The sequence below is a fragment of the Aeromonas sp. R9-2 genome (assembly GCF_040908025.1).
GTDB lineage: Bacteria > Pseudomonadota > Gammaproteobacteria > Enterobacterales > Aeromonadaceae > Aeromonas > Aeromonas veronii.
The window spans coordinates 1-57671 of the sequence record NZ_JBFOCX010000027.1; the positions used below are offsets into that span (position 1 = coordinate 1).

General features: G+C 60.1%; 49 protein-coding genes (1 of these 49 running past the window's edge). 31 read left to right on the forward strand and 18 right to left on the reverse strand.

The window, feature by feature from the left end:
- Positions 1 to 229: 229 nt before the first annotated feature.
- Both AB5Y71_RS15575 and AB5Y71_RS15580 read left to right on the forward strand, forming a co-directional pair.
- On the forward strand, positions 230 to 1576 hold the full coding sequence (locus AB5Y71_RS15575) for an IS110 family transposase (protein WP_368171845.1): 1347 nt from the start codon (positions 230 to 232) through the stop codon (positions 1574 to 1576).
- 229 nt (positions 1577 to 1805) lie between these two features.
- The gene (locus AB5Y71_RS15580; RefSeq protein WP_042060069.1) at positions 1806 to 2090 is read left to right on the forward strand and encodes a hypothetical protein; all 285 of its coding nucleotides are present in this window, start codon (positions 1806 to 1808) and stop codon (positions 2088 to 2090) included.
- 51 nt (positions 2091 to 2141) lie between these two features.
- Here AB5Y71_RS15580 and torS read toward each other — a convergent pair whose 3' ends face one another.
- Positions 2142 to 4967: a TMAO reductase system sensor histidine kinase/response regulator TorS gene (torS, locus tag AB5Y71_RS15585; RefSeq protein ID WP_368171972.1), complete on the reverse strand. Its 2826-nt coding sequence runs from the start codon at positions 4965 to 4967 to the stop codon at positions 2142 to 2144.
- 70 nt (positions 4968 to 5037) lie between these two features.
- Here torS and torT point away from each other — a divergent pair, with 70 nt between their 5' ends.
- Together torT and AB5Y71_RS15595 are read left to right on the forward strand one after the other, a co-directional pair.
- Positions 5038 to 6084, forward strand: a complete 1047-nt coding sequence (gene torT / locus AB5Y71_RS15590; RefSeq protein WP_368171973.1) for a TMAO reductase system periplasmic protein TorT — start codon at positions 5038 to 5040, stop codon at positions 6082 to 6084.
- A gap of 37 nt (positions 6085 to 6121) precedes the next feature.
- Positions 6122 to 6526, forward strand: a complete 405-nt coding sequence (locus AB5Y71_RS15595) for a GFA family protein (protein WP_005338893.1) — start codon at positions 6122 to 6124, stop codon at positions 6524 to 6526.
- Positions 6527 to 6562: 36 nt separating this feature from the next.
- Here the strand turns inward: AB5Y71_RS15595 and torR are convergent, their stop codons facing one another.
- On the reverse strand, positions 6563 to 7276 hold the full coding sequence (torR, locus tag AB5Y71_RS15600) for a two-component system response regulator TorR (RefSeq protein WP_139740023.1): 714 nt from the start codon (positions 7274 to 7276) through the stop codon (positions 6563 to 6565).
- A gap of 145 nt (positions 7277 to 7421) precedes the next feature.
- Here torR and torC point away from each other — a divergent pair, with 145 nt between their 5' ends.
- From torC to AB5Y71_RS15625, 5 genes are all read left to right on the forward strand, one after another.
- Positions 7422 to 8588 carry a pentaheme c-type cytochrome TorC gene (gene torC / locus AB5Y71_RS15605; RefSeq protein WP_080771394.1) on the forward strand — a complete coding sequence of 389 codons (1167 nt, stop codon included), beginning with the start codon at positions 7422 to 7424 and terminating at the stop codon, positions 8586 to 8588.
- Between the two features lie 27 nt (positions 8589 to 8615).
- Positions 8616 to 11108, forward strand: coding sequence for a trimethylamine-N-oxide reductase TorA (gene torA / locus AB5Y71_RS15610; protein WP_368171974.1), 2493 nt, complete (start codon positions 8616 to 8618; stop codon positions 11106 to 11108).
- A 99-nt stretch (positions 11109 to 11207) separates the two neighbouring features.
- Entirely contained in the window at positions 11208 to 11876 is a 669-nt protein-coding gene (gene torD / locus AB5Y71_RS15615) for a molecular chaperone TorD (protein WP_005343493.1), read from the forward strand.
- A 7-nt stretch (positions 11877 to 11883) separates the two neighbouring features.
- Positions 11884 to 12252, forward strand: a complete 369-nt coding sequence (locus AB5Y71_RS15620) for a hypothetical protein (protein ID WP_005338902.1) — start codon at positions 11884 to 11886, stop codon at positions 12250 to 12252.
- A gap of 187 nt (positions 12253 to 12439) precedes the next feature.
- Entirely contained in the window at positions 12440 to 14848 is a 2409-nt protein-coding gene (locus AB5Y71_RS15625) for an EAL domain-containing protein (RefSeq protein WP_227016222.1), read from the forward strand.
- 57 nt (positions 14849 to 14905) lie between these two features.
- On the opposite strand, the gene AB5Y71_RS15630 is transcribed toward AB5Y71_RS15625, so the two are convergent.
- Positions 14906 to 15187, reverse strand: a complete 282-nt coding sequence (locus AB5Y71_RS15630) for a hypothetical protein (RefSeq protein ID WP_244775189.1) — start codon at positions 15185 to 15187, stop codon at positions 14906 to 14908.
- A gap of 167 nt (positions 15188 to 15354) precedes the next feature.
- Between AB5Y71_RS15630 and acs the strand changes: the two genes are divergently transcribed.
- From acs to AB5Y71_RS15665, 7 genes are all read left to right on the forward strand, one after another.
- On the forward strand, positions 15355 to 17301 hold the full coding sequence (acs, locus tag AB5Y71_RS15635; protein WP_123173670.1) for an acetate--CoA ligase: 1947 nt from the start codon (positions 15355 to 15357) through the stop codon (positions 17299 to 17301).
- A 288-nt stretch (positions 17302 to 17589) separates the two neighbouring features.
- Positions 17590 to 18039 carry a type II 3-dehydroquinate dehydratase gene (gene aroQ / locus AB5Y71_RS15640; RefSeq protein ID WP_368171975.1) on the forward strand — a complete coding sequence of 150 codons (450 nt, stop codon included), beginning with the start codon at positions 17590 to 17592 and terminating at the stop codon, positions 18037 to 18039.
- Positions 18040 to 18075: 36 nt separating this feature from the next.
- A complete protein-coding gene (gene accB, locus AB5Y71_RS15645; RefSeq protein WP_005338908.1) occupies positions 18076 to 18534 on the forward strand; it encodes an acetyl-CoA carboxylase biotin carboxyl carrier protein in 459 nt (152 codons plus the stop codon).
- A 15-nt stretch (positions 18535 to 18549) separates the two neighbouring features.
- Positions 18550 to 19890 (forward strand): acetyl-CoA carboxylase biotin carboxylase subunit, encoded by a 1341-nt coding sequence (accC, locus tag AB5Y71_RS15650; RefSeq protein WP_005338910.1) that lies wholly within the window; start codon positions 18550 to 18552, stop codon positions 19888 to 19890.
- Between the two features lie 127 nt (positions 19891 to 20017).
- On the forward strand, positions 20018 to 20281 hold the full coding sequence (locus AB5Y71_RS15655) for a YhdT family protein (protein WP_005338912.1): 264 nt from the start codon (positions 20018 to 20020) through the stop codon (positions 20279 to 20281).
- The gene (panF, locus tag AB5Y71_RS15660; RefSeq protein WP_139476983.1) at positions 20271 to 21728 is read left to right on the forward strand and encodes a sodium/pantothenate symporter; all 1458 of its coding nucleotides are present in this window, start codon (positions 20271 to 20273) and stop codon (positions 21726 to 21728) included. The genes AB5Y71_RS15655 and panF overlap by 11 nt, the downstream gene beginning before the upstream one ends.
- An 89-nt stretch (positions 21729 to 21817) precedes the next feature.
- The gene (locus tag AB5Y71_RS15665) at positions 21818 to 23245 is read left to right on the forward strand and encodes a PTS transporter subunit EIIC (protein ID WP_100654445.1); all 1428 of its coding nucleotides are present in this window, start codon (positions 21818 to 21820) and stop codon (positions 23243 to 23245) included.
- 1 nt (position 23246) lies between these two features.
- On the opposite strand, the gene AB5Y71_RS15670 is transcribed toward AB5Y71_RS15665, so the two are convergent.
- The gene (locus AB5Y71_RS15670; RefSeq protein WP_368171976.1) at positions 23247 to 24119 is read right to left on the reverse strand and encodes a LysR family transcriptional regulator; all 873 of its coding nucleotides are present in this window, start codon (positions 24117 to 24119) and stop codon (positions 23247 to 23249) included.
- Positions 24120 to 24219: 100 nt separating this feature from the next.
- Between AB5Y71_RS15670 and AB5Y71_RS15675 the strand changes: the two genes are divergently transcribed.
- From AB5Y71_RS15675 to AB5Y71_RS15685, 3 genes are all read left to right on the forward strand, one after another.
- Positions 24220 to 25236: a zinc-binding alcohol dehydrogenase family protein gene (locus tag AB5Y71_RS15675; protein WP_368171977.1), complete on the forward strand. Its 1017-nt coding sequence runs from the start codon at positions 24220 to 24222 to the stop codon at positions 25234 to 25236.
- A 537-nt stretch (positions 25237 to 25773) separates the two neighbouring features.
- Positions 25774 to 26652, forward strand: coding sequence for a 50S ribosomal protein L11 methyltransferase (prmA, locus tag AB5Y71_RS15680; protein WP_368171978.1), 879 nt, complete (start codon positions 25774 to 25776; stop codon positions 26650 to 26652).
- A gap of 164 nt (positions 26653 to 26816) precedes the next feature.
- Positions 26817 to 27371, forward strand: a complete 555-nt coding sequence (locus AB5Y71_RS15685; RefSeq protein WP_368171979.1) for a sugar O-acetyltransferase — start codon at positions 26817 to 26819, stop codon at positions 27369 to 27371.
- Positions 27372 to 27752: 381 nt separating this feature from the next.
- Here the strand turns inward: AB5Y71_RS15685 and AB5Y71_RS15690 are convergent, their stop codons facing one another.
- Positions 27753 to 28301, reverse strand: a complete 549-nt coding sequence (locus tag AB5Y71_RS15690) for an NAD(P)H nitroreductase (protein WP_139432473.1) — start codon at positions 28299 to 28301, stop codon at positions 27753 to 27755.
- A 114-nt stretch (positions 28302 to 28415) separates the two neighbouring features.
- Entirely contained in the window at positions 28416 to 30443 is a 2028-nt protein-coding gene (locus AB5Y71_RS15695) for an FAD-dependent oxidoreductase (RefSeq protein ID WP_368171980.1), read from the reverse strand.
- Between the two features lie 208 nt (positions 30444 to 30651).
- Between AB5Y71_RS15695 and sppA the strand changes: the two genes are divergently transcribed.
- Positions 30652 to 32496, forward strand: coding sequence for a signal peptide peptidase SppA (gene sppA / locus AB5Y71_RS15700; RefSeq protein WP_368171981.1), 1845 nt, complete (start codon positions 30652 to 30654; stop codon positions 32494 to 32496).
- Between the two features lie 91 nt (positions 32497 to 32587).
- Here sppA and AB5Y71_RS15705 read toward each other — a convergent pair whose 3' ends face one another.
- The 8 genes from AB5Y71_RS15705 to AB5Y71_RS15740 form a co-directional block, all read right to left on the reverse strand.
- Positions 32588 to 33508, reverse strand: coding sequence for a L,D-transpeptidase family protein (locus AB5Y71_RS15705; protein ID WP_005338927.1), 921 nt, complete (start codon positions 33506 to 33508; stop codon positions 32588 to 32590).
- A gap of 511 nt (positions 33509 to 34019) precedes the next feature.
- Positions 34020 to 35261 carry a tetratricopeptide repeat protein gene (locus AB5Y71_RS15710; protein WP_368171982.1) on the reverse strand — a complete coding sequence of 414 codons (1242 nt, stop codon included), beginning with the start codon at positions 35259 to 35261 and terminating at the stop codon, positions 34020 to 34022.
- 11 nt (positions 35262 to 35272) lie between these two features.
- Entirely contained in the window at positions 35273 to 35908 is a 636-nt protein-coding gene (locus AB5Y71_RS15715) for an energy transducer TonB (protein WP_040068663.1), read from the reverse strand.
- Positions 35909 to 35924: 16 nt separating this feature from the next.
- Positions 35925 to 36332: a biopolymer transporter ExbD gene (locus tag AB5Y71_RS15720; RefSeq protein ID WP_005338933.1), complete on the reverse strand. Its 408-nt coding sequence runs from the start codon at positions 36330 to 36332 to the stop codon at positions 35925 to 35927.
- A gap of 67 nt (positions 36333 to 36399) precedes the next feature.
- A complete protein-coding gene (locus AB5Y71_RS15725; RefSeq protein ID WP_005338936.1) occupies positions 36400 to 36927 on the reverse strand; it encodes a MotA/TolQ/ExbB proton channel family protein in 528 nt (175 codons plus the stop codon).
- A 10-nt stretch (positions 36928 to 36937) separates the two neighbouring features.
- Positions 36938 to 38311: a MotA/TolQ/ExbB proton channel family protein gene (locus tag AB5Y71_RS15730; protein ID WP_043822897.1), complete on the reverse strand. Its 1374-nt coding sequence runs from the start codon at positions 38309 to 38311 to the stop codon at positions 36938 to 36940.
- Positions 38308 to 39072 carry a DUF3450 domain-containing protein gene (locus tag AB5Y71_RS15735; RefSeq protein ID WP_005338938.1) on the reverse strand — a complete coding sequence of 255 codons (765 nt, stop codon included), beginning with the start codon at positions 39070 to 39072 and terminating at the stop codon, positions 38308 to 38310. The genes AB5Y71_RS15730 and AB5Y71_RS15735 overlap by 4 nt, the downstream gene beginning before the upstream one ends.
- Before the next feature lie 108 nt (positions 39073 to 39180).
- Positions 39181 to 41736 carry a TonB-dependent receptor gene (locus AB5Y71_RS15740; protein WP_139432484.1) on the reverse strand — a complete coding sequence of 852 codons (2556 nt, stop codon included), beginning with the start codon at positions 41734 to 41736 and terminating at the stop codon, positions 39181 to 39183.
- Positions 41737 to 42477: 741 nt separating this feature from the next.
- Between AB5Y71_RS15740 and AB5Y71_RS15745 the strand changes: the two genes are divergently transcribed.
- From AB5Y71_RS15745 to AB5Y71_RS15765, 5 genes are all read left to right on the forward strand, one after another.
- Positions 42478 to 43503, forward strand: coding sequence for an ABC transporter permease subunit (locus tag AB5Y71_RS15745; RefSeq protein WP_031227629.1), 1026 nt, complete (start codon positions 42478 to 42480; stop codon positions 43501 to 43503).
- A 2-nt stretch (positions 43504 to 43505) separates the two neighbouring features.
- Positions 43506 to 44549: an ABC transporter permease gene (locus AB5Y71_RS15750; protein WP_013724081.1), complete on the forward strand. Its 1044-nt coding sequence runs from the start codon at positions 43506 to 43508 to the stop codon at positions 44547 to 44549.
- Positions 44550 to 44698: 149 nt separating this feature from the next.
- The gene (locus tag AB5Y71_RS15755) at positions 44699 to 46516 is read left to right on the forward strand and encodes an extracellular solute-binding protein (RefSeq protein WP_064338688.1); all 1818 of its coding nucleotides are present in this window, start codon (positions 44699 to 44701) and stop codon (positions 46514 to 46516) included.
- A gap of 31 nt (positions 46517 to 46547) precedes the next feature.
- The gene (locus tag AB5Y71_RS15760; protein WP_368171983.1) at positions 46548 to 47669 is read left to right on the forward strand and encodes an ABC transporter ATP-binding protein; all 1122 of its coding nucleotides are present in this window, start codon (positions 46548 to 46550) and stop codon (positions 47667 to 47669) included.
- Positions 47666 to 48682: an ABC transporter ATP-binding protein gene (locus AB5Y71_RS15765; protein ID WP_368171984.1), complete on the forward strand. Its 1017-nt coding sequence runs from the start codon at positions 47666 to 47668 to the stop codon at positions 48680 to 48682. The genes AB5Y71_RS15760 and AB5Y71_RS15765 overlap by 4 nt, the downstream gene beginning before the upstream one ends.
- A 101-nt stretch (positions 48683 to 48783) precedes the next feature.
- Here the strand turns inward: AB5Y71_RS15765 and AB5Y71_RS15770 are convergent, their stop codons facing one another.
- On the reverse strand, positions 48784 to 49395 hold the full coding sequence (locus AB5Y71_RS15770) for a YitT family protein (protein WP_005349421.1): 612 nt from the start codon (positions 49393 to 49395) through the stop codon (positions 48784 to 48786).
- Between the two features lie 242 nt (positions 49396 to 49637).
- Here AB5Y71_RS15770 and AB5Y71_RS15775 point away from each other — a divergent pair, with 242 nt between their 5' ends.
- From AB5Y71_RS15775 to AB5Y71_RS15790, 4 genes are all read left to right on the forward strand, one after another.
- Positions 49638 to 51017: a UDP-glucose/GDP-mannose dehydrogenase family protein gene (locus AB5Y71_RS15775; RefSeq protein WP_368171992.1), complete on the forward strand. Its 1380-nt coding sequence runs from the start codon at positions 49638 to 49640 to the stop codon at positions 51015 to 51017.
- Positions 51014 to 52027, forward strand: coding sequence for an NAD-dependent epimerase (locus AB5Y71_RS15780; RefSeq protein WP_368171985.1), 1014 nt, complete (start codon positions 51014 to 51016; stop codon positions 52025 to 52027). Before AB5Y71_RS15775 ends, AB5Y71_RS15780 begins: the two co-directional genes overlap by 4 nt.
- A gap of 110 nt (positions 52028 to 52137) precedes the next feature.
- Positions 52138 to 52743, forward strand: a complete 606-nt coding sequence (locus AB5Y71_RS15785; RefSeq protein WP_338710358.1) for a DUF2076 domain-containing protein — start codon at positions 52138 to 52140, stop codon at positions 52741 to 52743.
- 204 nt (positions 52744 to 52947) lie between these two features.
- Complete coding sequence (locus tag AB5Y71_RS15790; RefSeq protein ID WP_040068682.1) at positions 52948 to 53136, forward strand: hypothetical protein; 189 nt, start codon at positions 52948 to 52950, stop codon at positions 53134 to 53136.
- A 155-nt stretch (positions 53137 to 53291) separates the two neighbouring features.
- Here AB5Y71_RS15790 and AB5Y71_RS15795 read toward each other — a convergent pair whose 3' ends face one another.
- Positions 53292 to 53543: a hypothetical protein gene (locus AB5Y71_RS15795; protein WP_368171986.1), complete on the reverse strand. Its 252-nt coding sequence runs from the start codon at positions 53541 to 53543 to the stop codon at positions 53292 to 53294.
- Between the two features lie 172 nt (positions 53544 to 53715).
- Between AB5Y71_RS15795 and AB5Y71_RS15800 the strand changes: the two genes are divergently transcribed.
- A complete protein-coding gene (locus AB5Y71_RS15800; RefSeq protein ID WP_368171987.1) occupies positions 53716 to 54573 on the forward strand; it encodes a lytic transglycosylase domain-containing protein in 858 nt (285 codons plus the stop codon).
- Positions 54574 to 54581: 8 nt separating this feature from the next.
- Here AB5Y71_RS15800 and AB5Y71_RS15805 read toward each other — a convergent pair whose 3' ends face one another.
- Complete coding sequence (locus AB5Y71_RS15805; protein ID WP_191966357.1) at positions 54582 to 55145, reverse strand: YgjV family protein; 564 nt, start codon at positions 55143 to 55145, stop codon at positions 54582 to 54584.
- Between the two features lie 57 nt (positions 55146 to 55202).
- Positions 55203 to 55778 carry a Crp/Fnr family transcriptional regulator gene (locus tag AB5Y71_RS15810; RefSeq protein ID WP_368171988.1) on the reverse strand — a complete coding sequence of 192 codons (576 nt, stop codon included), beginning with the start codon at positions 55776 to 55778 and terminating at the stop codon, positions 55203 to 55205.
- Positions 55779 to 56020: 242 nt separating this feature from the next.
- Between AB5Y71_RS15810 and ettA the strand changes: the two genes are divergently transcribed.
- On the forward strand, positions 56021 to 57671 hold the 5' portion of the coding sequence (ettA, locus tag AB5Y71_RS15815) for an energy-dependent translational throttle protein EttA (RefSeq protein ID WP_368171989.1). It continues 17 nt past the right edge of the window; only the first 1651 of its 1668 coding nucleotides appear in the window; its start codon is at positions 56021 to 56023; its stop codon lies off the right edge, out of view.

A 57671-nucleotide genomic window follows, 5' to 3' on the forward strand; every position in this document is an offset into this window, starting at 1 on the left:
CTAAAAAACCGCCTCCCCGGCACTCCGTGGCCCATGGAATTAGAAACACGTCCACTACACTGATCTCACCGGACAGTGGTCGTTTGCTTTTTGGAGGCTTAGTCCCCGTCAAAAAACCTGACCCAGGGGAAGCTGCGGACCCGTGAGTGGTGGCACCTTGGTGACCCCGTTTAGGAATGTGATCGAATCCGAGTCCCCGTCCGGCACTATTTGTGATGGAGGGGTATTCATGAAAAAGCACAACACAGAACACGGTTTGCCGATCATCCATGCCCGCGCCGCGGGCATTGATATCGGTTCACGGTTCCATGTGGTTGCGGTGCCCACCGCGCTCGCCGAAGAACCAGTGCAAACCTTTCAGGCTTTCACGGCAGACCTGGAGCGTATGGCTGCTTGGTTGGTCGAGCTTGGGATCACTACCGTGGCAATGGAATCAACGGGTGTGTATTGGATACCCGTGTACGAGATCCTGGAGACCCATGGCTTACAGGTCATCTTGGCTAACGCCCGGGATGCCCGGGCCGTACCTGGGCGCAAAACTGACGTCAACGATGCGCAATGGATCCAGCGCCTGCATGCTTGCGGTCTACTGCGCGCCAGCTTCCATCCTGAGCGGGAGATCGCCGCGCTGCGCAGTTATCTGCGGCTACGTGAACGTCACCTCGATTACGCTGCGGCCCATATCCAGCACATGCAGAAGGCGCTAACTCACATGAACCTGCAATTGCAGCATGTGGTGAGTGACATCACCGGCGCCACCGGTATGCGGATCATCCGTGCCATTGTCGCAGGAGAGCGAAATGCCACGATGCTCGCCGCCATGCGCGACTTGCGCTGTCAGTCGAGCGTCGAAACCATCCAACGTGCGCTGGTTGGCAATTACCAGCCCGAGCATGTGTTTGCCTTGAGTCAGGCACTGGCCATGTATGACGCCTACCAGGCCCAGATTTCTCTCTGTGATGAGCAGATTGCCCAAAGCTTGCAACAACTCTCTCGTGGTAAGCCCCGTCCCAGCGAAGCGCTACCCAAGCCTCGCCACCGTACCCGGCAGCCGAACGCACTCAACTTTGATGTCCGCACCTTGCTCTATCAACTGGTCGGTATCGATCTGACCCAGATCCATGGCATTGGCCCTTACCTGGCACTGCGTCTGGTGGCCGAGTGTGGAACGGATCTGAGTCGCTGGCGAACGGCCCAACACTTCACCTCATGGCTGACACTGGCTCCGGGCTGCCGGATCAGTGGTGGCAAGGTACTGTCAGCTCATACTCGCAAGACCAAGAATCGAGTCACCGCCCACCTACGACTGGCAGCGGTGACCATCGGCAGAACAAATACAGCGCTGGGGGCATTCTACCGACGGTTGTCAGCGCGCATCAGCAAAGCGAAGGCGGTCACCGCCACGGCCCGCAAGATTGCGGTCTTGTTCTATAACGCCATGCGTTTTGGTATGGAATATCAGGATCCTGGCGCCGATCACTACGAGCAGCAGTACCGCGATCGGGTGGTCAAGGGATTGCACCGTCGGGCCGCCGAATTTGGTTTTACCCTACAGGCAATCGAGGGTGTTTCTTAGGAATGTTGAATTTATGTTGTAAAAAGCAAGATTCCCTCCCCGTTCAATACCCTGGCCGCTCAGCCAAACGGCACATTTTTCATCCCGCGGCGGGCGGGCAAAACCCGAAGGGGATCACAACGCCCTCTTTATCCATCCTGTAACATATTCATTCGAAACAAATTTAATGATGATGGAGCTGATTGCGGCCATGCATCCGAGGGGCTGCACCTAACCGGAGGAGTTCAAGATGGACCATCTGCTGACATTCGTGATCCTGGCTGTCTTTTTTCTGTTCTACTGGGTCTACTACACCAGCCAACGCAAACATCTCCCCACCACCTCGTGGGAGCAGCTCCCAACCAAAGCCGACTATCTGGCGGCCCACCCTGAATCAGTCGATGGCGACATCATCTTCTGTTATCACTGCGGCCACCACGAGTTGCTGGAGGTGGGCATGGTGCACCTGACCGATTTTCGCCGGGAATGGGTCTGTGCCAAGTGCAAGCAGGTACTGTTTCGCGAAATAGAATAACGGCGCAGGGGCTGGCCACCCCCTCTGAACGTTGTACATCGCCAGCAGGGATCAGAACGGCGCATCCCTGTTGGCCACCAACCACTGCTGCAACCCGTTCACCGCCGCGTCAAATTGCGCCCCGATTGTCGCAGGCTCCCCGCCTCCCGCCTCAAAAGCCGCACAGTGGCTGGCAAATTCGGTCAACCCCAGCGCCAGCGCACTCCCCCTGAGCTTGTGCGCTAGCTGACGTTGCTCACTCCCCTCACCCTGAGCCAACTTATCTACCAACACCCGCCCTTGCGACTCAAACAGCGCGACCAGCTGGCGGATCCGCGCCATGCCGAGCAGGGGCAGATCGGCATCCAGCACCGGATTGGTCCACTCGGGCTGGTTAGTTGGGGGCACAGCTGCTGATAATTGCACCCGCGGCTCAATAGCCGCGCCCTCTTGCCGAAATAGTTGATCGATGGCGTTCGCCAGCACCGCCAGCCGCACCGGCTTGCCGACAAAATCGACAAACCCGGCGGCAAGGCAGTGGCGGATATCCTCCGGATACATCTGGGCCGAGATGGCGATGGCGGGCAGCGACCGCTCATGCATCTCCTCGCTGATGGCGGCCAGATCCTCGCGCAGGGTCATACCGTCCATATCGGGCAGATTGATATCGAGCAGCGCCAGCTCGAAGGGACGCTCGGTCACCAGCGCCAGCGCACTGCGACCATCCTCCGCCAGGGTGACGCGATGGCCGAGGCGGGTCAGCATGCCGTGCGCCACCAGCCGGTTGATCTCGTTATCCTCCACCAGCAGGATGTCACGGGACTGGCCAAGGTGCAGCGGTTGCGCCTCGGCAGGCAGCTGGGCACTCGAGCGTTGCAAGGGCAGGCTGAAGCTGAATTCACACCCCTTGCCCGGTTCGCTGACAAGGTTCAGCTCGCCCCCCATGGCAGTCACCAGCTTGCGGCTGATCGCCAGTCCCAGCCCGGTGCCGCCCTGATGGCCTATATCACGCTTGCGCTGGCGAAACGCCTCGAACACCGCCTCCTGCTCATCGGCCGGAATGCCGGGGCCGGTATCGCGCACCACAAACCGGATGCAGGGCTCGGCGCAAGGGCCGTGACAGACAAGGGGCGCCACCGTCAGGGTAATCTGGCCACGGGCGGTAAACTTGACTGCATTGCCGAGCAAGTTGCCGAGCACCTGCCGCAGCTTGCCCAGATCCCCCTCGACCACAGGCGCCAGCCCGGGCGCATATTCCAGCGCCAGGGTGACCCCCTTGGCCGCTGCCTTTGGCCGAAACAGTGCGCTGAGTTCATCCACCAGCTGGAACAGGGGGAAGGGCTCGCGGCGTGCCTCCACATGGCCCGCCTCTATCTTGGAGTAGTCGAGAATGTCGTTGAGGATCTCCAGCAGGGATTCGCCGCTGTGCTCGATGGCGGCCAGATAGCGCTGCTGGGTATCGCTGAGATGGGTATCTTCCAGCAGTGTCAGCCCCCCCAGAATGCCATTCATGGGGGTGCGGATCTCGTGGCTCATGGTGGCGAGAAACACCGACTTGGCGCGGTTGGCCTGTTCTGCCTCGGCGCGGGCCTGCCGCTGCTTCTCCACCTCCTCATTGAGCCGCTCGTTGGCGTGGCTGAGCTGGCCGGTGCGCTCCTCGACCCGCGACTCCAGCTCGCGCTGATAGCGGCCCAGCTCCACCGCATTGTCACGAAACACCTGCAAGGCCCGCCCCAGCTCCGCCAGCTCATCGCGCCCGGTGCTGGCGATCGGCTCAAGAGGGGCCAGATCCCCGCGCGCCAACCGGCTCATCCCCGCCACCGCCCGTTGCAGCGGCCAGACGATCCGGCCGTAGACCATGCGCCACATCAGCAGCATCAGCAGTAGCAGGGTGAGCAGGCCAATCGCCATCAACGCCTGCTCCAGCAGCCTGAGACGCTGGCTTAGCGCCTGCTGGCTCTGCACCAGCGAATCGCGAGCACGGCTGACCAGCTCTCCGACCTGCTGGTTGAGGCTGCTCATCAGGGCTTCGTTGGCATTGGCCAGCACCCGCAGCGCCTCCCCCTTGCCGAGCCAGTCGCTGCGCAGTTGCATCAGCTTGTCACTCTGTGCCAGCACGGTCAGCGCCTGCTCCACCGCCTGACGGCGAGCCGGATCGGTCACCGCCCCGGCCCGCAGTTGCAAGATGGCCAGCTCCCGCTGCCCCTCTTGCAATAGCGTTTGCAACTGTTCCTGCCGTTCGCTGCGCCACATCTCCTCGATGCGCTGCTGCTGCATCAGGGTGCGATGACGCAGCTCGGTCATCTGCTCCAGCCAGTCGAGATCCTGCTCCAGCAGGCGGTCCAGCGTCCGGGTCGCCTGCGCGCCTTGCTGTTGGTAGAGGGAACCCAATCCCGCCACCATCACGGTTTCGGCGTTCTCCATCTGGCTGCGCGCCAGCTCGGCGATCTGCCCGGCTGCCGCCACCAGACGGGCCCGCTGCGCTTCACCCTGCGTCATCAGGGTCAACCGCTCCCCCACCAGCCAGCCCTGCTGGCCCAGATTGCCGATAATGCTCTGACTGAGCTGATCGAGGCTTGTTGAACCCTGCCCACGGCCGAGTTGAGCCAACACCTGCTGCAGCTGTTGCCCCTGCAGGGTGAGCAGGCGTCCCTGATGCTCCCGCTCCTGCTCGCTGGTTGCGGTGGCCAACAGCCGTGACGCGCTCTGGATCTCGCCGCTGAGGCGAGAGAGCGTGCGGGCCAGCTCCTGATCGGCCAGAGTCTGCTGCACCCCTTGCTCCAGCTGGCGCAGATGGCTAAGCCCCACCCAGCCCAGCAGGGAGGCACTCAGGGTCAGCAACGCCATCAGGGAGAAGGCCAGCAGCAACTTGCCACCCAAGCCGGAAAAGATTCTCACGGGAAGTCCCTTGGTTGTGGTCGGCTTTGACCGGATAATATGGCCCAACACTTTAACAAAACCCCTGACCATGCGAAGCGTCTATCTCTCCCCGTTGTTGCTGATCTGGTTACTAATGCTTCCCCGCGCCGCCCTCGCCTTTGCGGTCGATATCTGGCGCGGCGGCGAATTCAGCGGCCAGCCGGTGCGCCAGCAGTGGCCGGAACCCGCAGCGGCAACCAAACCGCTGACCATCTGTGCCCTCTACCCCCATCTGCGCGACGCCTACTGGCTTTCGGTCAATCAGGGCATGGTTGACGAGGCGAAGCGGCTAGGAGTCAAGTTGCAGATCCACGAAGCGGGGGGGTACGGCGCCCTCGCCGAGCAGCGCCAGCAGTTGCAACGCTGCGTGCAGGAAGGAAGCGATGCCATCTTGCTCGGCGCGGTGAGCTATCAGGGCTTGCGCGAAGCGATCACAGCCACGCAACTGCCGGTCTTTGGTCTGGTCAACGATCTGCCCAACGGTCTGGTGCAGGCGAAGGTGGGGGTCTCCTGGTACCAGATGGGCTGGCAGATTGGCCACTGGCTGGCGCAGCGCCACCCCGCCGGCAGCAAGCAGGTCTCGGTCGCCCTCTTCCCCGGCCCGCAGGCAAGTGGCGGCAACAACTTTGTAGAGCCGGGCTTTGCCGATGCCATCAAGGGGAGCGCCATCAAGCTGGTCACCACCGAGCGCGGCGACAACAGCCGGGAAATCCAGCGCACTCTGGTGCAGCAGACGCTGGCCCGCTATCCCGACCTCGACTATCTGGTGGGCGGCGCCATCGCCGCCGAAGTAGCGGTCAACGAGCTGGCACAGCGCCATCTCGACAGGCCCCAGGTGCTGAGCACCTACTTCAGCCACGGGGTACAGCGGGGCCTGCGCCGGGGCAAGATCTTGGCCGCCAACAGCGATCAGATGCGGCTGCAGGGGCGCCTTGCGGTCGCTCAGGCGGTCTGCCTGCTGCAACACCCTGATGCCAGTGCCGAGCAGTGCCCTCGGGTGATGGGGCCACCCATTCTGACGCTATCTGCACCACTGGCCGACCCCGCCGATTCCCTCTCGGATGGCGCTTTTCGCCCCGTCTATCGGGTCGAATAGCCGTTCCAAATCCGATCAGCACACTCAAGGAGAAGAGATGAAAGAGTTACATGCCAGCTGCCTGTGCGGCGCCGTCGCCCTGACCCTGCCGGATCAGTTCGACTATATGGGGAACTGCCACTGCAGCGAATGTCGCAAGTTTTCAGGGGGAGATTATGCCTCGGTCGGCGGACTGGATGGCAACAAGGTCACCATAGTGAAGGGGGAAGAGGCCATCGGCCGCTACCGGAAATCGGCAGAGACCACCCTGGCCTTCTGCCGTCACTGCGGCTCCAGCCTGTTCAGCCAGAAGAGCAGCAGCGGCAAGATCAATCTGCGGTTGGGGGTACTGGACGACGTGCCGAGCCAGCGACCCGCGTTTCACATCTTTGTCGGCTCCAAGGCGCCCTGGCACCAGATTGGCGATGACTGCCCGCAATTTGATACCCGCCCGCCAGTCTGATACCCGGTCAAACAGGTCAAGGCCACCGCAACGGGGTCAGGAGGCTATCTCACCGGCAAACAGATAGCCTTCACCATGGACGGTGACAAACAGCTGGGGATCCCGCGGATCCGCTTCCATCTTGCCGCGCAGCCGCCGGATCAACACGTCTATGGTGCGATCGCTCGGGCCATCGCCGCGATGGCTGATTAGGGTCAGGATCCGCTCCCGACTGAGCACCCGCCCGGCATGGGCGACAAAGGCCACCAGCACTTCATATTCGGCCTTGGTCAGGCGCACCGGCACTCCGTCCTTGCTGAGCTGGCGACGGGGGATGTCAAAACGCCAGGGGCCAAAGCGCACCGCATCGTCAGCCACCGCAGGCTCGCTCGACGCAGCGGCCGCCAGCGAGATCCGCCACAGCAGATTCTTGACCCGCACCAGCAACTCCCGTAGCTCGAACGGCTTGGTGACATAGTCGTCGGCCCCCATCTCGAGGCCGACAATCCGGTCCACCGCATCGCTGCGGCCGGTGACCAGAATGATCCCCACCGTGCTGCGCGCCCGCAGTTCACGGGTCAGCAGCAGACCATCTTCCCCCGGCAGGTTGATATCCAGCATCACCAGATCGACCGTCTGTTCCGCCAGCACGGCGCGCATCTCCTGGCCGTTTTCGACCGCCGTCACCCGATAGCCCTCCCGCTCGAAATAGCCGGTCAGCTTCTCGCGGGTAACCGCATCATCTTCAACAACCAGAATGTGGTAGCTCATGGGCAGGGTTCACGATGGTCGACAAGGGAGGATTATTCTATTCACATTTTGTCATAAATACCCCTATTTCATTAATTTGTGGCGGCAGCCCTGTTCACAACGCCTCCCTATCATGGCTCCCATCAAAAAAGTGATGTGAGAGAGCATGATGAAAAAACTGTGGCACTTCCTGCGCACCCCCAGCCGCCGCTGGTCGGTACTGGCGCTGCTTCTGGTGGGCGTCGGCGTCACCCTCGCGGGCACCGTCGGTCTGCACTATGGCTTTGAGAAAACCAGCAGCCTCGAATTCTGTATCTCCTGCCACTCCATGAAAGACACCGTCTATCCGGAGTACAAGGAGTCCATCCACTTCAAGAATGCCTCAGGGGTACAGGCGGTCTGTACCGACTGTCATCAGCCGAAGGATTTCGTCGGCAAGGTGGCCCGCAAGATGGAGGCGGCCAACGACCTCTATCAGGAGTACATAGGCCACAGCATCGACACCCAGGAGAAGTTCGAGGACCGGCGTCTCCATCTGGCCGAGAAGGTGTGGGCACGGATGAGCAGCCAGAACTCCAAGACCTGCAAGTCCTGCCACAGCTACGACAACATGGATCACGCCAAGCAGTCCCCGGCGGCTGCGCTGGCGATGAAAGATGCGGCGGCGAAGAACATGAACTGCATCGAGTGCCACAAGGGCATCGCCCACGAACTGCCCAATATGGCGGGGGGCTTCCGGGCCACTTACGCCACCCTGGTCAACGACGCGCAAGAGGCGCCAGCCGCCGAGACCCTCTACAACCTGGGTGAAAAAGATCTCTATGCCAGCGAACAGAGCAGCGACCCGGTCGGCAAACTGCTGCCCGCCTCCCGCATCGACGTCGTAGACCGCAGCGGCGATCGCCTCAAGGTGACCATCGAAGGGTGGCGCGAGAGCGATGGCAAGGGCCGGGTGCTGAGCGAATACATGGGCAAGCGGGTCTTCGTCGCCACCATCCGTGACGAACTGAAAGCGAGCGAGAAAGTGCTCAAACAGGAGACCGACAGCGCCACCCATATCAAGTGGGAGCAGGTTCAGGTGCAGGCCTGGGTCGATGGCAAGGGCTTTGAGTCCTCGCTCAAGCCGATCTGGGATTACGCCGGCGAGATGTACAAATCCACCTGCAACTCCTGCCACGGCGCGCCGGATCCCGCTCACTTCACTGCCAACGGCTGGATTTCGGGACTCAAGGCGATGTCTGCCTACTATCGCCTGAGCAAGGAAGAGGAGCGCACCCTGCTCAAATACCTGCAAAACCATGCCGCCGATACCGGTGGTCAGGGCAGCCACTAAGTCCGGATTCGAAAGAGGAATAACAAGATGATCAATATTTCCCGTCGTGGTTTTCTGGGTGGCTTGCTGGCCAGCGGTGCCTCTGCCCTGATCGGCCCCTCCCTGCTCGGTCGCGCCGTGATGGCCGCCGAATCTGGCGACAAGCTGGTGCAGTCCGGCTCCCACTGGGGCGCCTTCCGTGCACGGGTGGTCGATGGCCGCTGGGTCGAGACCCTGCCGTTCGAGCATGACAAGCACCCCACCGACATGCTCAAGGCCTTGAGTGAAGTGGTCTACAACCCCTCCCGCATCCGCTACCCCATGGTGCGACTGGACTGGCTGCGCAAGGGCCACCAGTCCGACACCAGCGAACGCGGCCAGAACCGCTTCGTGCGGGTGACCTGGTCACAAGCGCTGGACTTCTTCTATCACGAGCTGGAGCGGGTGCAGAAGACCTATGGCCCGAGCGCCCTCTATGCCGGCCACTCCGGCTGGCAGTCGGTGGGCAAACTGCACTCCGCTGGCGCCATGCTGGGGCGTGCCATGAACCTGCACGGCACCTATCTGGCCAAGGCCGGTGACTACTCCACCGGTGCCGCCCAGGTGATCCTGCCCCACGTGGCGGGCGCTATGGAGGTGTATGAGCAGCAGACCTCCTGGCCGCTGGTGCTGGAACACAGCAAGACTATCGTCATCTGGGGCTCCGATCCCATCAAGAACCTGCAGGTGGGCTGGCTGGTGCCGGATCACAGCGTCTACGACTACTGGGCGCAGTTGAAAGAGAAGGTGGCCAAGGGCGAGATCCGGGTGATCAGCATCGATCCGGTCAAATCCAAGACCCAGAAGTACCTCAATTGCGATCAGGTGACCCTGAATCCGCAAACCGACGTACCGCTGATGCTGGGCATCGCCCACACCCTCTACAGCGAGAAGCGCCACGACGAGGGGTTTCTGAAGAACTACACCACCGGCTTTGACAAGTTCCTGCCCTACCTGCTGGGCACCAGCGATGGTCAGGTGAAGGATGCCGAGTGGGCCGCCGCCATCTGTGGCGTACCAGCCGAGACCATCCGCGAGCTGGCCCGCGCCATGAGCAGCGGCCGCACCCAGCTTATCGGCGGCTGGTGTGTACAGCGCATGCACCACGGCGAGCAGTACGCCTGGATGCTGGTGGTACTGGCCTCGATGATTGGCCAGATCGGCCTGCCGGGGGGCGGTTACGGCTTTGGCTGGCACTACAACGGAGCGGGCACCATCACCTCCAGCGGCCCCATCATGTCCGGTTTCAGCTCGGTCATTCCCGGGGTCAAGCCGCTCCATGATGGCGACTGGAAGGGCTACTCCAAATTCATTCCGGTGGCCCGTTTCGTCGACTGCATCCTCAATCCGGGCAAGCAGATCGCCTTCAACGGCCAGACCATCACCTACCCCCACATGAAGATGGCGGTGTTCTGCGGCAACAACCCGTTCCACCACCAGCAGGATCGCAACAAGATGGTCGCCGCCTGGCGCAAGCTGGAAACCGTGGTCAGCATCGATCACCAGTGGACGGCCAGCTGCCGTTTCGCCGATATCGTGCTACCCGCCACCACCACCTATGAGCGGGACGACATCGAGCAGTGGGGCTCCCACTCCAACGCGGGCATTCTGGCCATGTACAAGGTGGTGGAGCCGCTGTTCGAGGCGCGCGATGACTACGATATCTTCGCCGATCTCTGCCGTCGCTTCGGTCGCGAGGACGAGTTCACCGGTGGCAAGAGCAAGCTGGAGTGGATCCAGAGCATCTATGACGATGCCCGCCTGCAGGGTCGCGGCATCGGCATCCGTCTGCCCCGTTTCAGCCAGTTCTGGCACGGCGAGGGCTTCGTCACCTTCCCGGCAGGCCAACCCTGGGTGCGCCACGAGTCGTTCCGTCAGGAGCCGGATCTGGAACCGCTGGGTACCCCATCCGGCCTTATCGAGATCTACTCCAAGACCATCGCCGACTACGGCTATGGGGATTGCCCGGGCCACCCGGTCTGGATCGAGCCCTACGAGCGCTCCCACGGCGGGCCGGGCAGCAAACAGTACCCGCTGCACCTGCAATCCTGCCACCCGGACAAACGACTGCACAGCCAGCTCTGCTCCTCCGACAACTACCGAGCCACCTACACGGTGCAGGGTCGCGAACCTGTCTATATGAATCCGCAGGATGCCAAATCCCGCGGCCTCAAGGACGGCGATCTGGTGCGGGTGTTCAACGGTCGCGGTCAGGTATTGGCTGGTCTGGTGGTGAGCGATGACTACGCCCCTGGGGTGGTGCGCATTCAGGAAGGAGCCTGGTATGGCCCGCAAGAGGGTGGCAAGGTAGGGACTCTCTGTACCTATGGTGACCCCAACGTGCTGACCGCCGACATCGGCTCCTCCAGCCTGGCGCAGGCCACCACGGCCCATACCGCGCTGGTGGAGATCGAGAAGTTCCGCGGACAGGCACCCGCCATCACTGCCTTCGGCGCGCCGGAATCGGCCAAGGGCATCGACCCCATGTTCCCGGCACTCTGACCCAGGGGGGACGAAAGCGCCCCCTTGAGTTTCCTTTATTTTTAAAGTCGTTAGAATCGGGAGCCATCAAGGCTCCCGATTGCCATCCACGGAGGAAAAATGCAGGAATTTATGGCTACCAGCGAACGCCGGGCCGAACTCTACTGGTGGTTCTCCACCCTGTTCGCTGCCGAACTCAGTGATGAGCAGATCGCCGAATATGACACCTATGACGTGCGAAGCTTCCTGAAAAGCCTCTCCACCCTGGATCCGATGCGCGAAGCCGTGGCCGAGCTCAACGATGCCATCGCCCGCCTGCTGGTGCGCCCGGATCGCCAGCTGGAACTAGCCGCCGACTTCGCCGGCCTGTTTCTGGTGGATCCCAAACAGGGCGCCCTGCCCTATGAATCGCTCTACCGCAGCGATGCCAAGCTACTGATGCAGGCCCCGATGGCCGAGATGCAGGCCCGCCTCGATCGCCTCGGCATCAATGTCAGCGATAAATACAAAGAGCCTGCCGACCATCTGGCCATCGAGCTGGATCTGATGGGCAATCTCATCATCCGCGCGGCGGAAGCCAAGAGCGCAGCCGAGCGGGAACGCTGGCTCGACGAGCAGGAAGCGCTGCTGCACGGCCATCTGCTGGGCTGGTTCGACAAGTTCGAAAGCGCCTGTCGCGCCGCCGACCGGTTTGGCTTCTACGGCGCCAGTGCCCGTCTGCTGGGGGTCTTCCTCAAGATGGATGCCAACTACCTCTCTCTGGTCAAACCGGCACCGTCCGCCGACTGAGGCCGCGATGAAAACAGCCCTGCTTCTGATCGCATGCTGGCTGCTGGCCCTGATCCCGCTGGATCAGGGCATTACTCCCCTGATTGCGCTGCTGTTCAACCCGGATCGCGAGCTCTACGGCACCGCCCAGCTCACCGGCTTTGCCGGCATCCTGCTCACCCTCTACCTTGCCAATCTCGGCGTCGAGGTGGTGTTGCGCCGCCGCTTCCAGATTGCCGGCATGCTGGCGCTGCTGGCCGCCTGGATCGACTTCATCAACAGCAGTGGCTGCGAGTCGCACTTCCTGCTGCTCTATCTGCTTGCCCTCCCCTTCCATCTGATCGGCTGGCTGGTATTTGTACGCGGTATTCAGGCGTTTGGTCGCCAGAAGGGATAACCACTCGCCCCTTTTCCCATCCTTTTATCAGGTTTTTCTGCCTATTCTTGCCGTCAAAACAACCAGATAACTCCGCTTGACTCCCGGCCAAACAGTTCGTGCCATACTGACAACTGATGCAAGTGATAAAACAATCAATGCCGAGGTCATCATGGATGGGAAGCTTTTCAACGCCGACACCGAGGCAATGTTGACCCAGCTGTCAGATCACACCGTCCTGGAACAGCTGATGGATAATGCCCCTCTGGGCATCGGCGTCTTTGACTGCGAATTTCGCTACCGTAAAGTCAATCAGGTGCTGGCCGACATCAATGGCAAAAGCATCGAGGAGCATCAGGGCAAGCACCTCAGAGAGGTGGTTCCCAAGCTGGCACCGACTCTGGAGCCCATGTTTCAGCAGATCATGCGCAGCGGCATGCCCTACGTGGATATCGCCATCACGGGCCAAACCGCGGCGTACGACAACAGCTCCCGCCGCTTTCAGGCCACCTACAGCCCGATGCGTGATGAGAAAGGGGAGCTGAACGGCATCCTCGCCATCGTACGGGACATCACCGAGCAGTACGAAACCGAACAACGGCTGCAGCTGGCAATGCGAGCGGCCCAAATCGGGGTGTGGGAATGGCACGTGGCGGAGGACAGACTGTTGTTCGACGGCCAAATTGAGCCGCTGCTGGGTATCGAGGCCAACCAGTTCCACGGCGGGCTGCAAGCGTTCGTCGACTGTTTTGAACCGGAATCCGGCAGCCAGCTCAAGGCCGCCCTGCAAAGTCATGACCCCATCCATCTCACCCTGAGCTACCTCACCGCGCTCAACGAGCGCCACTGGGTCGATATTCATGCCGACCATGTCCCCGCCACCGAGTCGGTCGGCCACCGGGTCATGGGAGTCATTCACAATGCCACCGCCCGTCGCCGTCAGGAGGAGCGGCTCCATCAGGCCAACGTGGTATTCGATACCACGGCCGAGGGGATCATCATCCTCGACAGCGAGCACCATATTCTGTCGGTCAACCCGGCCTTCACCATGCTGACCCAATACAATGCCGAGGAGGTGATAGGCCGCACCCCGGATATCATCATGCATCCCAGGCGCTACACCGACCTCGACTATCCCTGGTATCACCTGCGCCCCGGCAACAACGCCTGGCATGGCGAGATGGTTTGTCTGCGCAAGGATGGCAGCTACTTCTCCTCCTGGCAGCAGATCAGCGCTGTCTATGACAACTTCAACAACACTACTCACTATGTGATCGCCCTCTCCGACATCAGCGCCATTCGCAAGGTGGAGGCCGAACTGAATCACCTGGCCTATCACGATCCCCTGACCGAGCTGGGCAATCGTCATCTGTTGCAGGAGCGGCTGGCCCTTGAGCTGAAAACCGCGCAGCTCAATCGCAAACGGTTGGGGCTGCTCTTTATCGATCTGGATGGCTTCAAGCTGATCAACGACAGCCTGGGCCACGGAGTCGGCGATGAGCTGCTCAAGCGGCTGGCAGAGCGGATCCGCGGCTGCCTGCAGCACAACGATCTGGCGACCCGCCTCGGAGGAGACGAGTTTCTGGTGCTGATCCCCTATCTGGAGGAGCCTGACGAGTTGGCAACCCTGGCCAATACCCTGCTGACCGTGTTGCGTGAACCGGTTGAGCTGGCCCATGAGCTGGTGGCAATCTCGGCAAGTATCGGTATCGCCATCTATCCCGATCATGCAGACAGCCCGGAAACCCTGGTCAGCGCCGCCGACAGCGCCATGTACGAGGCGAAAAGTCAGGGGCGCAACGGATTCCAGTTCTATACCCCCTGCATGGCGGCTCGAGCCCGCGAGCGGATGCAGATTGAGCAGGGTCTGCTCAAGGCCCTGGAGCTCGAACAGCTCTGCATCTTCTATCAACCCATGACCAATCTGGCCAACGGCCACCTGAGCGGACTGGAAGCCCTGCTGCGCTGGCAGCATCCGAATGAGGGGATGATAGCGCCGACCCGTTTTATTCCGGTGGCGGAGGAGTGCGGCCTGATCGAGAAAATTGGCGAGTGGGTGATGCGCAACGCCTGCGAGCAGGGACAAAACTGGCTGGCTGCCGGACTGCCGGTGCCCCGCTTGTCGGTTAATGTGTCGGTGCGGGAGATGCGATCCCCCGGCTACGTTGAGCGGGTCGCCGCCATTCTGGCCGAGACCGGATTTCCGCCAGAACGCCTGGAGATAGAGGTGACGGAGAGCATCATCCAGCGGGTCGAACAGAGTCTGGATCTCTTTACCCGCCTGAAAAATCTCGGCGTGCAGATTGCCATCGATGACTTTGGCACCGGCTTCTCGTCGCTGAGTCTGCTCAAGACCCTGCCGATCGATCGCATCAAGATCGACCGGGCGTTTGTGCAAGCATTACCGGAAGACAAGAACAGTCGGGAGCTCTGCCGCACCATCATCAATCTGGCCGACAGTCTGGATATGGAGGTCACCGCCGAAGGGATTGAAACCAAGGCACAACACGCCTTCTTGCAATCACTCAACTGCGGCGAAGGACAGGGCTATCTGTTCAGCAAACCACTGCATGTCGAACATATGGGAGATCGCCTGCATCAACGCTACGTCTCATAGCGGCAGGCAATCATCATCACCAGCCGGGAGGCATCCGCCTCCTGGCTGCCGACCGGATTACCACTCGATCTGCAAGCGGGATTCCCAACCATCATCACGATCATTGAGCATGCGCGTCAGCGGTGATTCGCCAGCATAACGGGGAGCTGGCTCGCTGAAAGTGAGTCTGGTACCGGGCTCTTTGGCCTGCCATGCATGACCAAGCTGATCGGCCACCTGATCCCGCAGCGCAGGTGAAGCCTCCTGATGGGTGATCGCAAACTCTTTCGGAGGTTCGCCAGCGGGCACTGGCGCATCAAACTGCCAAAGGGATGCACAGAGCAACAGAGAAAACATCATGACCTCCAATTAATCGACAGGGCCCCCTTTTACTCAACCACCGATTAATTGTCACTCTTTGTCCTGTAACCAACTGTTGCCGCCTATCCAAAAGTCTAATTGCCCCCCGCCACCAAAGGTATAAGTTGTTAAGAAACCATTAAAAGATCTATTCAAAGGAGTGAGTGATGAGCGAGAGCAAGGTCTACCCGGTCAAACCCCACATCAGCAGCAATGCACTGCTAGACAAGGGCGACTACGCCGCCATGTATCAGGCCTCCGTCGAGGATCCCGATACCTTCTGGGGAGAGCAGGGAAAAATTCTCGACTGGATGAAACCCTATACCAAGGTCAAGAACACCTCCTACGATCCGGGCCATGTCTCCATCAAATGGTTTGAAGATGGCCAGCTCAACGTCTCGGCCAACTGTCTCGATCGCCATCTCGCCGAACGAGGTGACAAGGTCGCCATCATCTGGGAAGGGGACAACCCTGCCGAAGATCGCAAACTCACCTACCGCGAGTTGCACAGCGAAGTGTGCAAGTTTGCCAACGTCTTGAAAGCACAAGGGGTTCACCGCGGCGACGTGGTCTGCCTCTATATGCCCATGGTGCCCGAAGCCGCCATCGCCATGCTGGCCTGTACCCGCATCGGCGCGGTACACAGCATCGTATTCGGCGGCTTCTCGCCGGAAGCGCTGGCTGGTCGCATCATCGACTCGGGCTCGCGCATCGTGATCACCGCCGACGAGGGGCTGCGTGGCGGCCGTCCGGTGCCGCTCAAGAAGAATGTGGATGAAGCGCTCACCAACCCGGAAACCCAGGTCAACAAGGTGATCGTGCTCAAGCGCACCGGCGGCAATGTCGCCTGGCACAACCACCGCGACATCTGGTGGCATGAAGCGACCGCCGCCGTCAGCAGCGACTGCCCGCCAGAGGCGATGAACGCCGAAGATCCGCTCTTTATCCTCTATACCTCCGGCTCCACCGGCAAACCCAAAGGGGTGCTGCACACCACAGGCGGCTATCTGGTCTATGCCACCCTAACCTTCAAATATGTGTTCGACTACCACGAAGAGGACATCTACTGGTGTACCGCCGATGTGGGCTGGGTTACCGGTCACTCCTATCTGGTCTACGGGCCGCTCGCCAACGGTGCCACCACCATCATGTTCGAAGGGGTGCCCAACTACCCGGCCACCAACCGCATGAGTCAGGTGGTGGACAAGCACCAGGTCACCATCCTCTATACCGCCCCCACCGCCATCCGCGCCCTGATGGCCAAAGGCAACGAAGCGGTCACCGGCACGTCACGCCAGAGCCTGCGCATCATGGGCTCGGTGGGTGAACCCATCAACCCGGAAGCCTGGGAGTGGTACTACCGCACCATTGGCGATGAGCGCTGCCCCATTGTCGATACCTGGTGGCAAACCGAGACCGGCGGCATCCTGATTACGCCGCTGCCCGGCGTCACCGACCTGAAACCGGGCTCGGCGACTCGTCCCTTCTTCGGGGTGCAACCGGCGCTGGTCGACAACATGGGCGAACCGCTGGAGGGGGCCACCGAGGGTAACCTGGTGATCACCGACTCCTGGCCAGGCCAGATGCGCACCGTATTCGGCGATCACGAGCGCTTCGAGCAGACCTACTTCTCCACCTTCCCGGGCCGCTACTTCACCGGCGACGGTGCCCGTCGCGACGAGGACGGCTACTACTGGATCACCGGTCGGGTGGATGATGTACTGAACGTCTCCGGCCACCGCATGGGTACCGCCGAAATTGAATCGGCACTGGTGGCCCATCCCAAGATCGCTGAAGCCGCGGTGGTGGGGGTTCCTCACGAGATCAAGGGTCAGGGTATCTATGCCTATGTCACCCTGATCGCCGGGGAAGAGCCAAGCCGCGAGCTGCATAAAGAGGTGAAGGAGTGGGTGCGCAAGGAGATTGGCGCCATCGCCACTCCGGATGTCATTCACTGGGCGGAGGGGCTGCCGAAGACCCGTTCCGGCAAGATCATGCGCCGCATCTTGCGCAAGATCGCCACCGGCGAGACCGACAGCCTGGGGGATATCTCCACCCTGGCGGATCCGGGGGTAGTAGACAAACTCATCCGCGAGAAGTCGGAAGCAGCCTGATCCCGCTTCGTTTGTTGCTCAACAAAGCCGGCCCTGTGCCGGCTTTGTCGTTTCTTATCTGCCAGCAAACAGCAAGGTGGCAGCGACGAAGTATCTCAGGTCGAAACGTGCAATAAATAGCCAGATGTAGAGATTAGACCAGTAAAATGCTGCTAATTTTCACGAAATCAATATAATTGCGAAATCTGTGTGCCAGGGCACACCGATTTGCGCAGAAAATGGCTAGATTTCTGGTAGTCCACAAGATAGCTGATAGATAGCAGCATTATCATCGAGGATGTACTCAATATGTCGCAAAATCACCGCATTCTCCTGCTCAACGGACCAAACCTGAATCTGCTGGGCAAACGGGAACCGGGTATCTACGGCAGCAAGACGCTTGATGAGATCGTCGCCGATCTGAAGCTTAACGCCAGCGAACTCGGTGTCACTCTGGAACATCTGCAATCCAACGCCGAACATGAGTTGGTCGGCCGCATCCATCAGGCCATGGGCCATGTGGATTTTATCATCATCAATCCAGCCGCCTTCACCCACACCAGCGTCGCCATTCGCGATGCGCTGCTGGGTGTCGCCATCCCTTTTATCGAGGTTCACCTGTCAAACGTCCATGCCAGGGAGCCGTTCCGTCATCACTCCTATCTGTCTGATGTCGCAAAAGGGGTCATTTGTGGTCTGGGGGCCGATGGCTACCAATTCGCTTTAACCGCGGCCGTGCGCCATCTGCGCGCGGCTTGATAATCACTGATCAGATAAAGAAGAAAGAGAATGCTAATGGATATCCGCAAAATCAAGAAGCTGATTGAACTGGTTGAAGAGTCCGGCATCGCCGAACTGGAGATCTCCGAAGGTGAAGAGTCCGTTCGCATCAGCCGCAACTTCTCCGGTCAGGTGACCACCGCCATGCCGCAGATGATGATGCAGCAAGCCGCTCCGGTTGCCGCACCTGCCGCTGCCGCCCCGGTTGCCGCCGCACCGGCCGCAGATGCCGCCCCGAGCGGTCACCTGATGCGCTCCCCCATGGTTGGCTCCTTCTACCGCTCCTCCAGCCCGGATGCCAAGCCGTTCGCGGAAGTGGGTCAGCAAGTCAATGTCGGCGACACCCTGTGCATCGTCGAAGCCATGAAAATGATGAACCAAATCGAGTCTGACAAGGCCGGTGTGATCAAAGCGATCCTGGTTGAAAATGGTCAGGCCGTCGAATTTGACGAGCCGCTGTTCATCATCGAATAAGGGAAATCGCCACCCATGTTGGACAAAGTAGTCATCGCCAACCGCGGTGAAATTGCCCTGCGGATCCTGCGCGCCTGTAAAGAGCTCGGGATCAAGACAGTGGCCGTTCACTCCACCGCCGACCGGGAGCTCAAACATGTGCTGCTGGCCGACGAATCCATCTGTATCGGCAGACCGGCCAGTACTGAATCCTACCTCAACGTCCCGGCCATCATCGCCGCCGCCGAGGTAACCGGTGCTGTGGCCATCCACCCGGGTTACGGCTTCCTCTCCGAGAACGCCGATTTCGCCGAAGTGGTCGAAAAATCCGGCTTCATCTTCATCGGCCCGCGCGCCGAGACCATTCGCCTGATGGGTGACAAGGTCTCCGCCATCGAAGCGATGAAGAAAGCGGGCGTACCGTGTGTACCAGGCTCTGACGGCCCCGTCGATAACGACGCCAAGCACAACGCCGCCATTGCCAAGCGCATCGGCTATCCGGTGATCATCAAGGCCGCCGGTGGCGGTGGTGGTCGCGGTATGCGCGTGGTGCGCAATGAAGCGGAACTGGCGGGCGCCATCGCCCTGACCAAATCCGAAGCAGGCCAGTTCTTCAAGAACGACATGGTCTACATGGAGAAGTACCTGGAAAACCCGCGCCACATCGAAATTCAGGTGTTGGCAGACGGCCAGGGCAACGCCCTCTATCTGGGCGAGCGTGACTGCTCCATGCAGCGTCGCCACCAGAAAGTGGTGGAAGAGGCGCCGGCACCGGGCATCACCGCCGAAATGCGCAAGTTCATCGGCGAGCGTTGTGTGCGCGCCTGTATCGAGATCGGCTACCGCGGTGCGGGTACTTTCGAGTTCCTGTACGAGAACGGCGAGTTCTATTTCATCGAAATGAACACCCGCATCCAGGTTGAGCACCCGGTCACCGAGATGGTCACCGGTATCGATCTCATCAAGGAGCAGCTGCGCATCGCCGCCGGTCAGCCCCTGTCGATCACCCAGCAGGATATCCGCATCCGTGGCCATGCCATCGAGTGCCGGATCAACGCCGAAGATCCGGCCACCTTCATGCCCTCTCCGGGTCTGGTTCAGCGCTTCCACGCGCCGGGTGGTCTGGGCGTGCGTTGGGACTCCCACATTTATGCCGGTTACAAGGTACCGCCCCACTACGATTCAATGATCGGCAAGCTGATCTGCTACGGCGAGAATCGTGACATTGCCATCGCCCGTATGCGTCATGCGCTGGACGAGCTGGTGGTGGAAGGGATCAAGACCAACGTACCGCTGCAAAAAGAGATCATGAAAGACGAAAACTTCCAGCACGGTGGCACCAATATCCACTATCTGCACAAGAAGTTGGGTCTGTAAGGATCGCTGATAGAGACCGGACTTCCGATGGGAGTCTGCTCCGCAAGGAGCCTCTGCTGAAAAAGGGCCATGGCGACATGGCCCTTTTTTGTTATCCTTGCGCCCCTCAAATTTGTCGGAGGCCAAGGTGAACCGTTTCGCTCTCGCTCGCCGGGAAGCCGCTTTTTGTCTGCTGCTGACCCTGCTCTACTTCTTTGCCTGGTATGGCACCGCCTATTTTATCCCGCTCCAGCTGGAGTTGTGGGGGCTGCCGTTGTGGTTCCTGCTCAGCTGCATGGTGATGCCGCTGCTGTTCATTCTGCTCTGCGCCCTGATGGTGAACCGGCTGTTTGTGGAGATCCCCCTCGATACCCACTCCCCTTCCGGCAAGGAGTCATCCCATGAATCTTGAGTTGATGCTGCCGCTCGTCATCTATCTGGTGCTGGTGCTGGGGGTGGGTTTCTGGGCCAGCCGCCATCGCGCGCAAGGCAACTTCGTGCAGGAGTACTTCATCGGCAACCGCAGCATGGGCGGGCTGGTGCTGGCGATGACGCTAGTGGCCACCTACACCTCGGCCTCCTCCTTTATCGGTGGGCCGGGCGCGGCCTACAAGATCGGTCTGGGCTGGGTGTTGCTGGCGATGATCCAGCTGCCCACCGTCTGGCTCACTCTGGGGGTGCTTGGCAAGAAGTTCGCCATCATCGCCCGCCGGGTCAATGCGGTGACCATCAACGACATGCTGTGGGCCCGCTATCAGAGCAAGGCGGTGGTGATCCTCGGCTCCGTTACTATCATCCTCGCCTTTATCGCGACCATGGTGGTGCAGTTTATCGGCGGCGCCCGCCTGCTGGAGACCGCCACCGGGCTCTCCTACCAGCAGGGGTTGATGCTGTTTGCCAGCTGTGTGCTGCTCTACACCATCATCGGCGGCTTCCGCGCCGTGGTGATGACTGATGCCCTGCAGGGGATCATCATGCTGATCGGTACTGGCGCCTTGCTGGCGGGGATTCTGATTGCCGGTGACGGGCTGCCTAACCTTATCCACCAGCTCAGGGAGATCGATCCCAAACTGGTGAGCCCGCAAGGAGCCGGCGACATGCTGACCCAGCCCTTTATGCTGAGCTTCTGGATCCTGGTCTGTGTCGGGGTGGTGGGACTGCCCCACTCGGCGCTGCGCTGCTTTGGTTATCGCGACAGCAAGGCGCTCCATCGCGGCATTCTGATCGGCACAGTGGTCAGCGCCCTGCTGATGTTCGGCATGCATCTGGCGGGTGCCCTTGGCCGCGCCATCCTGCCCGGCATGGACAGTCCGGACAAGATCATGCCCTCCCTGATGATGGAAGTGCTGCCCCCCTGGCTGGCCGGGGTCTTTCTGGCGGCGCCGATGGCGGCCATCATGTCCACCATCGACTCCCAGTTGATCCAGGCTTCCGCCACTCTGGTGAAGGATCTCTATCTCAACTATCTGAGTCCAAAGCAGGAGAAGCTGGAAGTGCGCATTCCGCGCCTCTCCCTGCTCTGCACCCTGATCCTCGGCACCCTGGTGCTGCTGGCGGCGTTGCAACCGCCCGAGATGATCATCTGGCTCAACCTGCTCGCCTTTGGCGGTCTGCAGGCGGTGTTCCTCTGGCCGCTGGTGCTCGGTCTCTACTGGTCACGGGCCAACGGCCCGGGCGCGCTGGCCAGCATGGTAAGCGGCATCGTCAGCTATGGGGTACTCAGTCAGTGGGGGATCAAACTGGCTGGCCTGCACGCCATCGTGCCAAGCCTTACACTGGCGCTGGTGGTCTTTGTCACGGTCAGCCTGCTGACGGCACCGCCCTCGCGGGAAGTGCGCGAACTTTTCGGGCAGAAATAATAAAAATATAAATTAGGGGTTCCAAAACTATCCCCAAATAGGTGTTTTCCGGTTAAACTGTGCGCCAAGTCACAAAACGTAGCCGCTGTATGCCCGTTAAAGCCACTCGACAAGTCGTTACTCAAGCCCTGCAGCGGCTCGGTTATGCCCTGCTGCTGCCCGTCTCCATCCTGCCGATGGCGGCGCTGATCTACCGGCTTGGGCAACCCGACGTGCTCGATTTGGCGGTGCTCTCCCTCACCGGTCAGGCGATCTTCAGCCAGATGCCGCTTATCTATGCGGTGGCGATCGCCTTTGGCCTGAGTCGGCAGGAGCTGGGCGGACAGACGTTAGCGGGTGCGGTCAACTTCCTGCTGCTCAGCACCGCCTTCAATACGCTGGCCCCCAACCTGCACGCCGACATGATCTGCGGTCTGCTGGCGGGGCTCACCACTGCCATCATCTATCCCTGGGTTCACCAGCAAACACTGCCCCGCTGGCTGCAGATCGCCAAGGGGGAGTTTCCCAGCCTGCTGGTGTCGGCCTTGGCCTGCCTGCTGATCGCCATCCCCCTCTCGCTGCTGTGGCCGCCGCTGGAGCGCGGGCTGACCCTGCTCACCTCCGAGCTGCTTACCACGCCGTTTGGCGCCTTCTGCTACGGCACCCTCAACCGCTTGCTGATCCCGCTCGGGCTCCATCAGGTATTGGGCAGCGTCATCGGCCTTGGCGAGAGCAACCTGCAGGCGCTGGCCACCGCCCAACCCCTTCATGAAGGGTATGTGGCCGGTCTCTATCCCATCATCATGTTCGGCCTGCCGGGCGCCTGTTTTGCCATCTGGCTGCACCGCCAACGGATGCAGCGGCTGCCACAGGGCGGGCTGCTGCTCACCCTGGCGCTCACCTCGGCACTGGTGGGTATCACAGAGCCTATCGAATTTTTGTTCGCCTTTACCGCCCCCTGGCTGTTTCTCGCCCACGCCCTGCTGACCGGGCTATCGCTCGCTGTCTGTAGCGGGCTGGGGATCAAGGTGGGCAGTTACTTCTCCGCCGGTCTGCTGGATCTGGTGCTGAGCTATCAGGCAGGGGAGCACAGCTTCTGGCTCATCCCGGTCGGTATCCTGTTCTTCGTTGCCTACACCCTGCTGTTCTATCAACTGCTGGAGCGCGCCCCCCTCAGCATGCCGAGCAAGCCCATCGCAGTGGAGCATCCGCGCCTTGCCAGCGTTGCCCCCTCAGACCCGCAGATGCTGGCGATCCAGTACCTCAAGGTGCTGGGCGGGATGGACAATCTGGTGGCGATGAGTGTCTGCATCACCCGCCTCAGCCTGCGGGTGCGCGATATTTCACTGGTGGATGAATCCCGCCTGCTGGGCCTGGGCTGCCTCTCCTGGATCCAGCTCAACGACCACCAGCTGGTGCTGGTGCTGGGCCCCAGTGCCAGCCTGATTGAAGGGCAGATCCGCATGCTGGCGGAGCGCCAGTCGGTCCCCCTCGGCCTCAAACCCAATCAGGAGTCGGCCAGCCAGAGCAGCTGGTAACTCAGGCAAACGGCAACCGCTCGGCCACGAAATCCATCAGGGTGCGCAGGGCGGGGGCCAGATGCTCCCGACTCGGATAGATTAGGTAGAACGGGTTGGCCGGAATGGGCTGATCCGGCAACACCTTCTGCAATCGCCCAGCCGCCAAATCCCCTTCGCAGACATGGTGGGGCAACAGGGCAATCCCCCCGTCATGAAGCGCCATCTCCCGCAGCGCCAGCAAGCTGTTGCTGACACAGGCCCCCTGCGGCCGCCAGCCTCCCTCTTGCAATGGCCACACCGGCATGGCCGAATGCACCAGACAGGCATAGCGGCACAGCTCGCTCAACTGTTGCGGCATGCCGTGGGCCGACAGATAGGCGGGCGCCGCCACCAGATGGCGCGCCACCTCACCGATACGCCGACAGATGAGGCTGGAGTCTTTCAGCAGCGCCGCCCGCAACGCCAAATCATAACCTTCCCCCACCAGATCGAGCTGTTCATCGCTCAGGGTCAGTTCCAGCACCACTTCGGGATAGAGGGCGCGAAACTCGGCGAGGATCCGGCCAAGCAGCAGGGTGCCGGTCGCCTCGGGGGCGGTGATCCGCACCCGCCCCGCCGGGGCAGAGCGCAGCCGTGCCATCGCCAGATTGGCACTGCGGGCCAGTGCCAGCAGCCCCTGACAGTGCTCCACATAGAGTTCACCTTGCGGGGTCAGGCTCAACCTGCGGGTGGTACGCTGCAACAGCCGCACCCCGAGCTGGGATTCGAGCCGCGAGATCTTCTGGCTCACCGACGACTTGGGCATACCGAGCAGCTCGGCAGCCCGGGTAAAGCTTCCCTGCTCCACCACGGTGGCAAACAGTCCCATCAACTCCAGATCGACATTGTTCATATATTCAAACAGTCTTTACCGATTACCCATCTTAATCTTGATAATCAACCAGACTAGAGTGAGTGGCAATCCCGAACACAGCGATTTGAAAGGAAAAACCATGAAAGCCATTGCCCTGACTCACTATCTGCCAAGCGACCACCCTGACTGCTTCATCGCCGCCAACCTGCCCGATCCGGTCCCGGGCCCGCGGGATCTGCTGATGCGGGTCACCGCCACCTCCGTCAATCCGGTGGATACCAAGGTGCGTTCCCCCAAGGCCAAAATTGAAAGCTCGCCCCGGGTACTGGGCTGGGATGCGGTGGGGGAAGTGATCGCCACCGGCAGCGAAGTCACCCTGTTCAAAGCGGGCGACCGGGTCTGGTATGCCGGCGATATCAGCCGCCCCGGCAGCAACAGCGCCCTGCAACTGGTGGATGAGCGCATCGCCGCGATCGCCCCCACCACCTTGAGCGATGTGGAGGCCGCCGCCCTGCCGCTCACCGCCATCACCGCCTGGGAGACCCTGTTCGAACGCTTTGCCCTCACCCGCGAGAGCCGTGGCAAACTGCTGATCATCGGCGGCGCCGGTGGCGTGGGCTCCATCGCCATCCAGCTGGCCCGCCAGCTCACCGACATGGAGGTGATTGCGACCGCCTCCCGCCCCGAGAGCCGCGAGTGGTGCCTCGAAATGGGCGCCCATCAGGTCGTAAACCACCACAAGTTGCAGGAGGAGCTGACCGCCCTTGGCATCACTCAGGTCGATGCCATCTTCTGCACCAACGCCACCGCCGAGCACTGGGCCACCATGGCAGGGCTGATCCGCCCGTTTGGCCATATCTGCACCATCGCCGAATCGAGCGAGCCGTGGGATCTCTCCCTGCTCAAGAGCAAGAGCGTCACCTTCAGCCAGGAGTTCATGTTCACCCGCTCCCTGTTCCAGACGCCGGACATGATCGAACAGCACCGCCTGCTCGGCCGGGTGGCGGCACTGGTCGATGAAGGGGTATTGCAGACCACCCTGACCAGAACCATCCCGTCACTGACCCCGGTCACGCTGGCTCAGGCCCATGCCGAGGTCGAGGCGGGCCGCATGGTAGGCAAGCTGGTGATCGACATGAGCGGCTTTGCCAACTAAGCCCTCAAACGCACCATGATGGGATAAGTTCACCAAGGAGATGCCCCAAACGGGCACAACCAGCGGCACTCATGACTGCCTGTGGCAGGCCAACGTCCGACAATCAGCCAAAAAAGAGGCCATTTCGCGAGAAATGGCCTGAATACCTGAACATTGGGGTAACAATCACACACATATCCTTATGCAGGACATATTAGTCTTTGCATCTGGCGTGCCAACAGCAGCATGAATGCGCCAAAACGGCGTCAGCCCGTCCTTGAGCAAGGTGCAGACCTTGCTCTTTTTTTGTCCGGCAGACTGTTTACCAGGCAAACAAGTGCAGATAAAAAAATGCCACCCGAGGGTGGCAGTGAAAGATGACGGAACTTGAGCAAAGCGTTCAGCGAAAACCGGTCGTCTTCGCCTGCATAGAGCAATACAGGAACCGTGCCAATCCGGCAAAAGCCCCCGTATCCCTCCACGTCATGGGCAAACCACGACAGCACTGCCCCATGATGGTAGAATCTCGCGGTTTCACATTTATGAAGAGTCGACGCCATGCCCTGGATACAAATTCGAATCAACGCCACTGCCAAGACCGCAGACAAGGTGAGCAACATGCTGCTGGGGCGTGGAGCCCAGGCTGTGACCTTTATGGATGCCAAGGATGTGCCCGTCTATGAACCCATGCCCGGTGAAACCCCGCTCTGGGGCGAGACCGAAGTGATGGGTCTGTTCGATGCCGAAACCGATCCGGCCCCCACCATCGCCTTCTTCCAGCAGATCTTCGGCGAAAACATCGGCTACAAGGTCGAGCAGCTGGAAGACAAGGATTGGGTGCGCGAGTGGATGGATCACTTCCACCCGATGCAGTTTGGCGAGCGCCTCTGGATCTGCCCGAGCTGGCGCGATGTGCCGAACCCCGATGCAGTCAACGTCATGCTGGATCCGGGTCTGGCCTTCGGTACCGGTACCCACCCCACCACCGCCCTTTGCCTGCAGTGGCTGGACGGGCTGGATCTGGCCGGTAAAACCGTGGTCGACTTTGGCTGTGGCTCCGGCATTCTCGGCATCGCCGCCCTGAAACTGGGTGCCGCCCGCGTCATCGGCATCGACATCGACCCGCAGGCCATTCAGGCCAGCCGCGACAACGCCGCGCGCAACGGCGTCGCCGACCAGATTGAGCTCTATCTGCCAGCCGACCAGCCACAAGACGTCGAAGCGGACGTGGTGGTCGCCAACATCCTGGCCGGCCCGCTGCGCGAACTGGCTCCACTTATCGCCGGCCACGGCAAGCCGGGCAGCCTGATGGCCCTCTCCGGCGTGCTGGAGAGCCAGGCACCGGAGCTGGAAACCATCTACGGCCAGTGGTTCGAGATGGACCCGACCGCCGTCAAGGAGGAGTGGTGCCGCCTCTCCGGCCGCAAGCACGGCTAAACATAGCTCCCACTCTCAAGGCGGCAAGTCAGCATCTTTATTAAACAAGAGCACCCACGGGTGCTCTTGTTGTTTCTCCCCCCTTTCCAACTCTGGGGGACGGTTCACGCTTCTCTGGCCAATGAGGGATTAACATCGTTCTTCCACATCATTGGGGCCCTGCCATGATCGAATACCAGAAGATGATTTGCAGCCAACCGTACAACTGCATGACACCCGAGCTGGCCCAGTTGCGCCGGGAGGCGGCACGGCGCTATGGCCGTTTCAATCAGGCGGAAGAGGAGACAGAGCAGCGGGCACTACTGGCGGAGCTGATTGGCGAACTGGCAGAGAATGCCTTCATCTGCCCGCCCCTCTACTGCACCTATGGCCGCCACATCCACCTGGGCAAGGACTCCTACATCAATATGGGAGCGACCCTGCTGGACAATGCCCCCATCCGCATCGGCGCCCATGTGATGATTGGGCCAAATGTGCAGATCTATACCGCAGCCCATGCGCTGGAGGCCGACAAACGGATTCAGGGCACAGAGACGGCGCTGCCGGTCACCATTGAAGACAAGGTCTGGATTGGGGGCGGCGCCATCTTGCTGCCCGGCGTCACCATAGGGCGGGAGGCGATCATCGGCGCGGGTGCCGTAGTCACCAAAGATGTACCGGCCGGAGCTCGGGTAGTCGGCAATCCAGCCCGGATCCTGCCAGCCAAAAACAGGGCATAAGGCTGCCAACCTGGCTGCATCTTGATACCGCCATCAACTCACAACAGCCCCGACACCCCATAAAAAATAAAGCCCAATGTCACGAAGACGTTGGGCTGTTAAAAGGTGCTACGGAATTGCGACTCTCATCGCAGAAAAATTAGAAGGAGTGCCCTTCTAAACTGGCAGGGAGATATTAGCGAACGCGCAAACGTTTTACATAGTGAAATACAACAGGATTGCGAGGTACATCGCACTATTTAAATAATTACCTGCTATGGCGTGCGAAGCCTCTTTGAGCCATTTATTTTCCCCAATTTCTCTGGTTACTATTCACGGTTAAACAGAAAAGCCCCGATTTCTCGAGGCTTTGCTTCTCTCAACCGCAACGTGGCCGAAAAGTCAGAAACGGCGGACAAACTCATCGAGCGGCAGCTCGCGCAGTTTACGCGCTTCCAGCATGGGGGTACCGAGATAGAGGAAACCCACCAGCTGATCCTCTGCCGCCAGCCCCAGTCCCTTGTTGATCTGCTCATCGAAGATAAACCAGCCGGAGCGCCAGATACCGTTGAAGCCCTGTGCCTGCGCCGCCATCTGCATCGCCATCAGGGCACAACCGGCAGAGAGCTCCTGCTCCAGTTTCGGCACCTTGGGGTGATCCTGATAACGGGTTGCCACGGCGACGACCAAGGGCGCCCGCAGTGGCGCTTCGCTGCACTTCTTGATGCTCTCTTCATCTTCGCCACGGGCACGGGCCGCCTCGGCCAGCAGCTTGCCCAGCCGCTCGCGCCCATCCCCTTCAAACAGAATGAACTGCCAGGGGGTCAGGGTACCGTGATCCGGCGCGCGCAGACCCGCCTTGAGGATATTGTCGAGCACCTCACCGCTCGGGGCGGGATCGGCGAGACGGCCACAGGAGTGGCGATTGAGCAACAGGGTGAGGGCATCCATGGGCAATTCCTTCTCTGGGGCAATGATGGCGCTACCTTAGCACAGCACCGAATGAAGAAAACCCCTGAGGCTCAGGGGTTTATCGCACTATAAAGGGCAGGATGGCACAGCTGGCTAGATGATCGCAGCCAGCTCGGCCCCTTGCCGGATGGCGCGCTTGGCATCCAGCTCGGCAGCCACGTCGGCTCCGCCGATGATATGCACCGGCTTGCCTGCCGCCTGCAACCCGGCCTGCAGTTCTTTAAGGGGCTCCTGCCCGGCGCAGACGATAACCTGATCAACCGGCAGACACTGCTTGCTCTCGCCCACCTGAATGTGCAAGCCCTCGTCATCGATCCCCAGATATTGCACCCCGGAGAGCATCTGCACCTTGCGGTTCTTGAGCACGGTACGGTGGATCCAGCCGGTGGTTTTGCCAAGGCCGTCACCCACCTTGCTCTCCTTGCGCTGGAGCAGCCAGATCTGGCGCTCGGGGGCGTCGATTTCAGGAACCGTGAGGCCACCGCGCTCGCCAAGCTGTTTGTCGATGCCCCACTCCTTGAGCCAGTGATCACGGTGCCCATCGGCATCCATCTCCACTTTCTTCTCTACCAGATACTCAGCTACATCGAAGCCGATGCCGCCGGCACCGATCACCGCCACCTTCTGGCCGACCGGCTTGTGATCCCGCAATACATCGAGATAACTCATCACCTTGGGATGTTCGATCCCCGGAATATTGGGGGTGCGCGGACGAATACCGGTTGCGAGGATCACCTCGTCAAAACCGCCGCCGAGCAGGCTCTCGGCACTCTGGCGCTGGCCGAGATAGAGCTCGACGCCGCACTTCTCCAGCCGTTTGGCGAAATAGCGCAGAGTCTCGTGAAACTCCTCCTTGCCCGGGATCTGCTTGGCGAAGTTGAACTGGCCGCCGATTTCGCTGGCTTGATCGAACAGGCTCACCTGATGACCGCGCTCGGCAGCGTAGCAGGCAAACGCCAGCCCGGCCGGGCCCGCCCCCACCACCGCCAGCTTCTTGGGCTGGGGCACGCGGCCAAACGTCAATTCGGTCTCGAAACAGGCGCGGGGATTGACCAGACAGGAGGCCCGCTTCTGCTTGAACACATGGTCAAGGCAGGCCTGGTTGCAGGCGATGCAGGTGTTGATCTCATCCGCCCGGTTCTCGGCCGCCTTGATGACAAATTCGGGATCAGCCAGGAAAGGGCGCGCCATGGAGACCATATCCGCCTCGCCCCCCGCCAGAATCCGCTCTGCCACCTCTGGGGTGTTAATCCGGTTGGTAGTGATAAGCGGCACCTTGAGGTGTTTTTTCAGCTCGGCAGTGACCCAGCTGAAGGCGCCGCGCGGCACGCTGGTGGCGATGGTGGGAATACGCGCTTCGTGCCAACCGATACCGGTGTTGATCAGGGTCACCCCCACCGCTTCCAGCGCTTTGCCAAGGGCAATCACCTCTTCCAGGGTCGAGCCCTGCTCCACCAGATCCAGCATGGAGAGGCGGAAGATAATGATGAAGTCGGTGCCGACCCGCTCGCGGATGGCGCGGACAATCTCCACCGGGAAGCGCATCCGGTTTTCGCTGCTGCCGCCCCAGCCATCGGTGCGCTTGTTGGTGCGCTCGCAGATGAACTGGTTGATGAGATAACCTTCCGAGCCCATCACCTCGACGCCGTCATAACCGGCCGCCTTGGCAAGCTCAGCTGTAGCCGCGAAGTCGCGAATGGTGCCGCGGATCTGTCGCTCGCTCATGGCGCGTGGCTTGAACGGGGAGATGGGGGCTTTGAGGGCGCTCGGCGCCAGACTGAAGGGATGATAGGCGTAACGACCGGCATGGAGGATCTGCAGCGCTATCTTGCCCCCCTCCTGATGCACGGCGCTGGTCACCTTCTTGTGCTTGCTCACCTGCCAGGGGAAGCTCAACTGAGAGCCGTGAGGCACCAGCCGACCGCGCAGATTGGGGGCGATGCCGCCGGTGACGATAAGGCCAACGCCACCACGGGCGCGCTCGGCATAAAAGGCGGCCAGCTTGTCAAAACCGCCCTTCTCCTCTTCGAGGCCGGTGTGCATGGAGCCCATCAACACACGGTTGCGCAGTTGGGTAAAACCAAGGTCAAGCGGGGTCAGCAAGGTCGGATAGCGGCTCACGATGCCTCCAGTTAATTTTTTGTTATCAAACTGAGGCTAGAGTAAAGAATCGAAAATTCTTTTTCAAACAAATGTTTGGACAATTTTTCAGCGAACAGCCGTGCCCTGAACGAAGATAGACGGGATCCGCCAGTCGGAAATGGCAATTTCGCCCGCAACTGGTTAATAATGGCTCTTCTCTACCCATTAACAGGGCGATAACGCGACTATGTCTATTTTCAAAGGTCTGGGTTGGTTGTTCCGCAGCCTGTGGCGCCTGCTCAATTTCACCCGGCTGATGCTGGTCAATCTGCTGTTTCTCATCGTAGTGCTGGTCATCGTCTTCAGCGTCAGCCAGAAAGAGGCACCCAAGGCGCCCATCGAAGGGGCGCTAACCCTCAATCTCAACGGCGTGCTGGTGGAGCAACGCTCCCAGACAGATCCCACAGTCCAGTTGCTGCGCCAGATGGACAGCAGCGACGAGCAGCCGAGCGAGATCGTTCTCTCCGACCTGCTGTGGGCCATCAAGAGTGCCAAGGATGACGAGCGCATCAAGGCGCTGGTGATCAAGCCACAAGGGCTGCAGGGAACCAACTTCACCAAACTGCAGGAGGTGGCGAGCGCCATCGACTCCTTCCGGGAGAGCGGCAAACCGGTGATCGCCATGGCCGACTTCTACACTCAGGGGCAATACCTGCTGGCGGCCCACGCCGATCACGTGCTGCTCAACCAGAGCGGCGCCGTGGTGATCGAGGGGCTTGGGGTCTACCAGACCTACTTCAAGTCGGCGCTGGAGAAGCTCAACATCACCCCGCATGTATTCAAGGTCGGTACCTACAAATCCTTCGTCGAACCCTATACCCGCGACGAGATGTCCCCCGAGAGCAAAGAGGCGAACCAGCGCTGGCTGGATCAGCTGTGGCAATCCTATGTGGCCGATGTCGCCGAGCAGCGGGAGATCGAACCCGATGCGGTCGCACCGGGCAAGGAGCGCTTCCTCGAGCTGCTGCGCAAGGCCGGTGGCAATGCCGCCAACTACGCCCTCGACAACGGTCTGGTGGATCAGCTGGCGACCCGCGACGAGATGACCCAGGCGGTCATTAAAGAGGTGGGTGAAGCTGACGATCACGGCTGGAAAGGGGTCGGCCTGAAAGAGTATCTGGCCGCAGTGCCCGAACAGTATCCCCAGAGTGGCAAGGATGAGGTGGGTCTGGTGGTCGCCAGCGGCGCCATCATGGATGGCGTACAGCCTGCCGGTACCATCGGCGGTGATAGCCTCTCCGACCTGCTGGCCGATGCTCGCCGCGATGACAAGGTCAAAGCCGTGGTCCTGCGGGTCGACAGCCCGGGCGGCAGCGCCTTCGCCGCCGAGCAGATCCGCGCCGAGCTGCTGGCTCTGAAACAGGCTGGCAAACCGGTAGTGGTCTCCATGGGCAGCTATGCCGCCTCCGGTGGCTACTGGATCTCCGCCGATGCGGACAAGATCTTCGCCTCCCCAACTACTCTCACCGGTTCCATCGGGGTGTTCGGCATGTTCGCCACCATCGACAAGGCGTTGGCTCAGTTCGGTGTGCATACCGACGGGGTCGGCACCACAGATTACGTTGGCGTCGGCCCGACCCGCGCTCTGCCGGATCACGTCGGTCAGGCTATCCAGCTGAGCGTGGAAGATACCTACCAGCGCTTCATCGGTCTGGTCAGCAAAGGTCGTGGTCTGAGCCCGGAAGAGGCCGAGAAGGCGGCCGAAGGCCGAGTCTGGACCGGCGAAGATGCCAAGGCCCTGGGTCTGGTGGACGAGTTCGGCAATCTGGATGACGCCATCAAGGCCGCCGCCGAACTCGCCAACCTCAAAGAGTGGCAGGTGACCCCCATCGAGCAGGAGGAGTCCACCAAGGACAAGTTCCTGCGCCAGCTGTTTGACAGCAGTGCCCAAGTGCTGGCCCCCCAGTTGCAAAGCTGGCTGCCGGCTGGATTTGGCAAGGCATTGGTGGAAGTGAACCGCAGTCTCGACCCGCTCACCCGCTTCAACGATCCGCAAGGCACCTACGCCTTCTGCCCGATCTGCGTGCAGTAAGCAAGCGGTGACTCTCCCATAAAAAACGGCGACCATCTGGTCGCCGTTTTCTTTATTCAGCCAGTGCGCTCGGCACCGCCAACTTGCTCAATCAGGGATTGAGGCGGGTCGGCATACCGGTACGCTGTTCCAGCACCTGCTTGACCACGTTGGAGTCAGACTCGGCGTGAGCGATGAAACGGGTGATAGCCGGAGTCATCGGGAGCGGCACGGAGGCGGTGGAGTTGAACTCCTCCTCGGTGCGCGACAGCGGCTCGTGTACTTCCATGTAGCGACCGCCATCCGGCTCGACCGTGGTCTTGACCGGCTGGTTGACGAACTGGACACGGGTGCCGACCGGCACGTTGTCGAATAGATACTTGATGTCGTCAGCGCGCAAACGCACGCAACCGCTGCTCACCCGCAGACCGATACCGAAGGTGGCGTTGGTGCCGTGGATGGCATAGAGGTTGCCAATGTAGAGGGCGTGCAGACCCATGGGGTTATCCGGACCGGCTGGCCATACTGCCGGCAGAGTCTTGCCCTGGGCGGCATAGCGGCGACGGATGTTCTCGGTCGGGGTCCAGGTCGGGTTGGCGCGCTTGCGCTCTACCTTGGTGATCCAGTTCTCCGGGGTGTTTACCCCCAGCTGACCGATGCCGATGGGCAGTACTTCCACCACGTTCTTCCCTTTCGGGTAGTAGTAGAGACGCATCTCGGCAACGTTGATGACGATCCCTTCGCGGGGCGCGTTGGGCAGGATCAGCTGGTGGGGGATGATCAGGGTGCTACCCGCTTTCGGCAGATAGGGATCAACGCCCGGGTTGGCTTCCATGATGTTGGTCAGACCCAGCTGGAAGTCAGCAGCGATCTGCTCCAGCGGACGGTTGTCCGCAGGCACCACGTATTCCTGATTTTCACCGATCAGGCGGCTGTTGGCCGCAGGCAGACGGTACTCGACGGCGGCAGCCTGCTGGCTGACCAGCGCAAAAGTGCATAAAAGGGCCGAAGCGGCAGTGCGAAGGGGATTCATAAAATTCCTGTGTGGTTTCCTGTACCAATTGGGCCGGGGGCCGTCTCATCCTCGGTCTGCCGGTGGCGGGTCAACCTGCCCCACGACGCCAATAACCGAGCGCGCATTCTTTCCTGAGTCGGCCAAAATTTCAACTTCCATATGTTGCTTTTCTTGTTAAAAGTAGCCGTTTTCGGTGTGACGCTTATCAACAGGGCAAAAGCCACACTAGCAAGTCGCAGCTGAGTGAAAGATGAATGGCACTGCCCGCTTCTCAGCGAGCCACCAGAGCCCTAGTCAACCACAGCGCAGCGCCACCTTGCTTCACGGTTGCAGCCCTAGCTAAAACGTTTGTCGCATCCGGGGAGATAAACCAATGTCGACGTAGGCTCTTTATTGGTATGAAGAGGGATAAAACCGTGCGTCGGCCACCCGCCGGTGCTGGCAGCCACCATAAAAAAACCGCTCCGAAGAGCGGTTAATGGAGCCACCAGGCAACCATAAAAGGGACTACAGGTAGTTGTCATTGGAATTACTGGACGGCTGCCTCTCCGGTGCCACTCTGCTCTTTGAGGAAGCTGATCCACGGAGATGCCCGACCGCTGACGTTGCCATTCTGAGCCGCCTGGGTGAAGGCGTTGAGGGCCTCCTTCGGCTTTTGTTGCTCAAAATAGGCGACCCCGGTCAGGAACTTGAGATCCGCCCGCTGTTCACCATTGGCATTGGCTGCCGGTTTGGCGGCCAGCGCCACCAGATCCTGATAGCGTTTGCTCTGGATCATCATGCGTGCCATTTTCAGCTGCAATTCGGCGCTCGGGGCCAGCTGGTAGGATTTGGCCAGGGTGTCGATGGCCGGATCCAGCTCCTTGGCCTGATGCCAGTAGTTGGCCAGGGTCTTGTAGTTGCTGGCGCTCGGCTCAATCACCCCATCCTTCATCCCCTTCTCCATCACCCGGGCGGCGCGATGGGGAATACCGGTGAAGGCGAGGTAGTTGGCGAGGCGCTGCAGCTCGGCAGCCTCGGTCAACATGCCGAGGTTGTAGGCCGACTCGAGCGCCGCCAGCGCCTTGGCATCGTTGCCTGCCTGCATATGCATGGCCGACAGCTGGGTCCAGTACTTCTTCTTCTCCGGGAACATATTGACCAGAGAGGTCAGCACCTCGGTCGCCGGTTTGTACTGTTTCAGCTCGTAGTGAGCGCCCATCTTCAGCAGATACCAGGACTCCGGCGCTTTACCTGCCGACAGCTTGATCGCCTGATCCACTGCCGGGATCGCGTCACGGTACTGCTTGAGCTGCACGTGGGCGTTGGCTAGCGTGATATAGGCATGGGAGTTGGGCTTGTCATCTTTGCCCTGGTTGGCAAACCACTCCTTCATGGTCTTGATCGAGCCCTGATAATTACCCTCAGCCATATAGAGCTGGGCCAGGTTGTAGCGCACCTGCTGGGCCACCGGTGGCGGCAGGCCGCCTGTCGCGATGGCATCGGCAAAGTACTTGGTCGCCTGACCGTATTTCTCCTGCTGGGCGGCTACGAAACCGAGAGTCTGCAATATGACCCCCTTGTCGTAGACCCGCTCGCCCGCGCCTGAAAGCGCATCTTGCAGCTTGGCATTGGCCTCACCGTATTTCTTCTCGGTGATCAGCTCCTGCGCCTTGTTGACCGCCCGATAGGCCCGATCCGACAGGGCCGGCAGCTCGGCGGCCCAACTGGCGGTGCTGAGCAGCACCGCCATGGCGACCGGGGCGAGGATCATCTTGTGTAACTTGTTCATCGCCACCTTCCTTAGTTGACCGCAAACTCGATCTCTTGCTGCATACGGCTCGCCTGCGGCTTGCCATCCACCATGGCCGGTTTGAACGTCCACTTGGCGATGGTTTTGCGCGCCTCTTTGCCAAGGTCATAGCTGCGCGGCTCTTCCTTGACGATCCGCACGTTGCTGACTGTGCCGCGCTCGGTGACGGTGAACTCCACCAGCACCTTGCCGGAGGCCAGCCCCGCCAGCGCCGCCTTGCGGGGCATCATGGGCTCGAAGGTTGCCAGCGGAATGGCACCATTGTTGCCACCGACGCCACCACCACCGCCACCGGTGCTGTAAGCACCCAGCGCGTTGCCACCACCGATGTTGACCGGGATGTCGAGCTTGGGCATGTCCATCGGCGCGCTCTCCATCTTAGGCCGATCCGTGCTGGCCACTTCCATCTCGGGAGGCGGTGGCGGACGCTTGGGCGGCGGCGGTTTGGGCAGCTCTCGCTGTTTCTCTTGCAGGGTCTCCTGGGGCTTGAGGCGGATGAAATCGGTCATGGTGACGTCCTCCTTCTCCACCAGCTCCCGGTGATCCGGTGTGATCAGCTTGTTCATTCCCAGAAACAGAAAGAACACCACCACACAGGAGACCGCCAACGATATCAGGTATCTCATAGGTCTCTCTCCGGCATCAGCTGCTCTTGTCTGCCGCGATGGAGATGTTCTGGACACCGGCCATGCGGATCTGATCCATGACCTGCACCACCAGACCGGAACGGGATTCGTTATCGGCCTGGATCACCACGGCGCTCTCCGGGTTTTCGGCCCGCAGCCGCTCGATGTTGGCGCGTACCGCCCCCACCTCGACCACCCGCTTGTCGACCCAGACCTGACCGTTTTCGCGCACCGCGACCATGATATTGCCCTTCTTCACCGTCTCGGCCGTGCTGGCACTGGGACGGTTGATCTCGACACCGGACTCCTTGACGAAGGAGGTGGTGACGATGAAGAAGATCAGCATGATGAACACTATGTCCAGCATGGGGGTCAAATCGATAGCCGCCTCGTCAGCACCGCTGTCGCTGTAACGTTTTCTCATAGCAGAAACTCCTTGCTTGTTCTGTGCCCCCGGCAGGCCATGCCTCGCCGGGGGTATGCATCCTGCATCAACCGTGTTTCAGGTTGTCTTCCAGCTTTTGCACCGCCAGTTTGGCCTTGTGATCGAGCTGGTTGACAAAAAACAGGCCGGAAAGGGCGGCGATCATGCCCGCCATGGTCGGTACCGTTGCCTTGGAGATCCCCGATGCCATCGCCCGCGGCGAACCGGTGCCGGTGATGGCCAAAGTGTCAAACACCTGCACCATCCCCACCACGGTCCCCAGCAGCCCCATCAACGGACAAAGAGCAATCAGTACCTTGATGACCGGCATCCCCTTGTCCACCGCCATGGCAACCCGAGAGACCAGCTCGCGCCGGATCTGCTTGGCAGACCAGGAGAGATGATCGGTGCGAGCCAGCCAGGTGGCCTTGGTCTGCTTCACCTGCTTGGGGTAAACCGCCATGAAGTAGAACCAGCGCTCCAGCAACAGGGCCCACATCATCAGGGTCAGGAAGAACAGGGCGACCAGTACATCGCCCCCCAATCCCAAAAACCGGCGGACCGACTCGACTTCTTCAATCAACCAGAACCACATGGGTGACTCCTTACGCTGCGGCTTTGGAGGCGTGCAGACGTTCCTGATAACGGGCGACGAAACCGGCGCTCTGCTCTTCCAGCACCTGGATCAGACGACGGCTCTGGGTCTGCACTATGGTGTAGAGGAACAACATGGGCACGGCGACGACCAGCCCCTGCATAGTGGTCACCAGCGCCTCCGAGATACCGCCCGCCATCAGCTTGGGATCGCCGGTACCGAACAATGTGATGGCCTGGAAGGTGGCAATCATCCCCACTACGGTACCGAGCAGCCCCAGCAGCGGCGCGACCGAGGCGATCAGCTTGATGATGCTGATACCCTTCTCGAACTTGGGCACGTTGCGCAGGATGATCTCGTCGAGCTTGGACTCCAGATCCTCGATGTTGTCACCGCGATGGCTCTGGTAGGCTCCCAGCATGTCACCAATGGGGTTGCCCTTGATGATCTGATCGGATTTCAGCTGCTTGCGCATGGACGAGCCGATCAACGACAGCCGGATACCGCAGAAGATGGCCAGCAGGGTACCGAGCACACCGAGCACCATGATGACGTAACCCACTTCACCACCCTGATCGATCCGCTCCTTGAGAGTCGGTGACTGCACCAGCAGAGAGAGGATCACGCCGCGAGACGGGTCGATGAAGATGGGTTTGACCCCGTCACCACCCTGTTCAAACTCGGCGATGGGAGCCAGCACACTCTTCTCCGGTTGACGGGAGAGCTGCTCGAACTTGCCGGTCTCCGGTACGAAGGTGAGGTACTTGCCTTCGGAGACAGTGTTGAACTCGCCGATCTGGGTAACGGTCTTCTCGGCCTGGTTGCCCTCGCCGTAAACCACGGTCGCCGGGATCTGGCTCACCTTGCCACCGTCCACCATGCGGCTGAGGGTGGTGGTCCAGAACGCTTCCAGATCGTCGCTGGAGGGGAGCTCTTTACTCTCGGCCAGACGGGTCAACAGGGCGGATTGCTCCGGATGCTCGACCCGACGGGCGGAGGCGTTGAAGATCCCCTTGAACTCACCAGCGAACTGACGCAGTACGCCGAACATCTCGCCCATGTTGCCAGAACGCTGGCGCAGGGTTTCGGTCAGCTCGGTCAGTTGCTTGTCGTTGGCATCAAAGGTCGCCTTGAGCTGCTCGCCCTTGGCGGTTTCGGCTGCCAGCTCGGCCTTGGCCTTGGCCAGCAGCGCCCCCTGCTCGTTCTTGTCAGCCAGGAAGCGGGCTTCCCGCTCCTTGTTGAGTTGAGATTCGCTCAGGCTGGAGGCCTTGACCTGGTTCAGCAGCGCATTGAGATCCACCGGTTTTTCGGCGGCGGTCACCGGCAGGGTGACCAGGGTTGCTCCCGCAATCAGGGAGGCAATAGCAAGTTTGATTCCTTTCATGATGCTTTCTCCGCAGTTTGAACCGGCAGCTTGATCAGCGCGGGAGGCGCCTGCTTCTTGGCGATGCGAAGGCCCTGTTCAACCGCACTGCGATACTCCTGGGGCAACTCTTCCCACTGACGGGTCTGCTTGTTCCACATGCCGGTCTCCTGACCATCCGGAGACTGGTAGAGCAGCGCGATGCGGCCAACGCGCAGGAACTCGTAGGTCTTCTCGCTGCCATCCTTGTCCAGGCTCGCCTTGTAGGCCTCGATGGTGCGGCTGAAGCCCTCCTCGATTTGGTATGCCTCCAGGATCTTGCGGTACTTCTCGGAGATGGTGACATCGGCCCGGTTCATCAGGTCGGTCAGAGCCGCCACGCGGTCCTCGCGCTCGACCTTCTGGAACGGCAGATCCAGTGACACAAACTGCTCGAGGGAGTCGATCATCTTGAGCATCAAGGGCACCACTTCGGTGCTGGTCTGATCAATCTGGGCGATCTGCTTTTGCATCGACGCCAGCTCGGCACTCTGGGACTCGACCATCTTGCTCACCTGCTCGTTGTAGGTGCGCAGACTGTCGACCTGACGCAGGGCGGCCTTGTACTGGGCCAATGCGGATTCGGCAGATTCGGCATAGCTGTCGATCTTCTGCTGGGAAACTTTGGATGCGTTGTCGGTGGCGGCTTGAGCGTCCACGGCCTGACCGGCAGTGGCGGCACTCAGATTGAAGCTGGTCAACAAGGCGGCCGAAACCAGGCTGCCAAGGAGCGCTTTCTTCATTGTAATGGTCCTTGTCTTCATAGGATTACCCTATCTCCGTAACTTCCTTGGACGTTGGGCACAGCCGGCCCGACCGGGCCGGCTGAGGTTGTATATCAACAGGGTTGATTAGAACTTCTGGGTGTAGTCGATGTAGTAGACGCGACCGTCGATGCCGTAGAGATCTTCTTCATAGGTGAAGCCATCGCTCGACAGAGAAGGTCCGCGGTTGAACATGTTCTTCACGCCGGTCTGGATCTTGCCATTCCAGCTGGTATCGACCGCGACGTTCAGGTTCCAGATGGTGTTGGAAGCGATATGGCCCTCTTCCTGTCCATTCACGTAATCCTGACTCTGGGAGTCGATATAGTTGGCGCTCAGATAAGCATCCAGATTCCACCACTGCGGGAAGTTGGCACCGACCCCGGAGTTGAAGCGAAGGTCTGGCAACGCATTCCAACCCTTCTTGTCGATCATCGGGCCACCGGCAAACAGACCTTCTTCATACTTCAGGATGTAAGTGCCACCGAAGTCATAGCGCATGGTGAAGAAGTTGAAGTCGTACTTGTAGTCCGCCTTGAAGTCGATACCACTGGTCTTGAGTTGCCCCAGGTTGACCATGCCGGCGTAGACCATCTCGACATCGCCGTTTGCGTCACGAATAACGTTCGGGTTGCTGCCGGTATTAAGCTCCTGATAGAACTGGGTCTGAGTGGTAGCCAGCTGGATCACGTCATCAATCTTGATGTAGTAGTAATCGAGCGACAGGTTCAGATTGTCCAGCGGGTTGTAAGCAGCCCCGATGGTGAAGGTATTGGCGGTCTCTTCCTTCAGGTTCTTGTTAGCTTTACGCGTTGTGTCGTACTGCGCTTCGGAACAGTTAGCAATACCATTGGCCTGGCAGCCTACATAGTCCTTGGCAAAGTCGGCAGAGAACGAGTCTGCGGCATAGAGATCATCCAGACCCGGCGCACGGAACGACTGGGACCAGGAGGTACGGAACATCAACTGGTCGAGCGGTTGATAACGCAGACTCGCTTTGGGCGAGAAGGCGCTGCCAAAGTCGCTGTACTTGTCGTAACGACCCGCCAGGTTCAACTCGATCTGCTCGGTGATGGGGATCAGGCTCTCGATGTAGGTGGCAAACACATCGCGCACACCGCTACCGGAGTTGCCGGATGAACCCAGTACGTTACCCGCTTCGGACTGGCTGTCGTAGGTGTCGGAGTAAACCCAATCGTTATACTCGGCCCCCAGATACCAGCTGACCGGGCCAGCGGGCAGTTCACCCATCTCCCAACCCAGACCACCGTACCACTGGAAGAAGTCCATTTTGGAGGTACGGCTGGTATCGTACGAAAGGTCCTTGGTGGCCGCATCAGAGAAGCTGCCATTAATAAATTTCCCGCTATTAACCTGAGTCTGTACTGCTGGCTCCAGAACGTAGCCTGAACCATTGCTGCGGTTATCTGTTTTGGAATACATGTAACCGGCATTCCACTCCAGATCGCCTACCGCTTCGGTCGGCACAGTCCCTTCAAAACCCAGGTTCATGTTACCGGTCATGTCAGTCACATCGTTGTCACGGGGGCCGACGTTGTTAAAGCGGTAGTAAACGGTCGCAGCCTTGGCGGTACTGAAGTTGTTGGCAGACAGGACTGCTGCGCTTTCAGGGGTAGAACCATCTACGGTGAAGGCACCGGCAGCTGGCGCGAAACGACCAAAACTGGTGACGCGGGAGCCAATCAACTGCGGAACGAAGTCCACGTTATCGTTAATGTGATAGCGGCCGTTCACATAGACGGTATCACGCGTCCGGGAAGCGGTTTTGGCTGCTATCTGGGCAAAGTCGAAGCGGCAGGCTGTCCCCACGGGCACGAAACCTGCACCTGTATTAGCACAGTCAATGCCGTCCAGAGTACGGGTAACTGTCTTGCCGGTCGTGGCATCAACACCCTTGATATTGCGGCCATAAATACTGGGGGCCTCGGCACCCTGCTTGGCCAGATAGTCACGATCCTTGTAATAGATCACATCTTTCACATCGTGCTCGTAAACCATCATCAGAGAACCCTTGTCCCCTGTGATGCCACTGACAATGGAACCACTCTGCTCGTCACCACCCTCTTCGGTCGGCGAACCGATACGCCCCTGGAAAGTCAGCCCTTCGAAACCCTCTTTGAGGATCACGTTGATAACGCCACCGATGGCATCAGAACCATAGAGTGCGGAGCCACCATCCAGGTTCACTTCCACCCGCTCAACCGCCGCCATGGGGATGGTGTTGAGGTTGATGGAAGTACCACCCATAGTCGGTGAACCTGCGATCCGCTTGCCATTGAGCAGTACCAGAGTACGGGTAGAGCCCAGACCACGCAGACCAACGGTTCCCTGAGATTGATAGGAGTCACCAGAGGAAGGGGAGTACCCACCAAAGGAGTTGTAGGAGGCCTGTTTCAGATAATCGGCCACAGTCTGCTGACCAGACTGTTCAATTTGAGCCTTGCTGACAGAGACAACCGGAGTCGCCCCCTCAACATCAACACGGGAGATACGGGAGCCAGTGACTTTGATTTTCTGCAGTTTTTCGACGTTCTGCCCTTCTTCGGCAGATACGGATGGGGCCGCCGCAAGGCTCGCCAAGGCGAACGCAATCGCAGCAGAGATTCTGCTCTTCCTAAGCATCGCTTATATCCTTCCTGGTTGTTTATTGTTTGCTTCCTGATACCGCCCTCTTTTTGGAGCGATGTGTAAGGCTTATCAATCTTTGACTAGCGACGTCAATGGAGCTGGGGGGCGGCGAGGTCGGACGTAGAATAAGCGGAGTGTATTAATTTTGACCGGCATAATTAGTGAATAATTCTGCCAAAAACAACTCGCACAATGTAAAGGCATTGTTAAATGGCGTAAATGGCGCTGAATTAAAATTTGATGAACTTATTAGTTAACGTGCTGTCCGTTTATATCTTATTTTGATTTATCGGCATTAATAAGAATAAAACACTAACTTCATGAGGGTTGCACCTGACCGTTCTCATGGGGATAACAGATAAAATTGTCGAGATGACATCGTTTTCCTTCAATTTCACACCCCAAACAAAAGCATTACCAATCAATAAGTTAAAAACACCTAAAGCTAAAACAAACAGCTGTTTATATTTTTTAAAATAATGTTGAGCAGTAGCGTTTTGTTTTGATTTTCACTTTTCAGATAAAAAACGTCATTTTTCGGTGCTTTTGGTCTCAGCGGGTCATTTGTCCCAGTTTTCCATTTCCTTGTACTTGATTTTTGTTGCAGAGCTTTTACAGTGGCCAAGCGGATTGTCTGCTGTTTGGCAACCAATCCAGCGCGTAATGCCAGGAAGGACAGGCCCGTCACCGGATTTGACTGGCCGCAAAAAAGAACAACAAGGACGAGGTTCCACCATGCTGTCGTATTTCCTACGCCGGATGCTTTTGATCATCCCGACGTTTCTCGGTATCACCCTGCTCGTCTTCACCATCACCCGTTTCGTGCCGGGCGGACCGGTCGAACGCATGCTGCTGCAAGCCCAGGTTTCCCAGAATGAATCTGGCCGCTCCAGTGGCAGCAAGGGGGCGCAGGCCCTCTCCGATGAACAGATCGAGGAACTCAAGGCCTTCTATGGCCTCGACAAGCCGATGCTGGTCGCCTACTGGGAGTGGCTGCAGAAGCTGGCGGTGCTGGATCTGGGCGAATCAACCCGCTACTACGAGCCTGTGTGGGATCTCATCAAGGAGCGGCTCCCCGTTACCGCCTTCTTCGGGCTGGCAACCTTTCTGCTGAGCTATGCGGTCTCCATTCCGCTCGGGGTGGCGAAGGCGCTCAGGCACAACAGCCGCTTCGACTCGTTGAGCTCCATGCTTATCTACATGGCCTATGCCCTGCCCGCCTACGTGGTGGGGATCTTCCTCATCACCGTCTTCGCCTTCCATCTGGAGTGGCTGCCGATGGGCGGTTTTCCGGGAGACGACTTTGAGTACATGGAGAGCAGCTGGGATCAGATCCGCACTGTCTTTGCCCACGCCCTGCTGCCGCTTATCGCCTACGCCATCGGCGATTTCGCCATCCTCACCATGACCATGAAAAACAGCCTGATGGAGAACCTGTCGGCCGATTATGTGCGTACCGCCGTGGCCAAGGGACTGCCATTTCGCAAGGCTGTCACCGACCACGCCATGCGCAACAGCCTGATCCCCATCGCCAGTCACCTGGGGTCTGTGCTCACCGTTTTCTTTGGCGGCTCCTTCCTCATCGAGACCATCTTCAACATCGACGGCATCGGCCTGCTCGGTTACGAGGCGATCGTCGAGCGGGATTACCCCACCGTCATGGGCATTCTGGCCATCACCTCCATGCTGATGCTTATTGGCAATATCGTCTCCGATATCTGCGTTGCCCTTGTTGATCCCCGTGTGCGGTTTGGAGATTGACCATGAAGCTCAATCCGGTTACCTTGAAAAAACTCAAGCGCTTCAAGTCGATCAAGCGCGGTTACTACTCCTTCATCATCTTCACCACCCTGGTGCTGCTCTCCCTGCTGGCGGAGCTGCTGGTCAACAGCCGGGCACTGATGGTGAGCTATCAGGGACAGTTGCACTTCCCCACCTATGGCGATGTGATCCCCGGCCAGCAGTTCGGGCTCGATTACGAGTACGAAACCAACTACCGCCAGCTCAAGGCCAAATTTGCCGCAGAGGGCCAGGGTGACTGGGTACTGCTGCCGCCAGTGCCTTGGAACCCCTACGAGCAGGATTTCAAAGAGGATGCCTACCCGCCCTACGCCCCCAGCGCGGCTGAGCGCCACTTCCTCGGCACCGACACCAGCGGCCGCGATGTGCTGGCGCGGCTGGTTTACGGCTTTCGCATCGCCATCGGCTTTGCCTTTATCGCGCTGGCGGCCAGTTACGCCATCGGGGTCACCATCGGCTGTCTGATGGGCTTTCTCGGCGGCCGCTTTGACCTCATCCTGCAACGCTTTATCGAGATCTGGTCCCAGGTGCCATTTCTCTACGTCATCATGATCCTGGTGTCGCTGGCCAAGCCCAACTTCGGCCTGTTTGTCGCCATCAACGTGCTGTTCGGCTGGATGGGGATCACCTGGTATATGCGCACCCTCACCTACAAGGAGCGGGCGCGGGACTATGTGATGGCGGCGCGGGCGCAAGGGGCGACCACCGGGCGGATCATCTTCAACCACATCCTGCCCAACACCCTGATGATGATCGTCACCCTGGCGCCATTCGCCGTGGTGGGGAATATCTCGACCCTGACGGCGCTCGACTATCTGGGCTTCGGGCTGGCACCGCCGACCCCGAGCTGGGGGGAGCTGCTCTCCCAGGGCATCAACAACCTCGATGCCATCTGGATCGTCAGTTCGGTGGTGGCAGCGGTGAGTCTGGTGCTGATCATGGTCTCCTTTATCGGCGAGGCGATCCGCGAGGCGTTCGATCCGCGCAAATTTACCCGTTACCAATAAGCCAGTCGATGCCAGCGCATCGGCAGGCGCTGGGTAACGAACAGTAATAAATGAAGGACGGGCCGCCGCCATCGGCGGTCCCGGGAGCAAGGGATAATCCCGTTATCAATCAAGACCCCCAGTGCAGGGGCCAGACCTGGAAGTCAAACATGAAAAATAAAATCAAATGGATAGGTGCTCTCTTTGTGCTGGTAAACGGATCCTGGGTCTGGGCGGCCAGCCTGCCCGCGGATCTCAAATGGGAGACCAACGACACGGATCCTGTGTTCGCCTCCCCCAAGGCGCTGTCGGGCGGCAGCCTCAATATGTTTGTGGAGAGCTTTCCGCTGACGTTCCGCACCGTGGGGCCTGACTCCAACGGATCGTTCCGCTCCTTTATTCTCGATAACCAACTACGGCTCATCAGCTTCCACCCCAATACCGGCAACCCCATCCCCTCGCTGGCTACCCACTGGGCCATCGCGCCAGACAGCCAGACCGTCTACTTCAAGCTGGATCCGCGAGCCAAATGGTCGGATGGCAAGCCGGTCAATGCCGATGACTACACCTTCGGCTACGAGATGATGCGCTCCAAACACATCAAGGGGCCCTGGTTCAACAACTACTACACCACTGAAGTGGTAGCGGTAGAGAAGATCGATGATCACACCATTATGGTCAAAGCGGGCAACCGCAAGGCCAAGATGGACCTGCTCAACACCACCGAGCTGTGGCCCCAGCCCAAGCACTACTACAAGCTGACCCCCAACTGGGTGAAGCAGTACAACTGGGCCGTGGTGCCCACCACAGGTCCCTACGTGATCAGCGACGTCAAGAAGGGCAAGTCGGTCACCTTCAGCAAGCAGAAGGATTGGTGGGCAAAAGACGATCGCTACAACCAGCACAGATTCAACATCGACACCATCAAGGTGCAGGTGATCCGCGACCACAACATCGCCTTCCGCCACTTCCTGAAAGGGGAGATCGATACCTTCGAGATGATCCTGCCCAACTGGTGGCATGAAAAAGCGGTCACCCCGGAGTACAAAAAAGGCTACGTGCAGAAGGTAATGGCCATGACCGACACCAAACAGGGCGGTCAGGGGGTTCACCTCAATGTGGCCAACCCCAAGCTGGCGGACGTAAACGTGCGCCTCGGCATCCAGCACGCCTTCAACATCGACAAGATGATCGAGACCGTGCTGCGCGGCGACTACGACAGAGCCACCACCTTCGACTCGGGCTTTGGCGAGTTCACTGACATCACGCTGCCGGAGCGGGCTTATGACATTGGCAAGGCGCGGGAGTACTTTGCCAAGGGCGGCTACAACAAGCCGGGGCCGGACGGCATCCTGCAAAATGAGAAGGGAGAGCGGCTGACGCTGGCACTCACCTACACCAGTCAGGAGCACTCCAAGCGGCTGACCGTGCTGAAAGAGGAGGCCAAGAAGGCGGGACTGGATCTGGAGCTCAATCTGGTGGATGGGGCCACCGGCTTCAAGGTGATGCTGGAGAAGAAACACGAAGCGGCCTGGCTCGGCTGGGGCGGCGGCGGTCTCTATCCGCAATATTGGGAGTTTTTCCACTCCGCCAACGCCAACAAGCCGCAGACCAACAACCTGTTCAACGTAGCGGACAAGGAGCTGGACGCGCTGATCGACGCTTACAACGTCGAATTCGACATGGCCAAGCGGGCCAAGCTCTCCCAGCAGATCCAGCAGCGCATCTATGATCTCGCCATCTTCGTGCCCGGGGTGCAGCTTAACTATGTGCGGGCCAGCAGCTGGCGTTATGTGATGCTGCCGGAGGTGCCTGCCACCAAGAACACACCGGATCTGCTCTACTGGCCGATGGATGGTTATCCTCACAGTAGCGGCGGTCTGCTCTGGCTCGATCCCAAGGTGAAGGAAGAGACCCGCAACGCCAAGGAGGCAGGGGAGGCTCTGGCGCCCATCAACCTGCTCGACAAGACCTATGCACGTCATTGATATTCAGGCCATTGCGAAGGGAGCAGCCGTTATGCCCAACACCCAGGCCCCCATTCTTGACGTACCGGATAACGAGGGGGAGTTCGCCGTTGATAACGGCCAGCACCAGGCCTCGATCCTCGACGTACCGGATAACGGGGGGGAGTTCGCCGCTGATAACGGCCAGCACCAGGCCCCAATCCTCGAAGTACGCGATCTTGAGGTGGAGTTCGCCGTCGATGACGGCAAGATCAAGGTGCTCGACGGGGTCAGCTTCAAGGTGGCCCCGGGTCAGACGCTGGGGATCGTCGGCGAGTCCGGCTGTGGCAAGAGTGTCACTTCACTCGCCATCATGGGGCTCTTGCCCAAGCCCCACGGTCAGGTAGTCGCCGGTTCCATCCGCTTTCAGGGGGAGGAGCTGTTGTCGCTTGCACCGGATCAGATGTACAAGGTGCGCGGCAACCGCATCTCGATGATCTTTCAGGAGCCGATGACGGCCCTCAACCCGGTGCAGACGGTCGGTGAGCAGCTGATGGAGGTGTTTCGCCTCCATCGCCCCGAGTATGACAAGGCCCAGCGTAAAGCCGCGGCCATCGCCATGCTGCAGAAGGTGGGGATCCCGGAACCGGCTCAGCGCTTTGCAGTCTATCCCCACAACCTCTCCGGCGGTATGCGCCAGCGGGTGATGATCGCCATGGCGCTCTCCTGCGAGCCAGACCTGCTTATCTGCGACGAGCCGACCACGGCGCTGGATGTCACCATTCAGGCCCAGATCCTCGAACTGATGAAAGAGCTGCAAGCCCAGACCGGCATGGCCATCATCTTTATCACCCACGATCTCGGGGTAGTGGCTGAGCTGTGCGACGAAGTGGTGGTGATGTACGCCGGGCGGGCGGTAGAGCAGGCCGACGTATTCGAGCTGTTTGACCATCCCCGTCACCCCTATACCCACGGCTTGATGAGCTCGATCCCGCGCCTTGAGGATGAGCCCAAGAGCCTGCTCAAGACCATCAAGGGACAGGTACCGGCCCTGCACGAGATGCCCGCTGGCTGCCGTTTCTCCAACCGTTGCCCCCATGCGACCGACCTCTGTGTCAGCGCCATTCCGGCGGTGGAGCAACTCAATTCGCGCCACCATGTCGCCTGTCACTACTGGAAGGAGTTGACCGTATGAGCACTCTGTTATCGGTCAGGGATCTGAAACAGCATTTCCGGCTGGGAGGCGGCTTCCTGCGCAAGCAATATACGGTTCATGCGGTGGATGGCATCAGCTTCGATCTCAAGCAGGGGGAGACGCTGGGGCTGGTGGGTGAGTCGGGCTGCGGCAAGTCCACCCTCGGGCGCAGCCTGCTCAAGCTGTTCGAGCCGACCGCAGGCACCATCACCTTCGAGGGGCGCGACATCACCGCCCTCAGCCCGAAGGAGATGCGCTCCCTGCGTCAGGAGATGCAGATGGTGTTTCAGGACCCTGCAGAATCCCTCAACAGCCGCCACACCGTGGGCCAAATTTTGGAGGAGCCCTTCATCATCCACGGTAAAGGCAACACTGAGCAGCGCCGCGGCTGGGTGCAGGAGTTGCTGGCAAAAGTGGGCCTGCCGGGCAGTGCGGTGGATCGCTACCCCCACGAGTTTTCCGGCGGTCAGCGCCAGCGGATCGGCATCGCCCGCGCCATCGCCCTCAAGCCCAAGCTGCTGGTGTGCGACGAGGCGGTCTCGGCCCTCGATGTCTCGGTGCAGTCGCAGATCGTCAACCTGCTGCTCAGCCTGCAGCGGGAGATGAACCTCTCCATCATCTTCATCGCCCACGATCTGTCGGTGGTTAAACACATCTCGGATCGTATCGCAGTGATGTATCTGGGACGGATCGTCGAGCTGGCGGATGCCCAGTCGCTCTATCTGACGCCGCGCCATCCCTATACCCAGGCGCTGATCTCCGCCATTCCGGTACCGGACCCGCGCAGGCGCAGCCAGCGCATTCTGCTGACCGGCGATGTGCCCTCCCCCATCTCGCCACCAAGCGGCTGCCACTTCCACCAGCGCTGCCCCCATGCGACCGAGCTGTGCAAGAGCAAGGCGCCGAGGCTTGAGGTGTGCGATGAGGCCCATCATCAGGTGGCCTGTCACACCCCGCTCGCCGTCGGTAGTCACGCGATCAGCGGCAACAGCAGGCTGGAGCAGGCAAGCTAGGTGCAGCGAACAAACGCCAGGGTAGAAACAGACGAGGCGGCCATCAGGCCGCCTCGTGCTATCGGGTCACGCTTGTCTTATCGAGCCACTGCCGCAGCTTGTCAGGCAATCTGGTAGCGGCCCGGCTTGTGGTTGAGTGTCAACACCAGATTACAGATAACTGCCGCCACGATGGAGAGCGCCAGGATCCAGGGTTGCACCACGAAAAACGAGGCAACAACAATGGCGCAATCGAGCCCCATCTGCAGCTTGCCCGCCCGGATGCCAAAGCGATCCTGAATAAAGAGCGCCAGAATGTTGAAGCCCCCCAGACTCGACTTGTGACGGAACATAATAAGCAGCCCCATGCCAATCAAGGTACCGCCGATCAGCGCCGCATAGAGAGGCTCTATCTTGCCGATCTGCAACACCCCGTTGAGGTGATCGGTCATGTAGGAGACCGCCGCCACAGAAACGAAGGTGTTGAAGGTAAAACGTGGCCCCATCCGCAACCATGCCAGCGCATAGAAGGGCAGGTTGATGCCGAAAAACAGCAGGCCGAAGCTGATGCCGGTCACCTTTTGCAGCAGCAGCGCCAGCCCGGCAGTACCGCCAGTGAGCAGGCCAACCTGATGAAACAGAAAGATGCCGAGGGAAACAAAGCCGGCCGCCGTCAGCAGGGCCAGCACATCCTCATAAATAGGATGAGCAGTGCGAATCGAGGTGTTGTCCATAACCTGTATCCAAGCGAAGTAAAGAGAGAGTGTCTGTCGCCTGCCGTTGCGGGCGGGCTGCGAGCCCTTTCCACAGGGCTTCGTTATGGGGTCCAGTCTATTTTTTGTGAAAAGGATCACAACAGTCAGGCTGAACGCCCCATTCTGGTGCCTGTCATCTGGCATTGACACTCGCTGCACCAAGATGCAGCATGCCGCGGTTTAAGCGCGCCATCCCCCATTCACAGCACGAGGCACTTTTCATGAAGGTCACCATTTTTGGCACAGGCTATGTCGGGCTGGTGCAGGCCGCCGTTCTGGCCGAGGTGGGCCATCAGGTCTGCTGCGTGGATGTGGATGACGAGCGGATCGCCGCCCTCAGGCTGGGGCAGATCCCCTTCTATGAACCGGGGCTGGCCCCGCTGGTCGAGAGCCATCTTGCCAGCGGCCGCCTGAGCTTCACGGTCGATCCCGCCATTGGCGTGGCACACGCCGACCTGCTGCTGATCGCCGTGGGCACCCCGGCTGACGAGGATGGCTCGGCCGACCTGCAACATGTGCTGGCGGTGGCCGACACCATAGGCCGACTGATGAGCCGCCCCAAGCTGGTGGTGACCAAGAGCACAGTACCGGTCGGCACGGCGCAGCAAGTAAGGGAACACATTGAGCAGCAGTTGGCCATGCGTGGACGGCCCCTCACCTGCGAGGTGGCGGCCAATCCCGAGTTTCTCAAGGAGGGAGCGGCGGTCAACGACTGCATGCGGCCGGACCGCATCATCATCGGCTGTGACAGCAAGCGGGCGCTTGAGCAGTTGCGTGCCCTCTACGCCCCCTTCAACCGCAATCACGACCGGATCGTGGTGATGGATCTGCGTAGCGCCGAGCTCACCAAGTACGCCGCCAACGCCATGCTGGCCACCAAGATCTCCTTTATGAACGAGATGGCGGCCCTCGCCGAGCAGCTGGGGGCCGATATCGAGGCAGTACGCCAGGGGATGGGGGCCGATCCCCGCATCGGTTACCACTTTATCTACCCGGGCTGCGGCTACGGCGGCTCCTGCTTCCCCAAAGATATCAAGTCGTTGCGCCATACCGCGGCGAGTGTCGGCTGCGACGCCCCGCTTTTAGCGGCGGTCGAGCAGGTCAACCTGCGCCAGCAACAGAAGATGGCGCAAACCCTGCTGACCCGATTCGGCCCGGATCTGCGTGGCCGCACCTTCGCCCTGTGGGGACTGGCGTTCAAACCCGGTACCGACGATATGCGCGATGCGCCGAGCCGCCCGCTGCTGGCCGCCATCTGGGCTGCCGGTGGCCGGGTGCAGGCCTTTGATCCCAAGGCGATGGGGCGTGCCCGCCAGATCTACGGCCAGCGGCCGGATCTCCTGCTCTGCCCAACTCAGGAAGCGGCACTGGAAGGGGCCGATGCCCTGCTCATCTGTACCGAGTGGCAGGCGTTTCGCGCCCCCGATTTCCAGCAGCTGAAAGCCCTGCTCAATCAGCCCGTCATCATCGATGGCCGCAACCTCTATGACCCGCGCCAGCTCAGCGAGCTCGGGTTTGACTATCACGCCATCGGGCGACCACATCTTCCCGCCAAAAAGCAGCCTGCCAACACCAGTTGCAACCCGGAGACTCAACCATGATCTATCTGGTTACCGGCGTCGCCGGTTTTATCGGTTTTCATGTGGCCAGCAAGCTGTGCGCCGCAGGCCATCGGGTGGTGGGGATCGATAACCTTAACGACTACTACGAGGTGAGTCTGAAAGAGGCGCGGCTGGCCCAGCTGGCCAGTTTCCCCCATTTTCGCTTCGAGCGGCTTGATCTGGCGGATCGCGAAGCGATGGCAGCTCTCTTTGCCCGTCACGGTTTCGAGCGGGTGATCCATCTGGGGGCGCAGGCGGGGGTGCGTTACTCTATCGACAATCCGTTCGCCTATGCCGACAGCAACCTTACCGGCATGCTGACGGTGCTGGAGGGGTGTCGTCACCACGGGATTCAGCACCTGATATACGCCTCCTCCAGCTCGGTCTATGGCATGGGGGATCAGATGCCCTACTCCACCGCGCAGCAGGTGGATCACCCGGTCTCCCTCTACGCCGCCACCAAGAAGAGCGGCGAGCTGATGGCCCACGCCTATTCGGCGCTCTATGGCCTGCCCACCACAGGGCTGCGCTTCTTTACCGTCTACGGCCCCTGGGGCCGCCCCGACATGGCCATAATCAAGTTCACTCGCGCCATCCTCGCGGGAGAGCCTATCGACATATATAACCACGGCGATCTCAGCCGCGACTTCACCTTTATCGACGACATCGTCGCGGGGATCCTAGCCGTGGCCGACCAGCCGCCCCGCCCCAATCCCGATTGGCACGCCAGCGAGCAGAGCGCGGCCGAGAGCGCAGCCCCCTACCGCATCCTCAATATCGGTAACGGCCAGCCGGTACAGCTGCTCGATTTTATCGAGGCGCTGGAAGAGGCCATCGGCAAACCCGCCATCAAGCGGATGCAGCCGATGCAGGCAGGTGACATGCACGCCACCTGGGCCGACAGCGAACCGCTGCACATCCTCACCGGCCGGCGCCCCGCTACACCTCTCAAGCAAGGTGTTGCCGAGTTTGTCCGCTGGTATCTCGACTACTACCAGCCCGACCGCTGACGAGCGCGGGTAACCCCTCGGTCATTGATGAGTTAATCAGATACCACTGATGCCCCGCGGGTTTTAGGATGGCTAAACGCACTGTCTGCGCACCATAGCGAGGATTTGAGATGCAATCACAGGAACAGGGTCTGATCGATGGACTGTTCGACCGCCTCAAGCAAGCGCAAGCCAGGGATAGCAAGCGAGACCCACAAGCGGATCAGCTGATCCGCCAGCATCTGGCCCAGCAGCCCGATGCCCCCTACTACATGGCCCAGGCGCTGCTAATTCAGCAGGCAGCCCTTACCCGCCTCAACGAGCGGGTCAAGGAGCTGGAAGCCAGCCAGAGCGCCCCGAGCAGCGGCAGTTTTCTCTCCGGCCTGTTTGGTAGCGAAAGCAGCCCGCCCCCGCGCTTTACGCCGCCACCGGCATCCGCTCCTGCCCAGCCAGCATCCCGTACCAGCTCCTTTTTGGGCGGCGCCCTGCAAACCGCCGCCGGTGTGGCCGGTGGCGTGATGCTGGCCGATATGATCGGCGGACTGTTTCACAGCAACCGGCCCGAGGAGATCATCGACATCATAGAGCCTGCCCCCATTGCCAATCCGGTCGATGCGGAACCGGTGCGCTGGGACGGCTGGGATTCATCTCCCGATGTTGGCAGCAGTTTTCTCGACGACGATAACCTGAGTGGCGGCTGGGCCGACAGTGACGATAACAACGGCGGTTTCTTCTGACCGTCAAACCATTACTGGCCCCGCATCTGGCGGGGCCCAACTCGATACGAAACCCATGACTATGGAAAGTGTGATGACACCACGGATCGGCAGCGGCATGACGCGATATACTCAGCGCGCTTCGTGCCACCCGGGAACAAATCCCGACCCCAGGCGCTCTGTCCGTGGCCACGCAACACCCCCATGACGACAAGGAGCCACCTCATGATCCGAACCCTGCTTTTGACCGGTGCCGCCATTGCGGCCTATGCCCTGACCCAGAGCCACTCTCTGCTTCCCCTGCTCAGCCTGCTGGCCCTGCTTTCGCTCTGGGTTGTCAGCGAAATTGGTCTGATATATCGCCAGTTACCAGCCGCCCAACCAGACGAATCTACCTACCACTTGGATGTCTGAGTTTGTTAAGAAATCCTTATGCCAACGCTTCTTCATCTAACAAGGTCGATATCATGAACTCAACTCCCCCACTTTATTCGAGCCTGATACTACTTGCTTGCCTGCAAAGTGCTTCGCTGTGGGCGCAATCCCCATGCCCAACAGGGGATAACTGCTCAACACTTAGTAACAACCAACCAGTCTCCGTACTGGGTAGCAACGGTGGTAACGGTGGTAACGGCGGCAACGGTGGTAACGGCGGCAACGGCGGCAACGGTGGTAACGGCGGCAACGGCGGCAACGGTGGTAACGGCGGCAACGGTGGCAACGGCGGCAACGGCGGCAACGGCGGTGATGGAGCTGATGGAGCTGATGGAGCTGATGGAGCTGATGGAGCTGATGGAGCTGATGGAGCTCAGCCTGACCAATAATACGTCCCTTGCAATCTATTTTTAGATTGAGGGCACAATTGGCTAGCCTATAAGTTCCATACCGTTTTGCTCTCTGAAATCTCCACGCTATAACAACAGGATCCACTGGGTTCGTGGCGATAGCAGCCATGTTCCTCTATATCTTCTGTACTCAAACAGGAGATAACCCATGAGGCACATCAGCGAAAACGGACTGTTTTTGCTGCTTTTTTTGTCGTTGTTACTGGCAGGTACGCCGCGGGCGATGGCACAAGGCAGGGATTTCAGACAGGCCCCCAAGGCGCTGACGGCGATCAAGCAGGGTCAAGTGGCCCAGCAACACGGCAATCTGCAAAAAGCCATCGCCCTCTACTGTGTCGCCGCCAGCACCGGCAATCCCGAAGGTTATTTCCGGATCGGCCGCCTGCTCGCCACCGGCCCCGCCTCGGTACGCAGCGCAAAGCTGGCCAACAGCTACCTCACCATGGCAATGCGCCTGGGTAACCGACAGGCTGCACGCTACTACAACGCCCGCATCGGCAATGCTCCCATGGGTGATCAGTGCGGCATCGGGATCCGTGGCGGTCAGGGTGGCTATCTGGCCGGGCTCCCCTCCACCCCCTTCAATGTCGACTCCTGGGTGGCCCGCCAGCCCCCCGCCAAGCAAAAGCTGGTCACCATGCTGCGTCACGCCGCCAAACACCATAAGGTGGATGCCCGGCTGGTACTGGCGATTGCCATCGCCGAATCCAATCTCAACAGCCGCGCCGTTTCACCCAAGAATGCTCAGGGGCTAATGCAGCTGATCCCCGAAACCCAGCAACGGTTCGGGGTAACCCGGCCATTCGATCCGGCCCAGAACATCAAGGGTGGCGTCAGTTATCTCAAATGGCTGGATCGCCGCTTCGATGGCGACTGGATACTGATCTCGGCTGCCTACAATGCCGGGGAAAAAGCGGTGGAACGCTATGGCGGGATCCCACCCTATGACGAGACGCAGGAGTATGTGAAACGGGTGCTCTACTTCGCTGGCCACAAGCAGCCCTGAGCGGGAGGTCAGGAGCTCGCCCGATCGGAAGGCGGCACACGCCTCTTTCTGCGGCCACTGTGGCGGCCACGACCCCAATAATTGAAGCCATAGTGGCGGTAGTAGCCCACCATATTGCTGACCAGAAACAGCCCCTCCATCAGTGCGGCGACTGGTGAGCCCACCAGCAGGTTATTGCCAAACCAGCAGAGGGTACCGAGCAGCATCCAGCGCCGCAGTTGGCGATCATCCGGACAAAACGCGGCCCGGGTTTGCAGCAGGCTCGCCAGCAGCCCGATCAATGAGAGCAGGCCCTGATAGGTCGCCAGCGTTGCCGCACAGGCCAACCCCATGAAAAACCACATCAAGATGCGGCGAACCAGCCAGATACTCACCAGAAAGCGCACGCTGGCCAGCAGCAACAGGCAGGCGGCCGACCACTGCCCGAGCAGGGCAAAGTGACCGGCATTGAGGGTGCAGGAGAGGGCCAGACAGGCCAGGATCCTGCGGCGATCCCGCAACTGAAACGACAACAGATCGAGCAGCAAGGCCAGGCTCACCACCAGTTGCGACCACAGAAACAGCGACATCATCCACCCCTCGTCCGTCATTTGGATGACGCAGCATGAAGTGGCAACCGGCAGGTGGCATTAACCCGTGTTAATGCGCCTGCGGATCCGTGACAGGGTGACCGGACTGATACCGATGTAGTTAGCGAGCTGCACCTGAGTGAGCCGCGCAGGCCAGTGGGGGAAGGTGTGGCAGAGCTCCCGATAACGCTCTTCGGGGGAGTGGAGCAGCAAAAACGCCTCCTTGCGCTCCTTGTAACCGAGCTGCTGACGCAGCAGGGCCATGCAGACCGGCTGCCAGATGGGCTCATCCAGCAGGGCGATTGGCACCCGCACCACCTGCAGCTCCGTCAGCGCCTCCAGCTGGTAGCGGGCGGGCGACCCGGTGAGCCAGCTGTCGTAAAGCAGGCAGAGCTCCCCTTCGAAGTAGAACTCCTTGCAGCGCTCCTGCCCGTCCCGGGTGTAATGGCAGGCACGAGAGATGCCCGTTTCGATATAGAAGGCAGCCTCCTGTTCGGCCCCTTGCGCCAACAGCACCTGACCGGCGCGCAGCCTCTGCCGTGGCAAGCGCAGGCTGATGGCTTCACTCAGCGCGGCGTCCAATCCCATAGTGCAGAGAAAGGCGGCCAGCGAGGGGGCTTCAGAGGATGGGTTCATGACGGCTCCGGAACAAAACGACAGCCCACATCATGCCCAAATTGCACGGCTGATGCAGCAAGGCGTGACTGCTACGCCAAAGGGGGGACATAGCCGGGTGCCACCTTTGCCCCCCCTCGTCCGTTGGTTTACAATCGACGGGTTTTTTGGAACCCGGTTGACCTGTGTCGACCTGGCCCCACCACGACATCAGTCTGTTAATGCCAAGACATTAACCTGCTGAAAAGGAAGAGAATTAGCCAATGGCTCAATTTATTTACACCATGAACCGGGTCGGCAAGGTAGTGCCGCCCAAGCGTCATATTCTCAAGAACATCTCCTTGAGCTTCTTCCCGGGCGCCAAGATTGGCGTGCTGGGTCTGAACGGCGCCGGTAAATCGACCCTGCTGCGCATCATGGCGGGTATCGACACCGAGATCGAAGGGGAAGCCCGTCCACAGCCCGGCATCAAGATTGGCTACCTGCCGCAGGAGCCGAAGCTGGAGCCGGAGCAGACCGTACGCGAAGCGGTCGAAGAGGCCGTTGGCGAGGTGAAGCGCGCCATGGCCCGTCTGGACGAGGTCTATGCGGCCTACGCCGACCCGGATGCCGACTTTGACAAGCTGGCCCGCGAACAGGGCGAGCTGGAAGCTATCATCCAGGCCCAGGGCGGCCACAACATGGAAAACCAGCTGGAGCGCGCGGCCGATGCCCTGCGCCTGCCGGCATGGGATGCCAAGATCAAGCACCTCTCCGGTGGTGAGCGCCGCCGTGTGGCGCTCTGCCGTCTGCTGCTGGAAAAGCCGGACATGCTGCTGCTGGACGAACCGACCAACCACCTGGATGCGGAATCCGTGGCCTGGCTGGAGCGCTTCCTGCACGACTACGAAGGCACTGTTGTGGCCATCACCCACGACCGTTACTTCCTCGACAACGTGGCGGGCTGGATCCTGGAGCTGGACCGCGGCGAGGGTATCCCATGGGAAGGCAACTACTCCTCCTGGCTGGAGCAGAAGGACGCCCGTCTGGCGCAGGAAGCAAGTTCCGAAGCGGCCCGTCGCAAGTCCATCGAGAAAGAGCTGGAGTGGGTTCGTCAAAACCCGAAAGGGCGTCAGGCCAAGTCCAAGGCCCGTATGGCTCGCTTCGAAGAGCTCAACACCAACGACTACCAGAAGCGCAACGAGACCAACGAGCTGTTCATTCCGCCCGGACCGCGCCTCGGCGACAAGGTGATGGAAGTGGCCAACCTGCGCAAATCCTACGGTGATCGGGTGCTGATCGACGATCTGTCGTTTGCCATTCCGAAGGGTGCCATCGTCGGCATCATCGGCCCGAACGGTGCCGGTAAGTCGACCCTGTTCCGCATGATGTCGGGTCAGGAGCAGCCGGATTCCGGTGCCATCACGCTAGGTGAAACCGTGGTGCTGGCCTCTGTCGATCAGTTCCGCGACAGCATGGATGACAAGAAGACGGTCTTCGAAGAGGTCGCTGACGGTCAGGATATCCTGCGCATCGGCAACTACGAGTTCCCGAGCCGCGCCTATATCGGCCGCTTCAACTTCAAAGGTTCCGACCAGCAGAAGCGGGTTGGCGAACTCTCCGGTGGTGAACGTGGTCGTCTGCATCTGGCCAAGCTGCTGCAGACCGGCGGCAACGTGCTGCTGCTGGATGAACCGACCAACGATCTGGATATCGAAACCCTGCGTGCCCTCGAGAACGCCCTGCTGGAGTTCCCGGGTTGTGCCATGGTCATCTCCCACGACCGCTGGTTCCTCGACCGTATCGCCACTCACATCCTGGACTATCAGGATGAGGGCAAGATCGAGTTCTTCGAAGGTAACTTTACCGAATACGAAGAGTGGAAGAAGAAGACCTATGGCGCCGAGGCGATCCAGCCCCATCGCGCCAAGTACA

What these genes read in the sequence shown, in the direction of transcription:
- torD (WP_005343493.1), top strand. Translation starts at nt 11,208, where the DNA reads ATGCAGGAATTTATGGCTACCAGCGAACGCCGGGCCGAACTCTACTGG.
- AB5Y71_RS15705 (WP_005338927.1), bottom strand. Translation starts at nt 33,508, where the DNA reads ATGAATCCCCTTCGCACTGCCGCTTCGGCCCTTTTATGCACTTTTGCG.
- aroQ (WP_368171975.1), top strand. Translation starts at nt 17,590, where the DNA reads ATGTCGCAAAATCACCGCATTCTCCTGCTCAACGGACCAAACCTGAAT.
- AB5Y71_RS15725 (WP_005338936.1), bottom strand. Translation starts at nt 36,927, where the DNA reads ATGTGGTTCTGGTTGATTGAAGAAGTCGAGTCGGTCCGCCGGTTTTTG.
- AB5Y71_RS15800 (WP_368171987.1), top strand. Translation starts at nt 53,716, where the DNA reads ATGAGGCACATCAGCGAAAACGGACTGTTTTTGCTGCTTTTTTTGTCG.
- AB5Y71_RS15580 (WP_042060069.1), top strand. Translation starts at nt 1,806, where the DNA reads ATGGACCATCTGCTGACATTCGTGATCCTGGCTGTCTTTTTTCTGTTC.
- AB5Y71_RS15595 (WP_005338893.1), top strand. Translation starts at nt 6,122, where the DNA reads ATGAAAGAGTTACATGCCAGCTGCCTGTGCGGCGCCGTCGCCCTGACC.
- AB5Y71_RS15670 (WP_368171976.1), bottom strand. Translation starts at nt 24,119, where the DNA reads ATGAACAATGTCGATCTGGAGTTGATGGGACTGTTTGCCACCGTGGTG.
- panF (WP_139476983.1), top strand. Translation starts at nt 20,271, where the DNA reads ATGAATCTTGAGTTGATGCTGCCGCTCGTCATCTATCTGGTGCTGGTG.
- AB5Y71_RS15765 (WP_368171984.1), top strand. Translation starts at nt 47,666, where the DNA reads ATGAGCACTCTGTTATCGGTCAGGGATCTGAAACAGCATTTCCGGCTG.
- torR (WP_139740023.1), bottom strand. Translation starts at nt 7,276, where the DNA reads ATGAGCTACCACATTCTGGTTGTTGAAGATGATGCGGTTACCCGCGAG.
- prmA (WP_368171978.1), top strand. Translation starts at nt 25,774, where the DNA reads ATGCCCTGGATACAAATTCGAATCAACGCCACTGCCAAGACCGCAGAC.
- AB5Y71_RS15735 (WP_005338938.1), bottom strand. Translation starts at nt 39,072, where the DNA reads ATGAAGAAAGCGCTCCTTGGCAGCCTGGTTTCGGCCGCCTTGTTGACC.
- AB5Y71_RS15625 (WP_227016222.1), top strand. Translation starts at nt 12,440, where the DNA reads ATGTTGACCCAGCTGTCAGATCACACCGTCCTGGAACAGCTGATGGAT.
- AB5Y71_RS15730 (WP_043822897.1), bottom strand. Translation starts at nt 38,311, where the DNA reads ATGAAAGGAATCAAACTTGCTATTGCCTCCCTGATTGCGGGAGCAACC.
- AB5Y71_RS15770 (WP_005349421.1), bottom strand. Translation starts at nt 49,395, where the DNA reads ATGGACAACACCTCGATTCGCACTGCTCATCCTATTTATGAGGATGTG.
- AB5Y71_RS15665 (WP_100654445.1), top strand. Translation starts at nt 21,818, where the DNA reads ATGCCCGTTAAAGCCACTCGACAAGTCGTTACTCAAGCCCTGCAGCGG.
- AB5Y71_RS15740 (WP_139432484.1), bottom strand. Translation starts at nt 41,736, where the DNA reads ATGCTTAGGAAGAGCAGAATCTCTGCTGCGATTGCGTTCGCCTTGGCG.
- torC (WP_080771394.1), top strand. Translation starts at nt 7,422, where the DNA reads ATGATGAAAAAACTGTGGCACTTCCTGCGCACCCCCAGCCGCCGCTGG.
- AB5Y71_RS15760 (WP_368171983.1), top strand. Translation starts at nt 46,548, where the DNA reads ATGCCCAACACCCAGGCCCCCATTCTTGACGTACCGGATAACGAGGGG.
- AB5Y71_RS15685 (WP_368171979.1), top strand. Translation starts at nt 26,817, where the DNA reads ATGATCGAATACCAGAAGATGATTTGCAGCCAACCGTACAACTGCATG.
- AB5Y71_RS15715 (WP_040068663.1), bottom strand. Translation starts at nt 35,908, where the DNA reads ATGAGATACCTGATATCGTTGGCGGTCTCCTGTGTGGTGGTGTTCTTT.
- torT (WP_368171973.1), top strand. Translation starts at nt 5,038, where the DNA reads ATGCGAAGCGTCTATCTCTCCCCGTTGTTGCTGATCTGGTTACTAATG.
- AB5Y71_RS15575 (WP_368171845.1), top strand. Translation starts at nt 230, where the DNA reads ATGAAAAAGCACAACACAGAACACGGTTTGCCGATCATCCATGCCCGC.
- AB5Y71_RS15620 (WP_005338902.1), top strand. Translation starts at nt 11,884, where the DNA reads ATGAAAACAGCCCTGCTTCTGATCGCATGCTGGCTGCTGGCCCTGATC.
- AB5Y71_RS15805 (WP_191966357.1), bottom strand. Translation starts at nt 55,145, where the DNA reads ATGATGTCGCTGTTTCTGTGGTCGCAACTGGTGGTGAGCCTGGCCTTG.
- AB5Y71_RS15720 (WP_005338933.1), bottom strand. Translation starts at nt 36,332, where the DNA reads ATGAGAAAACGTTACAGCGACAGCGGTGCTGACGAGGCGGCTATCGAT.
- accC (WP_005338910.1), top strand. Translation starts at nt 18,550, where the DNA reads ATGTTGGACAAAGTAGTCATCGCCAACCGCGGTGAAATTGCCCTGCGG.
- acs (WP_123173670.1), top strand. Translation starts at nt 15,355, where the DNA reads ATGAGCGAGAGCAAGGTCTACCCGGTCAAACCCCACATCAGCAGCAAT.
- AB5Y71_RS15785 (WP_338710358.1), top strand. Translation starts at nt 52,138, where the DNA reads ATGCAATCACAGGAACAGGGTCTGATCGATGGACTGTTCGACCGCCTC.
- sppA (WP_368171981.1), top strand. Translation starts at nt 30,652, where the DNA reads ATGTCTATTTTCAAAGGTCTGGGTTGGTTGTTCCGCAGCCTGTGGCGC.
- AB5Y71_RS15750 (WP_013724081.1), top strand. Translation starts at nt 43,506, where the DNA reads ATGAAGCTCAATCCGGTTACCTTGAAAAAACTCAAGCGCTTCAAGTCG.
- torA (WP_368171974.1), top strand. Translation starts at nt 8,616, where the DNA reads ATGATCAATATTTCCCGTCGTGGTTTTCTGGGTGGCTTGCTGGCCAGC.
- AB5Y71_RS15745 (WP_031227629.1), top strand. Translation starts at nt 42,478, where the DNA reads ATGCTGTCGTATTTCCTACGCCGGATGCTTTTGATCATCCCGACGTTT.
- accB (WP_005338908.1), top strand. Translation starts at nt 18,076, where the DNA reads ATGGATATCCGCAAAATCAAGAAGCTGATTGAACTGGTTGAAGAGTCC.
- AB5Y71_RS15630 (WP_244775189.1), bottom strand. Translation starts at nt 15,187, where the DNA reads ATGATGTTTTCTCTGTTGCTCTGTGCATCCCTTTGGCAGTTTGATGCG.
- AB5Y71_RS15790 (WP_040068682.1), top strand. Translation starts at nt 52,948, where the DNA reads ATGATCCGAACCCTGCTTTTGACCGGTGCCGCCATTGCGGCCTATGCC.
- AB5Y71_RS15810 (WP_368171988.1), bottom strand. Translation starts at nt 55,778, where the DNA reads ATGAACCCATCCTCTGAAGCCCCCTCGCTGGCCGCCTTTCTCTGCACT.
- AB5Y71_RS15710 (WP_368171982.1), bottom strand. Translation starts at nt 35,261, where the DNA reads ATGAACAAGTTACACAAGATGATCCTCGCCCCGGTCGCCATGGCGGTG.
- AB5Y71_RS15690 (WP_139432473.1), bottom strand. Translation starts at nt 28,301, where the DNA reads ATGGATGCCCTCACCCTGTTGCTCAATCGCCACTCCTGTGGCCGTCTC.
- AB5Y71_RS15675 (WP_368171977.1), top strand. Translation starts at nt 24,220, where the DNA reads ATGAAAGCCATTGCCCTGACTCACTATCTGCCAAGCGACCACCCTGAC.
- AB5Y71_RS15755 (WP_064338688.1), top strand. Translation starts at nt 44,699, where the DNA reads ATGAAAAATAAAATCAAATGGATAGGTGCTCTCTTTGTGCTGGTAAAC.
- AB5Y71_RS15775 (WP_368171992.1), top strand. Translation starts at nt 49,638, where the DNA reads ATGAAGGTCACCATTTTTGGCACAGGCTATGTCGGGCTGGTGCAGGCC.
- AB5Y71_RS15780 (WP_368171985.1), top strand. Translation starts at nt 51,014, where the DNA reads ATGATCTATCTGGTTACCGGCGTCGCCGGTTTTATCGGTTTTCATGTG.